The sequence below is a fragment of the Micromonospora sp. NPDC126480 genome (assembly GCF_040302465.1).
In the GTDB taxonomy this organism is placed as follows: domain Bacteria; phylum Actinomycetota; class Actinomycetes; order Mycobacteriales; family Micromonosporaceae; genus Micromonospora.
This window is the reverse complement of record NZ_JBEORU010000028.1, coordinates 1-54,878: the sequence shown is the minus strand read 5'-3', so window position 1 is coordinate 54,878 and position 54,878 is coordinate 1. Positions and strand designations below refer to the sequence as shown.

Annotated in this window: 55 protein-coding genes and 1 riboswitch (1 of these 56 running past the window's edge); of the genes, 26 read left to right on the top strand and 29 right to left on the bottom strand. The window is 73.7% G+C overall.

The features are described from left to right. The 6 genes from ABTW87_RS23285 to ABTW87_RS23260 form a co-directional block, all read left to right on the top strand. Nucleotides 1-370, top strand: partial view of a hypothetical protein gene (locus tag ABTW87_RS23285; protein ID WP_350653071.1) — the final stretch only. It extends 860 nt beyond the left edge of the window; the window shows 370 of its 1,230 coding nt (coding positions 861-1,230); its start codon lies off the left edge, out of view; it ends in the stop codon at nt 368-370. Between the two features lie 131 nt (nt 371-501). Then, nucleotides 502-1,581, top strand: a complete 1,080-nt coding sequence (locus ABTW87_RS23280; RefSeq protein WP_350653070.1) for a glycoside hydrolase family 19 protein — start codon at nt 502-504, stop codon at nt 1,579-1,581. A gap of 114 nt (nt 1,582-1,695) precedes the next feature. Continuing rightward, complete coding sequence (locus ABTW87_RS23275; protein ID WP_350653069.1) at nt 1,696-2,739, top strand: sodium:calcium antiporter; 1,044 nt, start codon at nt 1,696-1,698, stop codon at nt 2,737-2,739. A 62-nt stretch (nt 2,740-2,801) separates the two neighbouring features. Next, nucleotides 2,802-3,230 (top strand): ATP-binding protein, encoded by a 429-nt coding sequence (locus ABTW87_RS23270; protein WP_350653068.1) that lies wholly within the window; start codon nt 2,802-2,804, stop codon nt 3,228-3,230. A 49-nt stretch (nt 3,231-3,279) separates the two neighbouring features. Next, on the top strand, nt 3,280-4,101 hold the full coding sequence (locus ABTW87_RS23265) for an MEDS and STAS domain-containing protein (RefSeq protein ID WP_350653067.1): 822 nt from the start codon (nt 3,280-3,282) through the stop codon (nt 4,099-4,101). After that, entirely contained in the window at nt 4,098-5,060 is a 963-nt protein-coding gene (locus tag ABTW87_RS23260; protein WP_350653066.1) for an anti-sigma factor RsbA family regulatory protein, read from the top strand. The genes ABTW87_RS23265 and ABTW87_RS23260 overlap by 4 nt, the downstream gene beginning before the upstream one ends. 51 nt (nt 5,061-5,111) lie before the next feature. Here ABTW87_RS23260 and ABTW87_RS23255 read toward each other — a convergent pair whose 3' ends face one another. Continuing rightward, entirely contained in the window at nt 5,112-5,555 is a 444-nt protein-coding gene (locus ABTW87_RS23255; RefSeq protein WP_350653065.1) for a DUF4383 domain-containing protein, read from the bottom strand. Between the two features lie 189 nt (nt 5,556-5,744). On the opposite strand from ABTW87_RS23255, the gene ABTW87_RS23250 reads away from it, so the two are divergent. Both ABTW87_RS23250 and ABTW87_RS23245 read left to right on the top strand, forming a co-directional pair. Next, nucleotides 5,745-6,965 (top strand): DUF2786 domain-containing protein, encoded by a 1,221-nt coding sequence (locus ABTW87_RS23250; protein ID WP_350653064.1) that lies wholly within the window; start codon nt 5,745-5,747, stop codon nt 6,963-6,965. Between the two features lie 30 nt (nt 6,966-6,995). Then, a complete protein-coding gene (locus ABTW87_RS23245; RefSeq protein WP_350653063.1) occupies nt 6,996-7,631 on the top strand; it encodes a dihydrofolate reductase family protein in 636 nt (211 codons plus the stop codon). Nucleotides 7,632-7,694: 63 nt separating this feature from the next. Here the strand turns inward: ABTW87_RS23245 and ABTW87_RS23240 are convergent, their stop codons facing one another. The 5 genes from ABTW87_RS23240 to ABTW87_RS23220 all read right to left on the bottom strand — a co-directional run bounded on the left by ABTW87_RS23240 (nt 7,695) and on the right by ABTW87_RS23220 (nt 11,737). After that, on the bottom strand, nt 7,695-7,826 hold the full coding sequence (locus ABTW87_RS23240) for a hypothetical protein (RefSeq protein ID WP_350653102.1): 132 nt from the start codon (nt 7,824-7,826) through the stop codon (nt 7,695-7,697). A gap of 187 nt (nt 7,827-8,013) precedes the next feature. Continuing rightward, on the bottom strand, nt 8,014-8,187 hold the full coding sequence (locus ABTW87_RS23235) for a CsbD family protein (protein ID WP_350653062.1): 174 nt from the start codon (nt 8,185-8,187) through the stop codon (nt 8,014-8,016). Between the two features lie 67 nt (nt 8,188-8,254). Then, on the bottom strand, nt 8,255-10,498 hold the full coding sequence (locus ABTW87_RS23230) for a heavy metal translocating P-type ATPase (RefSeq protein ID WP_350653061.1): 2,244 nt from the start codon (nt 10,496-10,498) through the stop codon (nt 8,255-8,257). A gap of 12 nt (nt 10,499-10,510) precedes the next feature. Further along, nucleotides 10,511-11,503: a DUF8832 domain-containing protein gene (locus tag ABTW87_RS23225; protein ID WP_350653060.1), complete on the bottom strand. Its 993-nt coding sequence runs from the start codon at nt 11,501-11,503 to the stop codon at nt 10,511-10,513. 24 nt (nt 11,504-11,527) lie between these two features. Further along, the gene (locus ABTW87_RS23220; protein ID WP_350653059.1) at nt 11,528-11,737 is read right to left on the bottom strand and encodes a heavy-metal-associated domain-containing protein; all 210 of its coding nucleotides are present in this window, start codon (nt 11,735-11,737) and stop codon (nt 11,528-11,530) included. A gap of 93 nt (nt 11,738-11,830) precedes the next feature. Between ABTW87_RS23220 and ABTW87_RS23215 the strand changes: the two genes are divergently transcribed. Then, a complete protein-coding gene (locus ABTW87_RS23215; RefSeq protein ID WP_350653058.1) occupies nt 11,831-12,133 on the top strand; it encodes a metal-sensitive transcriptional regulator in 303 nt (100 codons plus the stop codon). A 12-nt stretch (nt 12,134-12,145) separates the two neighbouring features. Here the strand turns inward: ABTW87_RS23215 and ABTW87_RS23210 are convergent, their stop codons facing one another. Then, nucleotides 12,146-14,296, bottom strand: coding sequence for a heavy metal translocating P-type ATPase (locus tag ABTW87_RS23210; RefSeq protein WP_350653057.1), 2,151 nt, complete (start codon nt 14,294-14,296; stop codon nt 12,146-12,148). A 330-nt stretch (nt 14,297-14,626) separates the two neighbouring features. Here ABTW87_RS23210 and ABTW87_RS23205 point away from each other — a divergent pair, with 330 nt between their 5' ends. Next, a complete protein-coding gene (locus ABTW87_RS23205; RefSeq protein WP_350653056.1) occupies nt 14,627-15,973 on the top strand; it encodes a YibE/F family protein in 1,347 nt (448 codons plus the stop codon). A 166-nt stretch (nt 15,974-16,139) separates the two neighbouring features. Further along, nucleotides 16,140-16,270, top strand: a riboswitch (cyclic di-AMP (ydaO/yuaA leader). Nucleotides 16,271-16,274: 4 nt separating this feature from the next. Further along, nucleotides 16,275-17,291, top strand: a complete 1,017-nt coding sequence (locus ABTW87_RS23200) for a coiled-coil domain-containing protein (RefSeq protein ID WP_350653055.1) — start codon at nt 16,275-16,277, stop codon at nt 17,289-17,291. Between the two features lie 76 nt (nt 17,292-17,367). On the opposite strand, the gene ABTW87_RS23195 is transcribed toward ABTW87_RS23200, so the two are convergent. Then, nucleotides 17,368-18,039 carry a carbonic anhydrase gene (locus tag ABTW87_RS23195; protein WP_350653054.1) on the bottom strand — a complete coding sequence of 224 codons (672 nt, stop codon included), beginning with the start codon at nt 18,037-18,039 and terminating at the stop codon, nt 17,368-17,370. A gap of 202 nt (nt 18,040-18,241) precedes the next feature. On the opposite strand from ABTW87_RS23195, the gene ABTW87_RS23190 reads away from it, so the two are divergent. Together ABTW87_RS23190 and mycP are read left to right on the top strand one after the other, a co-directional pair. After that, the gene (locus ABTW87_RS23190) at nt 18,242-18,595 is read left to right on the top strand and encodes a helix-turn-helix transcriptional regulator (protein WP_350653053.1); all 354 of its coding nucleotides are present in this window, start codon (nt 18,242-18,244) and stop codon (nt 18,593-18,595) included. 9 nt (nt 18,596-18,604) lie between these two features. Beyond that, nucleotides 18,605-19,843 (top strand): type VII secretion-associated serine protease mycosin, encoded by a 1,239-nt coding sequence (gene mycP / locus ABTW87_RS23185; protein WP_350653052.1) that lies wholly within the window; start codon nt 18,605-18,607, stop codon nt 19,841-19,843. Between the two features lie 50 nt (nt 19,844-19,893). On the opposite strand, the gene ABTW87_RS23180 is transcribed toward mycP, so the two are convergent. From ABTW87_RS23180 to eccCa, 6 genes are all read right to left on the bottom strand, one after another. Beyond that, nucleotides 19,894-21,237, bottom strand: coding sequence for a WXG100 family type VII secretion target (locus ABTW87_RS23180; RefSeq protein ID WP_350653051.1), 1,344 nt, complete (start codon nt 21,235-21,237; stop codon nt 19,894-19,896). 16 nt (nt 21,238-21,253) lie between these two features. Further along, on the bottom strand, nt 21,254-21,814 hold the full coding sequence (locus ABTW87_RS23175) for a hypothetical protein (RefSeq protein WP_350653050.1): 561 nt from the start codon (nt 21,812-21,814) through the stop codon (nt 21,254-21,256). Nucleotides 21,815-21,847: 33 nt separating this feature from the next. Then, a complete protein-coding gene (locus tag ABTW87_RS23170) occupies nt 21,848-23,263 on the bottom strand; it encodes a S8 family serine peptidase (RefSeq protein WP_350653049.1) in 1,416 nt (471 codons plus the stop codon). Nucleotides 23,264-23,346: 83 nt separating this feature from the next. Then, on the bottom strand, nt 23,347-23,625 hold the full coding sequence (locus ABTW87_RS23165; protein ID WP_350653048.1) for a WXG100 family type VII secretion target: 279 nt from the start codon (nt 23,623-23,625) through the stop codon (nt 23,347-23,349). A 29-nt stretch (nt 23,626-23,654) separates the two neighbouring features. Beyond that, a complete protein-coding gene (locus ABTW87_RS23160) occupies nt 23,655-23,963 on the bottom strand; it encodes a WXG100 family type VII secretion target (RefSeq protein WP_350653047.1) in 309 nt (102 codons plus the stop codon). Between the two features lie 227 nt (nt 23,964-24,190). After that, the gene (gene eccCa / locus ABTW87_RS23155) at nt 24,191-28,156 is read right to left on the bottom strand and encodes a type VII secretion protein EccCa (protein WP_350653046.1); all 3,966 of its coding nucleotides are present in this window, start codon (nt 28,154-28,156) and stop codon (nt 24,191-24,193) included. A gap of 173 nt (nt 28,157-28,329) precedes the next feature. Between eccCa and eccD the strand changes: the two genes are divergently transcribed. Continuing rightward, nucleotides 28,330-29,727 carry a type VII secretion integral membrane protein EccD gene (gene eccD / locus ABTW87_RS23150; protein WP_350653045.1) on the top strand — a complete coding sequence of 466 codons (1,398 nt, stop codon included), beginning with the start codon at nt 28,330-28,332 and terminating at the stop codon, nt 29,725-29,727. 24 nt (nt 29,728-29,751) lie between these two features. Here the strand turns inward: eccD and ABTW87_RS23145 are convergent, their stop codons facing one another. Beyond that, nucleotides 29,752-30,927 carry a type VII secretion protein EccE gene (locus ABTW87_RS23145; protein WP_350653044.1) on the bottom strand — a complete coding sequence of 392 codons (1,176 nt, stop codon included), beginning with the start codon at nt 30,925-30,927 and terminating at the stop codon, nt 29,752-29,754. Between the two features lie 152 nt (nt 30,928-31,079). Between ABTW87_RS23145 and eccB the strand changes: the two genes are divergently transcribed. The 5 genes from eccB (at nt 31,080) to ABTW87_RS23120 (ending at nt 35,960) form a co-directional block, all read left to right on the top strand. Then, complete coding sequence (eccB, locus tag ABTW87_RS23140; protein ID WP_350653043.1) at nt 31,080-32,528, top strand: type VII secretion protein EccB; 1,449 nt, start codon at nt 31,080-31,082, stop codon at nt 32,526-32,528. A gap of 96 nt (nt 32,529-32,624) precedes the next feature. Beyond that, a complete protein-coding gene (locus tag ABTW87_RS23135) occupies nt 32,625-32,993 on the top strand; it encodes a hypothetical protein (RefSeq protein ID WP_350653042.1) in 369 nt (122 codons plus the stop codon). Further along, a complete protein-coding gene (locus ABTW87_RS23130; RefSeq protein ID WP_350653041.1) occupies nt 32,986-34,320 on the top strand; it encodes a WXG100 family type VII secretion target in 1,335 nt (444 codons plus the stop codon). Before ABTW87_RS23135 ends, ABTW87_RS23130 begins: the two co-directional genes overlap by 8 nt. A gap of 174 nt (nt 34,321-34,494) precedes the next feature. Continuing rightward, a complete protein-coding gene (locus ABTW87_RS23125) occupies nt 34,495-34,977 on the top strand; it encodes a hypothetical protein (protein ID WP_350653040.1) in 483 nt (160 codons plus the stop codon). A gap of 164 nt (nt 34,978-35,141) precedes the next feature. Next, nucleotides 35,142-35,960, top strand: a complete 819-nt coding sequence (locus ABTW87_RS23120) for a hypothetical protein (protein WP_350653039.1) — start codon at nt 35,142-35,144, stop codon at nt 35,958-35,960. A 38-nt stretch (nt 35,961-35,998) separates the two neighbouring features. Here the strand turns inward: ABTW87_RS23120 and ABTW87_RS23115 are convergent, their stop codons facing one another. Next, nucleotides 35,999-36,325 carry a YkvA family protein gene (locus ABTW87_RS23115; protein ID WP_350653038.1) on the bottom strand — a complete coding sequence of 109 codons (327 nt, stop codon included), beginning with the start codon at nt 36,323-36,325 and terminating at the stop codon, nt 35,999-36,001. A gap of 80 nt (nt 36,326-36,405) precedes the next feature. On the opposite strand from ABTW87_RS23115, the gene ABTW87_RS23110 reads away from it, so the two are divergent. Further along, nucleotides 36,406-36,795 carry a pyridoxamine 5'-phosphate oxidase family protein gene (locus ABTW87_RS23110; protein WP_350653037.1) on the top strand — a complete coding sequence of 130 codons (390 nt, stop codon included), beginning with the start codon at nt 36,406-36,408 and terminating at the stop codon, nt 36,793-36,795. Between the two features lie 269 nt (nt 36,796-37,064). Then, nucleotides 37,065-37,727 carry a C39 family peptidase gene (locus ABTW87_RS23105; protein ID WP_350653036.1) on the top strand — a complete coding sequence of 221 codons (663 nt, stop codon included), beginning with the start codon at nt 37,065-37,067 and terminating at the stop codon, nt 37,725-37,727. Between the two features lie 72 nt (nt 37,728-37,799). Here the strand turns inward: ABTW87_RS23105 and ABTW87_RS23100 are convergent, their stop codons facing one another. From ABTW87_RS23100 to ABTW87_RS23075, 6 genes are all read right to left on the bottom strand, one after another. Continuing rightward, complete coding sequence (locus ABTW87_RS23100) at nt 37,800-38,996, bottom strand: M20 family metallopeptidase (RefSeq protein WP_350653035.1); 1,197 nt, start codon at nt 38,994-38,996, stop codon at nt 37,800-37,802. Then, nucleotides 38,993-39,784 carry an amino acid ABC transporter ATP-binding protein gene (locus ABTW87_RS23095; RefSeq protein WP_350653034.1) on the bottom strand — a complete coding sequence of 264 codons (792 nt, stop codon included), beginning with the start codon at nt 39,782-39,784 and terminating at the stop codon, nt 38,993-38,995. The genes ABTW87_RS23100 and ABTW87_RS23095 overlap by 4 nt, the downstream gene beginning before the upstream one ends. After that, on the bottom strand, nt 39,781-40,635 hold the full coding sequence (locus tag ABTW87_RS23090; RefSeq protein WP_350653033.1) for an amino acid ABC transporter permease: 855 nt from the start codon (nt 40,633-40,635) through the stop codon (nt 39,781-39,783). The genes ABTW87_RS23095 and ABTW87_RS23090 overlap by 4 nt, the downstream gene beginning before the upstream one ends. A 111-nt stretch (nt 40,636-40,746) precedes the next feature. Further along, nucleotides 40,747-41,691 (bottom strand): transporter substrate-binding domain-containing protein, encoded by a 945-nt coding sequence (locus ABTW87_RS23085; protein ID WP_350653032.1) that lies wholly within the window; start codon nt 41,689-41,691, stop codon nt 40,747-40,749. 92 nt (nt 41,692-41,783) lie between these two features. Continuing rightward, entirely contained in the window at nt 41,784-42,704 is a 921-nt protein-coding gene (locus ABTW87_RS23080) for a MurR/RpiR family transcriptional regulator (protein ID WP_350653031.1), read from the bottom strand. A gap of 98 nt (nt 42,705-42,802) precedes the next feature. Further along, a complete protein-coding gene (locus ABTW87_RS23075) occupies nt 42,803-44,242 on the bottom strand; it encodes a pre-peptidase C-terminal domain-containing protein (RefSeq protein ID WP_350653030.1) in 1,440 nt (479 codons plus the stop codon). 139 nt (nt 44,243-44,381) lie between these two features. Here ABTW87_RS23075 and ABTW87_RS23070 point away from each other — a divergent pair, with 139 nt between their 5' ends. Continuing rightward, nucleotides 44,382-45,284, top strand: coding sequence for an aminoglycoside phosphotransferase family protein (locus ABTW87_RS23070; protein ID WP_350653029.1), 903 nt, complete (start codon nt 44,382-44,384; stop codon nt 45,282-45,284). Nucleotides 45,285-45,318: 34 nt separating this feature from the next. Here ABTW87_RS23070 and ABTW87_RS23065 read toward each other — a convergent pair whose 3' ends face one another. After that, nucleotides 45,319-46,572, bottom strand: a complete 1,254-nt coding sequence (locus ABTW87_RS23065) for a cyanophycinase (protein WP_350653028.1) — start codon at nt 46,570-46,572, stop codon at nt 45,319-45,321. A 169-nt stretch (nt 46,573-46,741) separates the two neighbouring features. Here ABTW87_RS23065 and ABTW87_RS23060 point away from each other — a divergent pair, with 169 nt between their 5' ends. Continuing rightward, nucleotides 46,742-47,344, top strand: a complete 603-nt coding sequence (locus tag ABTW87_RS23060; RefSeq protein ID WP_350653027.1) for a hemerythrin domain-containing protein — start codon at nt 46,742-46,744, stop codon at nt 47,342-47,344. A gap of 51 nt (nt 47,345-47,395) precedes the next feature. On the opposite strand, the gene ABTW87_RS23055 is transcribed toward ABTW87_RS23060, so the two are convergent. Beyond that, the gene (locus ABTW87_RS23055; RefSeq protein WP_502891636.1) at nt 47,396-47,566 is read right to left on the bottom strand and encodes an antitoxin; all 171 of its coding nucleotides are present in this window, start codon (nt 47,564-47,566) and stop codon (nt 47,396-47,398) included. Between the two features lie 224 nt (nt 47,567-47,790). On the opposite strand from ABTW87_RS23055, the gene ABTW87_RS23050 reads away from it, so the two are divergent. Beyond that, nucleotides 47,791-48,864, top strand: coding sequence for an AI-2E family transporter (locus tag ABTW87_RS23050; protein WP_502891635.1), 1,074 nt, complete (start codon nt 47,791-47,793; stop codon nt 48,862-48,864). A gap of 36 nt (nt 48,865-48,900) precedes the next feature. Here the strand turns inward: ABTW87_RS23050 and ABTW87_RS23045 are convergent, their stop codons facing one another. Beyond that, nucleotides 48,901-49,563 (bottom strand): dienelactone hydrolase family protein, encoded by a 663-nt coding sequence (locus ABTW87_RS23045; RefSeq protein WP_350653024.1) that lies wholly within the window; start codon nt 49,561-49,563, stop codon nt 48,901-48,903. A gap of 203 nt (nt 49,564-49,766) precedes the next feature. Between ABTW87_RS23045 and ABTW87_RS23040 the strand changes: the two genes are divergently transcribed. Then, nucleotides 49,767-49,949 carry a hypothetical protein gene (locus ABTW87_RS23040; protein WP_350653023.1) on the top strand — a complete coding sequence of 61 codons (183 nt, stop codon included), beginning with the start codon at nt 49,767-49,769 and terminating at the stop codon, nt 49,947-49,949. A gap of 68 nt (nt 49,950-50,017) precedes the next feature. Here ABTW87_RS23040 and ABTW87_RS23035 read toward each other — a convergent pair whose 3' ends face one another. The 3 genes from ABTW87_RS23035 to ABTW87_RS23025 are packed head-to-tail and all read right to left on the bottom strand — an operon-like array spanning nt 50,018 to nt 53,697. Beyond that, on the bottom strand, nt 50,018-52,393 hold the full coding sequence (locus tag ABTW87_RS23035; protein WP_350653022.1) for a glycoside hydrolase family 65 protein: 2,376 nt from the start codon (nt 52,391-52,393) through the stop codon (nt 50,018-50,020). After that, a complete protein-coding gene (locus ABTW87_RS23030) occupies nt 52,390-53,220 on the bottom strand; it encodes a beta-phosphoglucomutase family hydrolase (protein ID WP_350653021.1) in 831 nt (276 codons plus the stop codon). Before ABTW87_RS23030 ends, ABTW87_RS23035 begins: the two co-directional genes overlap by 4 nt. Before the next feature lie 45 nt (nt 53,221-53,265). Then, nucleotides 53,266-53,697 carry a VOC family protein gene (locus ABTW87_RS23025; protein ID WP_350653020.1) on the bottom strand — a complete coding sequence of 144 codons (432 nt, stop codon included), beginning with the start codon at nt 53,695-53,697 and terminating at the stop codon, nt 53,266-53,268. A gap of 89 nt (nt 53,698-53,786) precedes the next feature. Between ABTW87_RS23025 and ABTW87_RS23020 the strand changes: the two genes are divergently transcribed. Continuing rightward, nucleotides 53,787-54,170 (top strand): hypothetical protein, encoded by a 384-nt coding sequence (locus ABTW87_RS23020; RefSeq protein WP_350653019.1) that lies wholly within the window; start codon nt 53,787-53,789, stop codon nt 54,168-54,170. A gap of 73 nt (nt 54,171-54,243) precedes the next feature. Here ABTW87_RS23020 and ABTW87_RS23015 read toward each other — a convergent pair whose 3' ends face one another. After that, a complete protein-coding gene (locus ABTW87_RS23015) occupies nt 54,244-54,708 on the bottom strand; it encodes a DUF4442 domain-containing protein (RefSeq protein WP_350653018.1) in 465 nt (154 codons plus the stop codon). Nucleotides 54,709-54,878 lie beyond the last annotated feature (170 nt).

The following is a 54,878-nucleotide window of genomic DNA, read 5'->3' as shown; positions in this document are numbered from 1 at the left end:
GGCCGGGGCCGCTCCCCCGGCGCCGGCCACCCCGACGACCGCTGCGCCGGTCCCGCAGGCCGCCGCCCGCGAGCCGCTGCCGCCGGCAGCTCGGACGCGGCATCCGGCACGGGTCGCACCGGAGGTCCGGCCGCCGGTGCGGGACACCGTCGCCCCGGCGGTGGACGCCAGCCCGGGCGGCCGGCCCACCACGAGCCCGACGCCCGGCACCACCCCGACTCCGACTCCGACCCCGTCACCGAGCGCTCCGCCGAGCGCGACACCGACTCCGACGGACACACCGACGCCGGCCACGACCAGCCTGCTCACCGTGTGCGTCGGCGTCGTCGAGTTGCCGATCGTGGACCCGCTCCTCTGCCCCGGCGACTGATCGCCGGCGCTAGCGCACGGCACACCTTCGCAATCTTAATAGTAAAGATTGTGAACAGTAGTGCTACAGTGAGCGCCATCGATAACTGGCCCCGTGTTGCCGGCGCGGGGCACCCGGGAAGGAGCGAGCACATGTCGAGACTGCGCGCCCTGGCCGCGCTGGCGGCACTGGCCGTCGCCGGTGGGCTGATGGCGATCATCCCGTCGACAGCGGCATCCGCCGCCGCCTGCGCCACACCCTGGCAGGCCTCGGCCGTCTACACCGGAGGCGCCCAGGTCTCCCACAACGGCCGCAACTACCAGGCGCGGTGGTGGACGCAGAACGAGGCACCGCCGGGGACCACCGGCGTCTGGCAGGACCTGGGCAGCTGTGGCGGCGGAACCACCCCGCCACCCGGCGGAACCTGCAACCACCCGAACTGGGTCGCCGGCACCTGGTACCCCGCCGGCAGCATCGTCCGGTACACCAACGGGCTCTACTACATCGCCGAGCACGACAACCCGGGCTACGACCCGATCATCAGCACCTGGTACTGGAACCCGTACACCTGCGGCAGCCAGCCGCCCACCACCCCGCCTCCCACCAACCCGGGCGGCTTCGTGGTGACCGAGACCCAGTTCAACCAGATGTTCCCGGGCCGGAACTCCTTCTACACCTACTCCGGGCTCGTGGCCGCCCTGAGCGCCTACCCCGCGTTCACGAAGACCGGCAGCACCACCGTGCAGCGGCAGGAGGCCGCCGCCTTCCTGGCGAACGTGCACCACGAGACCGGAGGGCTCGTCCACATCGTCGAGCAGAACCAGGCCAACTACCCGCACTACTGCGACGCCAGCCAGCCGTACGGCTGCCCCGCCGGCCAGGCCGCCTACTACGGACGCGGCCCCATCCAGCTGAGCTGGAACTTCAACTACAACGCCGCCGGTAACGCACTCGGGCTGCCGCTGCTGACCAACCCCTGGCTGGTGCAGAACGACGCCGCGGTGGCCTGGAAGACCGCGATCTGGTACTGGATGACCCAGAACGGGCCGGGCCGGATGACCGCCCACTCGGCGATGGTCAACGGCGCCGGCTTCGGTGAGACCATCCGCAGCATCAACGGCTCGATCGAGTGCAACGGCGGCAATCCCGCCCAGGTGCAAAGCCGGGTGAGCCGGTACCAGCAGTTCGTGGGCATTCTCGGCGTACCCGCCGGGGCCAACCTCTACTGCTGACCCGCACCGGCCGGGCCCGCGCCGTCACCCGGCGCGGACCCGGCGCGGGCGGCGCGATCCGGACATCCACCGCGAGTCGGGGTTCAACCGGCCGGTTGTGGGAACCCCCGGCCGGTGCCGGACCTCCTGACCAGCGTGCCCTGGCCGCCGGGGTTGAGCATCGCCCTGTTCGGGGTCGCCGGCGTGCTGACGGTGTTCGCCAGCATCCGCCTGGTCACCCTCGGGGACACCCTCGCCGACCGGACGGGTTGGGGCGAGGCCTTCTTCGGCGCGGTCTTCTTCGGGCTGGCGACCTCCCTGTCCGGCATCGTGATGACCGCCGTCACGGCGGTGGCGGACCAGCCGCAGCTCGGGTACGGCAACGCGGTGGGCGGGATCGCCGCGCAGACCACCGCGGTCGCGGTCGCGGACGCCTTCCACCGCCGGGTCAACCTGGAGCACGCCGCCGCGTCGCTGTCGAACGTGCTGTTCGGGGCGCTGCTCATCGCGCTGCTCGCACTGGCGCTGCTCGGCTCGTACGCGCCGGAGGTCACCCTGGCCGGCCTGCACCCCGCCTCGTTCGCGATGGTCGCCGCCTACCTCGGCGGCCTGCACCTGATCCGCCGGTCCGGGGCCAGCCCGCTGTGGCAGGCCGTCGCCACCACCGAGACGTTGCCGGACGTCCCGCACGACCACGGCAGCCTCGACCGGACCAGCACCACCCGGCTCTGGGTGCGGTTCGCGGCGGTCGGCCTGCTGGTCTCGGTCGGCGGCTGGGTCATCGCGCGGGCCGCCGAGAGCCTGGTCGTGGTCACCGGCCTCAGCGCGGGCTTCGTCGGCGCGATCCTGATGGGGGCCGTGAACGCCCTGCCGGAGACGGTCACGGCCGTGGCCGCGGTCCGCCGGGGCGCCCCCACCCTGGCCATCGCGGCCGTGCTCGGCGGCAACGGGCTGGACGCCCTCAACCTCGTGGTCGGCGACATCGCGTACCGCGGCGGGTCCATCTACCACGCCGCCGGTCCCGAAGAGCTGTTCGTGACCGCCAGCGCCCTGTTCATGACGGCGGTCCTGCTCGGCGGGCTGCTGGTGCGCCAGGCGTGCGGCTGGGGACGGCTCGGCTTCGAGGGGATCGTGCTGCTGGGCAGCTACGCCACGATGACGGCCGTCCTGGCGGTGTGACCGTGCGCTCCAGGTTCGCCCGCCGGGCGTGACGGTGGCGGTGACCGGGTACAACAGGGGCCATGGGCCGACTCAGCACGTCACCTCCGCCGTCGCGCGCCGTCGAACTGCGCCGGTGGCGGCTGTCCGACGCGGCCGAGTTGCGGGGGCTGCGCGCCTCGCTGCACGAGGAGCTGACCGGTTCGGTGCTGCCCGACGGCGCGGCCCTGGACGAGGTGCCCGAGATGATCGTGCTGATCGCGACGGAACTGGCGACCAACGCGCTGCGGCACGGCATCCCGCCCACCATCGTCCGGCTGCTCGCCACCGACGATTGTCTCATCCTCGACGTGGCCGACCACGACCTCGGCACGCCTCCGGATCTCAGCGAGACGCAGCCGACCGGGGCGGGCGGCCGGGGCCTGCACATCGCGCAGCGCCTCTCCCTGGACGTCGGCTGGTACGCCACCGAGACCACCAAGAACATCTGGGCGACCTTCCCGCGCAAGTGAGCGCCACCGGCCGGAGGCCAAGGTCAACGGCCCGGCATACACTGGCGCGATGGACACGTCCGCATCGTGCGGTCATCTCTGCTGGTCGTACGACGACCGGCAGGTCTTCGCCGCGCACGCGGAGCGCCTCCTCGCCGCCGGCCTGGCAGCCGGCGAACAGGTCTGGTACGTGACGCCCGCCCCGCCGGAGGCGGTCACCGACCGGCTGGTCCGCCGGCCCGACTTCGCCGCTGCGCTGGCCCGGGGCGCCGCCGCCGTGGTGTCCCTCGGCGACACCTACGCCTCGGGTGTCGTGGTCGACCCACCCGCGCAGGTCGCGGCGTACGCCGCCGCCACCGACGCGGCGCTCGCCGCCGGGTTCACCGGCCTGCGGGTGGTGGCCGAGGCGACCGAACTGGTCCGCACCCCCGCCCAGCTCGAGGCCTTCACCCGCTACGAGCACCAGATCGACCGCTGGATGCGCACCCGGCCGTTCGGCGCGGTGTGCGCGTACGACCGGACGGTGCTGGGGGATGCGACCGTGCTGGCGCTGGCCTGCATGCACCCGGCGAGCAACCGGCCCGACCTCCTCTTCCACCTGTACGGCGCCGCCGAGCCGGACGGGCACGCCGCGCTGGCCGGCGAGCTGGACCTGTCGAACCACGATCTGTTCCGCACCGCGCTGGAACGGGCCGACCTGCACCCGACCGACGGCCGCCTGGTGTTCCACGCCACCGCGCTGCGGTTCCTCGACCACCGGGCGCTGGCCGTCCTCGACGCGTACGCGCGGCGCCGGAACGCCGTCGCGGTGCTGCGGACGGCCCGTCCCGCCGCGGCCCGGTTGACCGAGCTGCTGGGCCTCACCCGAGTTCAGGTGGAGCTGATCCGATGAGGACCGGTGCGGCGGCCGGGCACACCGGCTACTACCACGAGGCGGTCCGCTACGACACCGACGAGGAGCTGCTCGCCGTCGCGGTGCCGTTCCTCAACGGAGGTGTCGAGGCCGGCGAACCGACGTTCGTGGCGCTGGGTGAAGGCACCGGAAAGCTGGTGCGGGCGGCCCTGCCGGCGGACACAACGGTGGAGTTCCTGCCCGGCGGCGACCTGTACGCGCGGCCCGCCGCCGCGATCCGCTTCTACCGCCAGCTCCTCGCCGACCAGGTCGCCGCGGGCGCGCGGCAGATCCGGATCATCGGCGAGGTGCCGGAGGTGGCGCTCGGCGCGTTGTGGGACTGGTGGGCGCGGTACGAGTCGGCCATCAACCGGGCGTACGACGACTTCCCGCTGTGGAGCATGTGTGCGTACGACACTCGGATCTGTCCGCCTGAGGTGCTGGCGGACGTGGCCCGCACCCATCCCCGGTTCGCCACGCCGGACGGGCGGCACGTGCCCAGCCCCACGTGGACCCGCCCGGAGAGCTTCCTGCGGGAGGACCGGCCGTTCACGCCCGACCCGGTCCAGGCGACCCGACCGGCGATCGAGCTGTACGACCCGACGGCCGCCGAGGCCCGCGCCGCCGTCCAGCGGGTGGATCCGGGCCGGCTGCCGGTGGACCATCTCGAGGACCTGGTGGTCGCGGTCAGCGAGACGGTCACCAACGCGCTGCGCCACGGTGAGCCGCCGGTGCGGCTGCGGGTGTGGGCGGCTGCCGATCGCATCGTCGTCACGGTCAGCGACGCCGGTTCCGGCCCGGCCGACCCGTTCGCCGGGATGCTCCCGGTCGGCGACGGCGCACCGGGTGGCCTGGGCATGTGGATCACCTACCAGTCGTGCAACCACGTCAGCCGCCACCGCGGCCCGGACGGCTTCACCCTTCGGCTGACCGCCGGCTCGCTCTACACCGCGCGCTGACCCGTGACTCGCCTCCCGTGGCGACAGCGGCGGCACCGGCGGGTCGGCCGGTCAGCGGCGGTTGCCGGGCCGGCGGAAGAGGACCAGCCCCAGGCCGATCATGCTCACGGCGAGGAAGAGGTGCAGCCAGTTGTCGGCCGTGTTCAGCGGCACGAAGTTCGCCGCGCTGTCGTGGTCGACGACCAGGCCGTACAGCCAGAGGACCAGGTAGATCGCGCCGCCGCCGACCAGGAACGCGCGGGCTCCGGGAATCGTCCGGGCCAGCGCCAACCCGGCCACCCCGTACGCGAAGTGCACCAGGTTGTGCAGGATCGACACCTGGAAGAGACCGAGCAACTTCGCTTCGGACTCGTGCCCGGCGAACTTCATCGTGTCGTAGTCGGTCGTGATGCCGGGGATGAACCCGAGAATCCCGATCAGCAGGAAGACCACGCCGTAGAGCTGTGCGGCGGTGCGCACCGGATGTTTCCCGGTGGTGCCGGATCTGTTGACCATGTCGTCCACCCCCGTCGACGGTGACGCCGACCCGGGCACCGTCCGGGTGGCGGTGAAATGCGACGTGGCTACCCCCGGCCGGGCGGATCATGCGGCCCGGGTGGCACCCATCACGGTCGTCCGGGTTGCGGGGCGGCCGGAGGTACGGTCGGCCGGGCGCGGATTCTTCGACGAGCGGGGGGAGCGGCGGTGCCGGATGCCGAGGAGCTGGTCGGCGACGCCGTGACGGCGGCGCGCGGCAGCGACGTGCGCCGCGCGGAGCGGCAACTGGACCGGCTGATGATCGGCGCCGTCGACGCGGCGGGCACGCGACAGGTCGACACGGCGCTGCTGGACCGGCTGGCGCGGGGCGTCGGACGGCTCGTGCCGCGCGGCTGGCAGCCGGCCGACCTGGCCCGGATCGCGACCCGCCGGCTCGGGTCGCGCGACGCCGGGCTGGTCGTGGACGCGCTCGCCGCGCACCGCCGGGACCTGACCGCTCCGGTCCCCGAGTGGTGGGACGCGCAGCTTCGCGAACTGGACGCGTCGGTGTGGTGGGAGGCCGACGGTCGCCACCTCACCGGCTGGTCGGCGCGCACCGGCACGGACCGGTACAGCGCTCTGCGCGCGGCCGTGGCGGCGGTGGCGTTGCTCGACGGGCTGCCACCGGTCGCGCTGCTCCGCCCACCGCCCGGCTCGCCGGTGGCGGTGAGCGGCGGCGGCCGTACCGGCGGGTCGCGGATGCTCGACCGGGTGCGCGCACTGCTGGCGAAGGCCGAGTCGACCACCTTCCCCGCCGAGGCGGAGGCGTTGACCGGCAAGGCCCAGGAGCTGATCGCGCGGCACAGCATCGAGGCCGCGCTGCTGGCCGCGCCCGGGACGGACGAGGTGCCAACCGGGGTGCGACTCGGCACCGAGGCGCCGTACGCCGGCGCGAAGGCGCTGCTGGTGCAGGAGGTCGCGGCGGCGAACCGGTGCGAGGCGGTGTGGTCCGACGACCTGGGCTTCAGCACGGTGCTGGGCTGGGCGGCCGATCTGGAGGCGGTCGAGCTGCTGTACACGTCGCTGCTCGTGCAGGCCACGGCGGCCATGCTGCGGGGGCGCGACCAGCGGCGGCCGACCGGCGGGCGGCGGACCCGCGGGTACGACGAGTCGTTTTTGAACGCGTTCGCCCTGCGGATCGGGGAACGCCTGCGGTCGGCGACCGGGGCCGCCACCGAGTCCGCTGGAACCGACCGTCTGCTGCCGGTGCTCGCCGCGCGTTCCGAGGCGGTGCGGGAACGCCTCGACACCCTCTTCCCCGGAGTCACCCGGGCCCGGTTGACCGTACGGGACGCCGAGGGCTGGTCGTCGGGGACGGCCGCCGCCGACGCCGCGTCGTTGGCCCCCGGCCGGCCGGCCCGACCGGTGCGCGGTGGCCGGCGCCGGTGACTTTCGCCCGTCCCGATCGTCTACCTGAACATGAGCGTGGTGACGTGTCAGCTTTCGGTGTCACTTGACGGGTACGTGGCGGGACCGGACCAGAGCCGCCAGGATCCCCTGGGGCGGGGCGGACTGCGCCTGCACGAGTGGCTCTTCGCCGCCGACCGGTGGCGGGAGCAGCACGGCCGGGCCGGTGGCGAACCCGGGGTCGACTCGCAGGTGGTCGACGAGGTGACCCGGGGCGTCGGGGCGTACGTGATGGGGCGCCGCATGTTCGGCGGCGGCGAGGGGGCGTGGGACGAGAGCTGGCGTGGGTGGTGGGGCGAGGAGCCCCCGTTCCGCACGCCGGTCTTCGTGCTCACGCGGCATCCCCGCCGGTCGCTGCCGATGGCCGGTGGCACCGAGTTCCACTTCGTGACCGACGGGATCCGATCGGCGCTGGAGCAGGCCCGTGCGGCCGCGGGTGACCGGGAGGTGGCGGTGGCCGGTGGTGCGAGCGCGGTCCGGCAGTACCTCGGCGCCGGTCTGGTCGACACGCTCCAGCTGCACATCGTGCCGGTCGTGCTGGGCGCGGGCGAGCCGCTCTTCGCCGGTCTCACGGATCTGCGGCTGGAGCAGACCCGGGTGGTCGCCGGTCCGACCGTCACCCACGTGACGTACCGCGTCCTGCGCTGACTGGAGCTCGGCCGGCGCGCGACACGGGGGCGCGCGCCGGCCGCCGCGCAGCACGACCCGCGGTCACCGTCGGGTGGTGCTGACCGCGGGTGGGGGCGCGGCCTCGCCGCGGTGGTCACCGTGCCCCGTCAGGACCAGCACGGCCAGCGCCGCCAGGGCGGCAGCGCGCCGCGCGATCACGACCGACCGGGACACCGGTTCACCCCCGTTTCGCACCGGGGCGTCCGGAGTGGACGCCCGCGACCGGGACGTCCGCCGGACGCCCGGGACGCCGCTCCCGAAGTGAGGCCCCGGCGTCGTCCTGGCAACGAGTGGACTCGTCGGCGGGACACGTCACCGCCGGGGCGGCACAGCCGGCCCGGCGGGACGCGTACACCGTTTCTCAGCTCCGGAAGACGTCCTTGATCTTCTCGCCGGCCTGCTTCAGGTCGGCGCTGGCCTGGTCGTTGCGGCCCTCCGCCTCGAGCCGCTCGTTGTCGGTGGCGCGCCCGGCGCCCTCCTTGAGCTTGCCGGCGGTGTTCTCGGCGGTGTTGTTCACCTTGTCTTCGATGCCCATGTCGGCCTCCAGAGTCCGGGGGTACGTCACCTTCCGGTGTACCCCGGAGACCGACCTCCAACCGTGGTCAGGCCACCGGCCGGAAACCCCGGAGCCGGAGGCTGTTGGCTACCACGAAGACCGAGGAGAAGGCCATCGCCGCGCCGGCGATCATCGGGTTGAGCAGTCCGGCCGCGGCGAGCGGCAGGGCCGCCACGTTGTAGGCGAACGCCCAGAACAGGTTTCCCTTGATGATCGCGAGGGTGCGGCGGGAGAGCCGGATCGCGTCGGCGGCGGCGATCAGGTCACCCCGGACCAGGGTCAGGTCGGAGGCCTCGATCGCCACGTCCGTACCGGTGCCCATCGCCAGCCCGAGATCGGCCTGGGCGAGCGCGGCGGCGTCGTTGATCCCGTCGCCGGCCATCGCCACGACCCTGCCCTCGTCCTGGAGCCGCCGCACCACCGCGACCTTGTCCGCCGGCAGCACCTCGGCGATCACCTGGTCGATACCGACCTCGGCCGCGACCGCCCGGGCGACGGTCTCGTTGTCGCCGGTCAGCAGCACCGGCGTGAGGCCCAGCTCCCGGAGTCGGGTGACCGCGGCCGCGCTTGTCGGCTTCACCACGTCGGCCACCACGAGGACGCCACGCGCCCGCCCGTCCCAGCCGGCGAGGACCGCCGTCCGACCGTCGGCCTCCGCGGCGGTCACGGCCTCCGCGACCTCCTCCGGTACGACGAGATCCCGTTCCCGCAGCAGCCTCGGCCGGCCGACCAGCACCTCGCGGCCGGCGACGGAGCCGGTCACGCCGAGCCCTTCCAGGTTGGTGAACCCGGACACCGACGGCAGGTTGACCTCCTGTCCGGCACCGGCGGCGATCGCCCGGGCGATCGGGTGCTCCGACGCGGCCTCCAGGGCCCCGGCGAGGCGCAGCAACTCGGAGCGGTCCTGCCCGCTCGCGGGGAGCACGTCCACCAGGGTCATCCTCCCGGTGGTGACCGTGCCGGTCTTGTCCAGCACGACCGTGTCCACCCGCCGGGTCGACTCCAGCACCTCCGGACCCTTGATCAGGATGCCGAGCTGGGCGCCCCGGCCGGTGCCGACCAGCAGGGCGGTCGGCGTGGCCAGGCCCAGGGCGCACGGGCAGGCGATGATCAGCACCGCCACGGCGGCGGTGAACGCGGCCGTCGGCCCCGCCCCGCTGCCCAGCCACCAGCCCAACGTGCCGGCGGCGAGCGCGATCACGATCGGCACGAAGACGCCGGAGATCCGGTCGGCGAGGCGCTGCACGGCGGCCTTGCCGGTCTGCGCGGCCTCGACCAGGCGCGCCATCTGCGCGAGCTGGGTGTCGCCGCCGACCCGGGTGGCCCGGACGACCAGGCGGCCGCCGGCGTTCACGGTGGCCCCGACGACCGTGTCGCCGGGCGCGACCTCCACCGGGACGGACTCCCCGGTGAGCATGCTGGCGTCGACCGCGGAGGTGCCCTCGGCCACGACACCGTCGGTGGCGATCTTCTCGCCCGGGCGCACCACGAACCGGTCCCCCACCGCGAGCTGGTCGACCGGGACGCGGACCTCCGCGCCGCCGCGCAGCACCGCCACGTCCTTCGCGCCCAGCTCCAGCAGGGCGCGCAGGGCCGCTCCGGCGGTGCGCTTCGACCGCGCCTCGAAGTAGCGGCCGGCCAGGATGAACGTGGTGACGCCGGCCGCCGCCTCCAGGTAGATGTTGCCCGCGCCGTCGCCGCGGACGATGTCGAAGCTGAACGGGTGGGTCATGCCGGGCGTACCGGCGGTGCCCAGGAACAGCGCCCACACCGACCAGCCGAACGCGGCCAGGGTGCCCAACGACACAAGCGTGTCCATGGTCGCCGCGCCGTGCCGCAGGTTGACCCAGGCAGCCCGGTGGAACGGCAGGCCGCCCCACACCACCACCGGGGCGGCCAGGGTCAGCGACAGCCACTGCCAGTAGGTGAACTGCCAGGCCGGCACCATGGCCAGCACGATCACCGGCACGGTGAGCGCGACCGACGCCCACAGCCGCGTACGCAGCCCGCGCAGCTCGTCCACCGGCTGCTCGCCCGCGCTGGCCGGCGGGGGCGGCACGACCGCCGTGTAGCCGGTCTTCTCGACCGTGGCGATCAGGTCGTCCGGGGTGACGTCGTCGGCGTACGCGACGCTGGCCTTCTCGGTGGCGTAGTTGACCGTGGCGGTGACGCCGGGCATCCGGTTGAGCTTCTTCTCGATGCGAGCGGCGCAGGAGGCGCAGGTCATGCCGCCGATCGCCAGCTCGATCTGGTGGGGTGCCATCGGCAGGGGCTTGCTCGTGGTGGTCATCACGCGGTCCCGTCAGTCGTGCCCGTGGCCGGGGGTGCCGTGGTCGGCGCCGCCGGTCGGGGCGGGTGCGCTGGTACTGGTCGGCGTGGGCGCGGGGGCGACCGTGACCGCCCCGCCCGTCGCTCCCGCGACGAGAGTGAACTCGGCGGTCCGCACCACGCCGTCGTGCTGGAAGTCCAGGTAGAGCCGGTAGGTGCCGGTGGACGGCACCTCGGCGAGGAAGGTCACCTCGGGGCCGGGCCTCGTCCGTCCGTCACCCGGCGCGCCGTCCGGGTGGACGTGCAGGTACGCGAGGTCGCCGTGACGCAACGCCACCAGGTGACCGTACGCGCCCAGGTAGGGCTCCAGGTCGGTGACCGGCTCGCCGTCGCGGCTCACGGTCAGGGTCAGCTCGCTGGTCCGGCCCGGCTGTGCCGCGCCGGCCAGGGTGACCGTGTAGCCGTCGACCGTGGTGCTGGTCGCGGGCGGCGGCAGGGGCCGGTCGACCAGCTCACCGGGGACGGTCACGTCGACGCCCAGGGTCAGCGGCTCGCCGCCGCCCGGGGTGAAGTCGGCGAAGACCCGCCACACGCCCGGCCCGGTCAGTGGGGAGTCGACCCGCCAGGTGCCGTCCGGAGCCAGTTCGGGGTGCACGTGGCGGAAGCCGGACAGGTCCCGGCGAGCCACGATCAGGTGCATGCGCTTGTCGTGCGCCACCTCGTACGCGGTGACCGGTTCGCCGTCCGGGCCGGTGATCTGGAAGGCGAACTCCCCGGGCGGTGCCTCGACCGGGCGGAGGGTGTGGCCGCGGTCGGAGACGAGCAGGCCGCCGGGCAGGTGGGCGCCCGCCGACTGGCCGTGCCCGGTCTCGTCGGTGTGCGCGGTCTCACCGGCGTGCCCGGTGTCGTCGTGGCGGGTGTCGGCGGCGGGGGCGACGGGGCCGGTCACCTGGCCGACCCCGTACGCCGCGCCGAACACCGCCACGAGGCCGAGCGCGAAGCCGCTGAGCTTCGTCGCCGTGTTCATGGGGTACCTCGGTCTCTCCGTGCGTCAGGCGCCGACGAGGTCGTAGCCGGCCTCGTCGACCGCGGCGCGCACGGTCTCGATGTCCAACGGGTCCGCACTGCTGACGGTGACCTGACCGGAGGCCAGATCCACCTGGACGTCCCGGACGCCCGGGATCGCGCCGACCTCGGCGCTTACCGAGCTCACGCAGTGCCCGCAGGTCATGCCCTGCACCTGGTACGTGGTGGTGACCATGGAACCTCTCCTTCTCCGTCACCCAGCATACCCCCTGGGGGTAACTGCCCAGGACAGTAACATACCCCCTAGGGGTACGCTATCCTGGTTCGCATGACCACACCCACGCCCGCCCCGATCCGGGGCTACACCGCCACCAAGGACCAGCTGCTCACGCGGCTGCGCCGCATCGAGGGGCAGGTCCGGGGCATCGAGAAGATGGTCGACGAGGACCGGTACTGCATCGACGTCCTCACCCAGATCTCCGCGATCCAGGCGGCGCTGGACAAGGTGGCCCTCGGCCTGCTCGACGGGCACGCACGCCACTGCCTGCACGAAGGGGCCGCCGAGGGTCGGGCCGACGAGATGGCCACCGAGATGATGGCCGCCGTCGGCCGGCTGATGAAGCGCGGCTGACCTCCCCGCGCGTTAAGAAGGGGCCCTTTCACCTCGCGAGGCGTTAAGAGGGGGCCCTTCCTTGCTCTCGAGGCGCACCCGCCGCAGCAGCTGGGCGTTGAGCGCCACCACGATCGTCGACCCGGACATCAGCACGGCCGCCAGCGCGGGACTCAACGCCAGCCCGGCCCAGACGAACACCCCGGCGGCCAGCGGCAGGGCCACCACGTTGTACCCGGCCGCCCAGCCCAGGTTCTGCCGCATCTTCCGGTACGACGCCTGGGAGAGCCGGACCACCGCGCCGACGCCACGCGGGTCGGACGAGGCGAGCACCACCCCGGCCGACTCGATCGCGACGTCCGTACCCGCCCCGATGGCGATGCCCACGTCGGCCCGGGCCAGGGCCGGCGCGTCGTTGACCCCGTCACCCACCATCGCAACCGTCAGGCCGCGTCGCTGCAGCTCGGTCACCTTGCCGTCCTTGTCCGCCGGCAGCACCTCGGCGAACACCTCGTCCACGCCACGCCGGAAACCCAGGTCGGCGGCCACCGCCTCGGCCACCGGCCGGGCGTCTCCGGTGATCATGGCGATGGTGTGGATTCCCTCCGCGCGCAGCTCGTCGATCGCCTGCCGCGCCTCGGGCCGCACCTCGTCGGTAAGCGCCACCGCCCCGAGCACCGCGTCCGGCAGCCGCACCAGATGCAACACGACCGCGCCCCGGTCGGCCCACCGGTCACTCGCCCCGGCCAACGGGGCGGGCGGCCGCACACCCAGCTCACGCAGGAGAGCAGGACCCCCCACCGCGTACTCCCGGCCCTCGACCGTCGCCCGCACCCCGCGGCCGGGCAGCGAGCGGAACCCGGTCCCAGCGGGGACGGCGCCGCGCTGCTGGGCGGCCGTGACGATCGCACGCGCCAACGGGTGTTCGCTGTCCGACTCGACCGCCGCCGCGATCCGCAGCACCTCGCCGTCGGCGGCGTCCGGCGCCGCGGCCACATCGGTGACGACGTGCTCCCCCCGGGTCAGGGTGCCGGTCTTGTCGAACAGCACCGCGTCGACGGTGCGCATCCGCTCCAGCGCCAGCCGGTCCTTCACGAGGATCCCGGAGCGGGCCGCGAGCGCCGTGGACAGGGCGATCACCAGCGGGATCGCCAGGCCCAGCGCGTGCGGGCAGGCGATGACCAGAACGGTGACCGTGCGGACCACGGCCTCGTCGGCGTTGCCGAACGCCGTCCACGCGAGCACCGTGACCACGGCGGTGGCCGTGGCGACGTAGAACAGGCCGGCGGCGAACCGGTCGGCCAGCACCTGGGCGCGGCCGCTCGACTGCTGCGCCTGCGCCACCATCCGTTGGATGCCGGCCAGGGTGGTCTCCTCGCCGAGCGCCTCGACCCGGACCCGCACCGCGGAGTCGGTGGCGACGGTGCCCGCCACCACGCGGTCGCCCACCGAGCGGGTGACCGGCCGGGACTCCCCGGTGATCATCGACTCGTCCAGCTCCGCGGCACCGTCGGTGACCCGGCCGTCTGCCGGCACCCGCCCGCCGGGCCGCACCAGCACCACGTCACCCACTCGCAGGTCGCCGACCGGCACCCGGGCGGTGGCGCCGTCCGCGGCGACCCGCTCGGCGTCGTCCGGCAGCAGGGCGGCCAGCGCCGCGAGCGCACCACGTGCCTGCCCGATCGCCTTCATCTCCTGCCAGTGGCCGAGCAGCATGATCGTGACCAGGGCCGCCAGCTCCCACCAGAAGTCCAGGTCGAACGCGCCGAGGCTGGTCGCCAGCGACGCGGCGTACGCGACCGTGATCGCCATGGCGACCAGCAGCATCATCCCCGGCGCGCGGTCCCGCAGCTCCCGGACGGCCCCGACCAGGAACGGCCAGCCGCCCCACCAGAACACCACCGAGCCGAGCACCGGCCCCACCAGTGACCGGCCCGGAAACTCCAGCCGGTAGCCGAACCATTCCATCACCAGGTGGCTGGTCAGCACGACCGGCACGGTGAGCAGCAGGCAGACCCAGAACCGGCGGCGGAACATCTCCGGGTCGTGCCCGGCGTGCTTGTCGTGCCCGGCGTGCTTGTCGTGCCCACCGGGCCGCCCGTGCCCGCCCTCGACCTCGTGCCCGCCCTGGCTCTCGTGCCCGCCGTGCGCTGGGCCGCCGCCCGGCTTCGGATGCGCCGCCATGCTCTCAACATCCCCCGCCGGCACCCGGCCGCGGGGCGCAACCGCCAGGTCCGGCGGCCGACACCACGGCGCGCGACCTGCGCCCGCGGGGTCGCGCTGGCTACGATTCGGCCGATGGCCCTTCGGATCCCGTACCGCCCGGCCTCCGCCCACCCCGGGGCGCCGGTGCCGCCGCCGACCGCGCGCGGCCACACGGGGCCCGGCCCGGCCGTCACGGTACGTGGCCACGACGCCACCCCCGGACGTCTCGCCGGGAGGAGTTCGGGGGAACGCTGAACCGTCCGACCCGCCGGCCCGTACCCCGCCCTGAAATCGTTGGGAGACACTCTGATGGGCGCCGACCACACCCGTCCCGCTCCGTCCGCCCCGCCGGGGGTGCGACGGATCCTCGTCGCGACGGTGGTCCCCCTCTTCCTCGCCACCGTGGTGGCCGCCCTCGTGCTGTGGCCCCGGGACACCCGGGAGCCCGAGGCCGCCACCGAACCACCCCGCTACCACGCCACGGTGACGAGGGTGGTGACCGAGCCGTGCCCGCCGACGCCGGAGGCGCCCGAGGGCGGCCCGGCCACCGGCGACGGCCCGTGCGGAACGGTGACCGTCCGGGTCGACGACGGGCCGGACGCCGGGCAGCAGGTCGAGACCCCGGTGCCCGCCGGGCCGGGCGCGCCGGCGGTCGCCGTCGGCGACGAGGTCGTCCTGGTCGAGCTGACCGACCCCGCCGACCCGTCCGCCAGCGCGTACAACATCGCGGAGCACCAGCGGGGCAAGCCGTTGGTGTGGCTGGTGGCGCTCTTCGCCGCCGCGATCGTGGCGTTCGGACGCTGGCGCGGGCTCGCCGCGCTCGCCGGCCTGGCCGCGAGCTTCGCCATCCTGCTGACCTTCGTGCTGCCGGGGATCAGCGCCGGCCGGTCGCCGCTGCTGGTCGCGGTGGTCGGCGCCGCTCTGATCATGTTCGTGGTCCTCTACCTCACCCACGGCGTCACCACACAGACGTCGGTCGCGGTGCTCGGCACGCTGGGCAGCCTGGTGCTCACCGGCGTGCTGGGCACGCTCGCCACCGCCGCCACCCACCTGACCGGGTACGGCAGCGAGGAGGCCACGACCCTGTCGATGTTCCAGGCCGACGTCGACCTGCACGGCCTGCTGCTGGCCGGGATCATCATCGGTTCGCTCGGCGTGCTCGACGACGTCACCGTGACCCAGGCGGCCACCGTCACCGAGCTGGCGCACGCCAATCCCGGTCTGTCCCGCCGCCAGCTCTACCGGTCGGCGACCCGGGTGGGCCGGGCCCACATCGCCTCCACGGTGAACACCATCGTGCTGGCGTACGCGGGCGCGTCGCTGCCGGTGCTGCTCCTGCTGACCGCCGACTCGCGGCCGGTGAGTCAGATCCTGACCAGCGAGTTCCTCGCCCAGGAGATCGTCCGCAGCGCGGTCGCGACCCTGGGACTGATCGCCGCCGTCCCGCTGACCACCGGGCTCGCCGCCCTGGTCACCACCGCCGGCCGGCGTACCGGCGGGGCGGGCGGCGGGGACCGCACCCCCGCGCCGACCCCGCGACCGGCCCCGGAACGGACCGAGGCGCTGGAGGCGCTCAGCACACCCCGCGCCGGCGGGACCGCCCCCGCCACCACCAGGTGGCCCGACCGCGACAGGAGTACGGACACCGCATGGTGACACTCCGCAGCGTGACGATCCAGGACCGTCCTCCTGATAGACGCGTCACTGATTACGCAGTGCACCGACGAAATCGCGCGTTTGGTCGGCTTCGGGACGTAGATCCCCAGGACGACTGTCAGGTAACCTCGCTCCCGGTCACCGCCGAAGGCGCGCACCGGCGCCAGCGGGGCCACCGCCCAATCGCCACCAGGCGAGCCGGGGAACCAGGTACGTGGGGTGAATCCGCGCCAGCGGTAGGGGCCGCTTCCGTCCCGAACCCGTCAGCTAACCCGGTCGGCGGTCGACGGAAGGGAACATTGTGACGGCACCCCTACGCCGCTGGTTGACACCCGTGGTGGCCGTGCTCGCCGCGCTGGCCGTCCTCGCCGGGCCCACCCCGGCCTCGGCCGCCCCCACCACTCCCCCCCAGCCCTCCGGGCACGACGAGGAGCCCAAGCTGCTGGGCGACCTGATCGAGTCCCGCAACCGGGAGTTCATCAAGGCGAACGCCGCGCTGAAGAAGTCGCAGGAGCGCCAGCTCGCCCTCGAACTGGAGCTCCGGAAGGCACAGGCCGATCTCAACGCCCTGGCGCCCCAGGTCAACCAGATCGCCGCCCAGTCGTACCGGACCGGCCGTATCGGTGCGATGTCGATGCTGCTGACCGCGAACACCCCCGACTCGTTCATCGCCCGCGCGACCGCCCTGGACGAGCTGAACCTCGTCAACGACAAGCGCCTCGGCGTGGTCAACGAGGTCAAGAACCGAGCCGAGCAGGCCAAGCTGGCTCTCGACGCCGAGATCCGTGAGCAGCAGAAGCTGACAAACGCCAAGAACCGCGAGAAGCGGGAGGCGGAGAAGGCACTGCGGCTGGTTGGCGGCAAGGGACTCACCGGCGGCCTGGTCAGCGCCACCTCGCCGGTCGCGCGGATCGCCCCGGGCCGCACCGCGAGCGGCGACTGGAAGCCCCAGTCCTGCAGCGAGAACGACCCGACCACCTCCGGCTGCGTCACCCCCCGGACGCTGCACATGTACAAGGAGGTCAAGCGGGCCGGCTTCAACCGGTTCGTCGGCTGCCACCGGTCGGGCGGCCCGTTCGAGCATCCCAAGGGACGGGCCTGTGACTGGTCGCTCCAGAATCGCGGGTTCGCCTCCTGGCACAACAACGACATGCGGAGGTACGGCAACGACCTGACCGCGTTCCTGGTCCGCAACGCCGACCGGCTCGGCGTCTACTACGTGATCTGGAACCGGCAGATCTGGTTCCCGGCGACCGGCTGGAGTTCGTACAGCGGCGCGTCGGACCACACCGATCACGTCCACGTGTCGATGCTGTAGGCCGGCTACCGACGAGGGCCGCCCCGCGAGTGGCGGGGCGGCCCTCGGTGTCCGTGCTCGCCGGGACCCGGGACGGTCAGGCGGCCGCGCGTTCGGCCGCGTCGACGTCGGGCAGGCCCACCGCGGCCACCGTCCGCACCGCACCCGCGGCGAGGCGGTACGACATCCCCACCACCGCGCACCGCCCGGCGGCCACGGCGGCTGCGAGCGGCTCCGACCGGTCCAGCATCGCCTCGACGGTGCAGGCGATGTGGATGTCGACGATCCCGTCGAGGTCGGCGACCCCCTCGGCGTCCGCCCGGCGCAGGCTCGGCACCACGGCGTCCACCACGGCACCGAGGTGGCCGGACGGGGGCGTGCCGGTGGCTGCCGCCGTACGGGCCGCCTGCACGGCGCCGCAGGAGTCGTGGCCGAGCACCACCACGAGCGGCGTGCCGAGCACGGTCACGGCGTACTCGACGCTGCCCAGCACCTCGGGACCCACGGTGTGCCCCGCCGTACGCACCACGAAGAGGTCGCCCAGCCCGCGGTCAAAGATGATCTCGGCGGCGAGGCGGGAGTCGGAACAGCCGACGATCACCGCGAAGGGCTGCTGCCCGTCCGCCACGGCCGCTCGACGGCCGGCGTCCTGGTTGGGATGACGCGGCTCGCAGGTGACGAACCGCCGGTTGCCGGCGTACAGCTCGGCGAGCGCCCGTTCCGGCCCGGTAGAGCTGGCGACGGCCTCGCTCTGCGCGCTGCGACTCATGCCTCACCTCGTCCCTGCGGCGGCGAACCTGGTGGGACCCGGGGCCGGCGCTGGACTCGGGCTGGCACCCACGGTCACACGCAGCAGAAGCCGCGTCAAGGTATGCGTGATATGCGCTTCATATGTCGGCGAGCCCTTGCGCGACGTGCGACGGAGCCCCGGCGGTGGTGGGCGCTACCGGGACGGGTCATACGATGACGGCATGGCGACCGCAGAAGAGCAGGGGAACACCCGGAACTGGACGTTCCTCACGAACCACGGCCACGTGCTGCTCGCCATCGCCCGCAACCCCACCGCTCGGCTGCGCGACGTGGCCGACGAGGTCGGCATCACCGAGCGGGCCGCGCAGGCCATCGTCGCCGACCTGGAGGCGGGCGGCTACCTGCTCCGCACGCGGGTCGGCCGGCGCAACGAGTACACCCTGAACCCCGCCGGCCGCTTCCGGCACCCGGCGGAGGCGGACCGGCAGGTCGGTGACCTGCTTGCGGTCTTCGCCGAGGAGCCGGTGAGCGAGGGCACGACGGGCGGTACCCCCGCCGGCGACGCGCGGCGGTAGTCTCACCGCGTGCGCGAGAGCTTCCGACCGGACCGGCCCGCTCCCGCCCGCCGAGCCGGGGCCCGGGCCCTCCTGAGTGGAGCCGCCGCTCTGCTGCTCGGCACCTTCGCGGTCGCACCCTCGCCCGCGGCGGCGGCGCCCCGCTGCGGGCCGCCCGGCACGGCGGCGCCCGCCGAGACGCCGTGGGCGACCCGCCGCCTGGAGCCCGCGCCGGCGTGGCGGCTCAGCCGGGGCGACGGGATCACCGTCGCGGTCATCGACTCCGGGGTGTCGGCCATCCATCCCACACTGCGGGGCAAGGTCCGCCCGGGGCGTGACTTCAACAACCTGCCGCAGCAGCAGGGCCAGTGTGACCTGGACGGGCACGGCACCATCATCGCGGGCATCATCGCGGGCCGGGACGGCACCGGTGCGCCGTTCAGCGGCATCGCGCCCGAGGCCCGCATCCTCCCGGTCCGCATCCTGCCCGAGGCGGGCAGGACGACCCGGGACGAGGGGCTGCCGGCCGAGGTGGCCCAGGCGATCCGGTGGGCGGTGCAGAACGACGCCGACGTGATCAACCTGTCCCTGGTCACCGTCGAGACGCCGGAGCTGGCCGACGCGGTCCGCGACGCGCTGGACGAGGGTGTGGTGCTGGTCGCCGCCGCCGGCAACCGCGCGGAGGACCAGCAGAACCTCACGGCGTACCCCGCCGCGTACCCGGGGGTGATCGCGGTCGCCGGGGTGGACGAGGAGGGTGGCCACGTCGGCAGCTCGGTGGCCGGCGACTACGTCGACGTCGCCGCCCCGGGCCTGAACATCGTCGGCCCCGCGCCGGGCGGCGACGGTTACCTCAACCGACCCGAGGGTGGCACCAGCTTCGCCGCCGCGTACGTCTCCGGGGTGGTCGCGCTGGTGCGGGCCGCCCACCCGGACCTCACGCCGGACCAGGTGGCCGACCGGCTCGTCCGGACGGCCGACAACCCGCCCGGCGGCCACAACGCCGAGGTCGGTCACGGCGTCGTGAACCCTTACCGAGCGGTGTCCGACCTGCTCGGCACGCGGACCGACAAACCACCCGCCGCGCTGGCCGCGCCGCCGCCGGCTGAGGACCCGCTGGCCTGGCAGCGGGACGTGGCGTTGTGGACGGCCGCGATCGGCGCGGCGCTGGCCGTGTTGCTGCTGGCGGTCAAGCCGGTCCTGGTTCGGGGGCGCCGGCGCGGCTGGCGACCGGGGCGGCGGCCGGCCGACCCCACCCCGACCACCTGACATGCACAGGGCCCCTCCTCGGCGAGGAGAGGCCCTGGACGTCGATCGGGTCAGCGCAGCACGCCGGGCGCGCCGTCGCCGTCCGCGCCCCACACGTCCTCGTCCTCCTCCAGCCAGGTGTTGCGGGGGACCTCCTCGTCGCCGAACCCGGCGCCGCCCGTCCCGCCCATGCCGGCGACGGCCCCGCCGCGGGCACCGGCCCCGCCGGCACCCCGGCCGGCCACGCCGGCGCCGGGCGCTCCCCGGCCTGCCCCGCGACCTCCGGCTCCACGACCGGCGCCGGCCATGCCGCCACCCATCATCGGCGCCATCCCGCCGCCCGCGCCCAGCTTGCCGCCCGCGCCGAGCCGGCCACCGCCACCCCGGCCCCCGCCCCGACCGGCGCCGGCCATGCCGCCACCCATCATCGGCGCCATGCCGGGCGTCACCGGGCGACCCAGGGATCCACCGCCGGGGATCATTCCGCCGCCCCCGGCCAGACCGGCACCGCCGGTACTCGCGCCCAGGCCGCTGGTGCCGGGCAGGCCACCGCCGCCCAGGCCCGGCGCGGTGGCGGCGGGGGCGGCACCGGCGAGACCGCTGCCGTAGTCGTCGGCGAGGCTGCCCGTGCCCGGGTAGCCGCCCGACGGGTAGCCGGTGCCGGAGCCGCCGCCGAGGTCCGGGTGAGCGCCGGAGCCGGTGCCGGGCATGGTGCCGGTGCCCGGCAGCCTGTCCAGGTTCGCCGAGGGGCCGCCGCCGGGCAGGTTCGCGCCGGACGGCATGCCGCCCAGGTTCGGCGCCCCGCCGGGCGCGGTCCCCCCGGGCCCGGTGCCCAGGTCGGGCGTGCGCATGTCCGGCCTGAAGTCGGTCGGGGGAACCCCCGTCGAACCCGGCATCCCCTGGTCGGTGGTCAGGTACCGGCCGCTGACGTCGCCGTAGACCTCGGCCGCCTCCGACGACTTGTCGTTGATCCAGTCGTAGAGCGAGGTGAGCGGGTCGAGCAGACCGAGAAAGTCCGGCTTGACCTTCGCCTCGAAGAACCCGGTGTCGATGACGAGCCGCCCGTTACGCGCCTCCAGCACGTCGTTGACGCAGCTCGCCGGGATGGGGAACCGGGCCTGGGCGGCGGTCAGGTCGTCCGCGGCGGTCCGCAGCGACTGGACGATGCCGTTCTGACCCTCGGCGTCCTTGACCACCCGGTCGGCCTCGGTCGCGATCCCCGTGACCCGCGTCTTGAAGGCCTCGTACGCCTCGCCCTTCCACACCTCGCCCAGGTCCTTGACGTTGGTCTCCAGGCTCTCCTTCACCGCGTTCACGTTCTTCAGCAGCTGCTCCCAGAGCGACGCCGCGGTGGCCACGTCACCCGGCCGGCCCGCCACGACGACCTGCTGGCACATCTCTTCCCAGCTCGGCACGGCTCACCCTCCCCGTTCAGGCCGGCTCGTTGGACGCGTCGGCGAAGATGCGGTTCATCTCGGCGGCGGTCATCGCGTTGGCGCGCTCCGCCGTCTCGTAGTTCTCCTTGACCTCGCGCAGCGCGTTCGCCGCCTGGTACAGGTCCTCGGCCAGCTTCCGCACGCCCTGCTGCGTGCTGGTGAAGAGGGAGGAGTGCTTGGTGGCCAGGTCCTGCGCGCGGGGGAACGTGCCGAGCGGACTCGTCTGGCCCGGCACACCCGGCGCGGCCGAGCCGCCCATCGTGTCCTGGATCTCCACCATCTTGTACGACTGCTTGTGCAGGAAGTCGGCGTGCGACTCCAGCCAGCGGATCGCCTCGTCCAGGCTGGACGCGTCCCACTCCGTCTGCGCGCCCGCCTCGTTCGCCCCCGGCATCAGGGCGGTCGGTCGCTCCGCCCGGTTGACGTTGTCCATCGTGACGCCGTCCAGGTGCATGGTCGGCACCAGCGGCGTCATGGGCACGGGTATCGGGTTGTCCAAGCGGATCTCGTCCGGGATCTCGGTCCTGTCCGGCGATCCGGTCCGGTCCTCCGTCATCGGTTCCTCCCCCTAGCCGACTGGGATGCTGGCCTACTGCTGGTGCCCGCCGGGAGCGGGCGGAGGTGGCGGTGGCGCGCCCGGCACCGCGGACTGCGCGGGCGGATGACCGGGCGGCGCAGCCGGATAGCCGGGCGGCGCGGGCGGGTGACCAGGCGGCGCGGGCGGATAGCCGGGCGGCGCAGCCGGGTAACCGGGCGGCGTGGGCGGATAGCCGGGCGCGCCGGGAGCCGGGAAGCCGGGCGGGCCGGCGGCCGGCGGGCGGCGGCGCGAGCGCCGGACCAGCACGATCACCAGGACCACGACGCCGATCGGCACGGCCAGGCAGAACGCGCCGGCGATCCAGGCGCCCGGACCCTTCTTCATGGTGATCGCGACGGCCGGCCCGTCGTCCTCCCGGGCCTGAGCACCACGCGAGGGCTCGGCGGAGGCGGTGTCGGCGGCGGTGACCAGCGGGTTGGCGCGCACCGCCGGCACCGAACGGGTCAGCGCGGCGAGCGGGTCGACCGACCCGAAACCGTACTGGCTGTCCCGGCCCGCGGGGCCCTGGTCGCGTGCGGTGCGGATGATCCGGTTGACCACGTTGGCCGCGTCGAGATCCGGGTACCGCGACCGCAGCAGGGCCACCACGCCGGAGACGATGGCGGCCGAGTCGCTGGTGCCGCTGCTGATCGCGTACCCGTTCCGGGAGACCGACCGCGGTGCCGGGGAGATGATGTCCTCCATCGGCGCGGCCAGCACGGCCTCCGGCCCGTGCACGCTCTCCGCGAAGGCGCTGCCCCGCTTGCTCAGGCCGGTCACCGCGATCACACCGGGGATCCGGGCCGGGCTCACCACGTCGCGTACGCCCTGCTTCCGGTTGCCCACCGATCCGACGAGGACGACGTCCTTGGCGAGCGCGTACCGGACGGCGTCCGTCTCCGCCTTGGAGGGTGGGCCGTCGCTGCCGAGGGAGAGGTTGATCACGTCGGCGCCGTTGTCCGCCGCCCACCTGATGCCCTCGGCGATGTGCTCCGACCGGTAGCCCCGCTGGAGCGCGACCGGGAGGATGCGGGCCTCCGGCGCGATGCCGAGGTGCCGCATCTGACCGCCGCCGCGCCCGGCGATGAGCCCGGACATGGCGGTGCCGTGCCCCTTCTCCTGGTCGACGTCACGCCGGCCGTCCGGCGCCACGCCCGACCCGATGCCCTTACCGGGGAGGACCTGCCCGCGCAGTTCGGGAACGGTGGTGTCGACGCCGGAGTCGACGACGGCGACGACCACGCCGCGACCCTTGGTGATCTTGTGCACCTGCGGGATCCTGAGCGTGTCGAGATACCACTGGAGACCGCGGACGGTGTCGGCGGCCTGGACGGGCGCGGGCACGACCACCGGGCCGGCCGCGGCGACCAGTGCCACCACGGCAGCGGCGGCGGCCGGCAACAGCCGCAGGTGCTTCCCCGTACGCATGACTCCCCCAGGACCCGTCCAACCCCGAACACGGCGCGGCTCCGGCCCGGTCTGGCCGGACCGGAGCCGCGTCGACGTTCGAGTCAGCCCCACACCTTGGCGTTGCTCATCTCGGTGCTGACGTAGTTCTCGCGGGCGATGCCCACGGCGCCACCGATCTCGTTCAGGATGCGGTTGATGTCGCGCACGGCCGAGTCCCACTGGGCCTGGTGCTGCTCGTACGCGGCCCGGTCCTGACCGTCCCACTGGAGCTTGGACAGCATGGAGCGCAGCGTGTCCAGCTTCTCGTCGATGGTGCGCGAGATGGTCTGCATCTGCTGGTTGGCGTTCTCGAGGGCCGCGTAATCGACCTTGATGCTCATCTAGTCCTCCCCCTGCTCGTCTCGTCGGATCACGGGTTGAGAGCAGAGTGGAACTTGTCCAGCATCTGCTGCTGCTCTTCGTCGTTGACCTGGTGCGTCGTGCCCGACTTGTCGAGCAGGTCGGCGATGTTGTCCATCGCCGTCAGCAGCTTGGCGGTGTTGGTGTTCCAGTTCTGCATGAGCGTCTGGAACCCGGTGGACGCCTGCCCCTTCCAGGCGATGGCCAGGTCGTCGACCACGTTCCACAGCTTCTTCAGCTCGCCGTCGACCTCGCTGCGCGTGGACCGCACGTCACTCGCGGCGGTATGTAGAGTCGCTGCCTCGACCTCGAACGCCATGCTTCACACCCCTCCGTCTTCTCGTGGCGGCGGATCTGCCGCGCCCTCCCCCGCGGCAAGGCACACACCCCACCGACGGACACTCTCCTCAGGAGACCGTAGCGGACCCGCACAACGCGGCGCAGCCCCCTACGGGCCCCAATATTACGGACTGTGATCCGGTCGTGGCCTGTCGCGTCGGACCGCGAACACATCCACGACCGTCACCGTCCATCGTGGACCTTACCTCATCCCGGCTCCGACCAGGCGGTCTGGATGAGCTGCTGGCCGTCGCGCCGCCGGACCAGGGTGCCGCGGCCGGGCGGTTGCGGGCTCGGCCGCAGGGTGCCGAAGACCGCGCCCTCCTCCCGGCTGCCGGACATCAACAGGCCCGGGGAGTCCAGCTCACGCAGCCGTTGCAGCACCGGCTCGTACAGCGCCCGGGCCACACCACCGACCCGCCGCGTCACGATCAGGTGCAGGCCGATGTCGCGCGCCTGCGGCAGCAGCTCGTGCAGCGCGCTGAGCGGGTTGTTGCCGCCCGAGGCGACCAGGTCGTAGTCGTCCACCAGGATGTAGAGGTCCGGGCCCTTCCACCAACTGCGGTCGCGGAGCTGGGCGGTGGTCACGTCCGGCCCGGGCAGCCGGTTCGACAGGGCGCTGCGGATCGAGGCCAGGCCCTGCGCGAACAGCTGGTTGGACGGCGCGTAGTCGAGCAGGTGGTCCCCCTCGACCGCGCCGAGCAGCCCACGCCGGTAGTCGGCGATGACCAGCCGGGCCTGGGCCGGGGTGTACCGCTCGGTGATGCCCCGGGCGATCAGCCGCAGCAGGTTCGTCTTGCCGCACTCGGCGTCACCGAAGACGGTCAGGTGCGGCTCGTTGGCCAGGTCCAGGTAGACCGGGGCGAGCGCCGCCTCGTTGACACCGATCGGCAGCCCCGGAGCGGAGCGGTCGATGATCCGCGCCAGCTCGGCGACGGGCAGCTTGCGCGGCAACAGGCGCACCTTCGGCGCCGGCCGGCCGGGCCAGGACGAGGCGACGTGCTTGGCCAGGGCGACCGACGCCTCGGTCAGGTCCTCGATGTCGCGGCGACCGTCGATCCGCGAGATCGCGGTGAGGAAGTGCAGCTTGTCCCGGGTGAGACCGCGCCCGGGCGAGCCGGTCGGGACGTTCGCCGCCGCGCGCCGGTCGATCTCCGACTCGTTCGGGTCACCGAGCCGCAGCTCCAGCTTCGTGCCGAGCAGGTCCCGCATGTTGATCCGGATCTCCGCCCACCGCACCGCGGTCAGGATCACGTGTACGCCGAAACCCAGGCCGCGGTTGGCCAGGTTGGTGATCGTCTGCTCCAGCTCCTCGTACTCCTGGCGCAGCGTGTTCCAGCCGTCGACCACGAGGAAGACGTCGCCGAACGGGTCGTCGGCGAACTCGCCGGCCGCCCGGCGGCGCCGGTAGCTGGCCACCGAGTCGATGCCGTGCTGGGCGAACCGGATCTCCCGGTCGTCGAGCACGGCGACGACCTCCGCCACGGTCCGCCGGACCGCCTCGGTGTCCCGCCGGCCCGCGACGCCGGCCGTGTGCGGTAGCCCCTCCAGGCTGCGCAGTGCGCCGCCGCCGAAGTCCAGGCAGAAGAACTGCGCCTCACGCGGGGTGTGGGTCAGCGCGAGGGAGGCCAGCAGCGAACGCAGCATCGTGCTCTTGCCGCTCAGCGACGCCCCCACGATCACCACGTTGCCGCCGGCGCCGGCCAGCTCCACGAGCATCGGGTCGCGGCGCTGCTCGTACGGCCGGTCCACCACGCCGACCGGGACGGTGAGCTGGCCCCGGCCGCCCCAGTTCGCCGTGCAGAGCCCGAACGTCGGGTGGACGCTGAGCGCCGGCAGCAGCTCACCCAGGCCGGGCGGATCGGCCAGCGGCGGCAGCCAGACCTGGTGCGCCGGCCGGCCCTGCCCCTTGATCCGGTCGATGAGCACGTCGAGCATCGCCACGGCCTTGCCCTCGGCCGGCTGCTCCGGCTCGGGTGCGGCCGGCACCGGCACCTGCGGATCCAGCACCGGCAGGTAGTCCACCCCGTACGGCACGACGCGCCGCTGCACCATCGCCTGTGAGGCCGCGGCGAGCTGCCCCGGAGCCCGGTACGGGCCGGAGACGTACGCCGCCCGGAACCGGAGCATGGTGCTGGTGTCGGTCTTCAGGTAACCGTGGCCCGGTGCGTTCGGCAGCTCGTACGCGTCCGGAACGCCGAGGACGATCCGGCTCTCCACTGCGGAGAAGGTACGCAGACCGATCCGGTACGACAGGTGCGTGTCCAGGCCGCGCAGCTTGCCCTCCTCGAGCCGCTGGCTGGCCAGCAGCAGGTGCACGCCCAGCGAGCGGCCCAGCCGGCCGATCATCACGAAGAGGTCGATGAAGTCGGGCTTCGCGGCGAGCAGCTCGCTGAACTCGTCGCAGATGATGAGCAGACTCGGCATCGGCTCCAGCGCTTCGCCGGCCGACCGGGCCTTCTCGTAGTCGTACCGGGAGACGTAGTTGCCGGCCGCGCGCAGCACCTCCTGCCGGCGGGTCATCTCACCGGCGAGCGCGTCCTTCATGCGGTCGACCAGCGGCAGCTCGTCGGCCAGGTTGGTGATGACCGCGCTGGTGTGCGGCAGCGCCTCCAGCGAGGCGAAGGTGGCGCCACCCTTGAAGTCGACAAGGACGAAGTTGAGTTCCTCGGAGGAGTGGGTGACCGCCAGCGCGCCGACGATGGTCCGCAGCAGCTCGCTCTTGCCGGAACCGGTCGCGCCGATCACCAGGCCGTGCGGGCCCATGCCCTCGTGCGCGGACTCCTTGAAGTCCAGTTCCACCACGTTGCCGTCGGGACCGACGCCGAGCGGGATCCGCAGTCGGTCCCGGTGGCCGCGCGGCTGCCAGGTCTGGCGGACGTCCAGCGTCGCGGCGTCGCCGACCCCGAGCAGGTCGGGCAGCTCCATGCTGCGGGCCAGCGGCTCGTCCGCCGTCGCCTGCTGCTGGGAGAGCCGGTACGGGGCCAGCTGCCGGGCCAGCCCTTCGGCGGCGGCGGCGCTGAGCCGGTCCGGCGTGCCGAGCCGGGACGACGTGGTGCCGCGGACCAGCTCCAGGGAACTGCCGTCGCCCGCGTCCAGGCAGAGCAGCCACCGGCCGGCGTCCCGGGGCACGGCGCCGGAGAGGTCGACAAGCGTGGCGCCGAGCAGCCCCACCCCCATCAGCTGGCAGGTCGCCGCCACCTCACCGCCGTCGACCACGACGACCAGGTGCGGCATCGTGGTCAGCGGCTTCGCCTCGGGCGCGAAGCGGGGCCGGCCGGCCAGCTCGCCGGCGAGCGCCTCCTCCGCCTCGGCGAGGCTGGCGAAGACCAGCCGTCGCGCACCGGCCGCGTCGCTGCGTCCACTGTGGTGCGCGTGCGGCAGCCACTTCACCCAGTCCCAGGCGCCCTGCCGGTCCGGTGCGGCGACCACCGCGACCACCAGGTCGTCCGGTGCGTGGAACGTGGCCAGCTGGCCCAGGGCCGCCCGGGTCAGGTCCAGCACCGGCTCCCGGTCGCCGCGCAGCACGACCCGGCTGAACGCGCGCACCGACAGGGCGGTCGGCAGGTCCGGCACGGTCGAGTGGGCCCGGACGAAACGCCGCAGCGCGATCGCGCTCATCGGCTCCAGGTCCTCGACCGGCTTGGTCTCCGGCGGGACGATCTCCACGGCGAGGCGCTGCGGCCCGGTGGCGATCCGGGTCTCGCCGAAGTCGTCCTCGGTGATCCGCCGTTCCCACAGGCGACGCGAGGCGGCGATCGACCAGAGGGCGTCCGGCTCGGGGTGGCGCCACGCCATCGCCGCCCGCTGCTGCTCGGCCGCGCGCCGGGTGCGCTTGCGCATCTGCGCCAGGTAGCGCATGAAGTCGCGCCGGTCGGCGTTCAGCTCGGCCTTGTCGTTGCCGCCGGAGGACGCGAGCGAGCCGATCGCCATGCCCAGCATCGAGACGCCGAAGAGGCCGCCGGCGACGTACGTCATCATGCCGCCGCCGCGCCCGGCGTAGAGGAAGGCCATCGCGCCGACCCCGCAGACCATCGGCAGGATCATCAGCAGCTGACCCATCCCGCGTGGCGTCGGCTCCGGCAGCTCCGGAGGCGACTCCAGCAGGACCTCGCCCCGTGGCAGGGCCGGGCCCGGCTGGCGTGGCGGTCGGCGGAACACCACCGTGCTCACGGCTTGTCTCCTCCCCCTGAGACGATCGCGTCCCCCCTGAGACGATCGCGCGGGTGGCCCGGGTCGTCGGGTGGGCATCGTACGCGCCCGCCATCGTAGGTAATCTCCCGTGGGCGTCGGAGACCCGCGCGGGGCGGTCCCGTCCGGGCCGGAGGACGAGCGAGGAGGCCACTGTGGCGACGAAGACGGCGACCGGTGGGTTGAGCCGGATCACCATCGTGGCGCCACGCACCCGGATGGACCTCGCGCTGCCGTCCGACGTACCCCTGGCCGACCTGTTGCCGACCCTGCTCCGCTACGCCGGCGAGGACCTGGCGGACGAGGGCGTCCGGCACGGCGGCTGGAGCCTGGCGCGGCTCGGCGGGTCGCCTCTCGACGGCGGTCGCACCCCCGCGCAGCTCGGCATCCGCGACGGCGAGGTGCTCTACTTCAACCCGCGCAGCGCCTCCGCACCGGAGATCGTCTTCGATGACGTGGTGGACGCGGTGGCGACCGCCACCAACCAGCGCCCCGGCGCCTGGCAGGTCGGCACGACCCGGGCGTACGCGGTGCTCTTCGCGGCGGCGGCGCTCGGGGGCGGCGCGTTGGCGGCGCTCTTCACCGGCCCGCCGCAGCTCCCCGGCGCGGTGGCCGCGCTGCTCGTCGCCGTCGCGCTGCTGGTCGGCGCCGCGGTGCTGTCCCGGGCCGCCGCCGACAGCGCCACCGGGTCCGCGCTGGCGCTGGCCGGGCTGGGGTACGCGGCCGTCGGCGGCCTGCTGCTGCTCGCCGGTGACCGGACGCTCACCGAACTGGCGGCGCCGCACGTGCTGCTCGCCGCCACCGCGGTGGTGGTCGGCGCGGCGGTGGCGGTGCTGGCGGTCGGCGACCGGCTCCCGGTCTTCTTCGGCGCGGTCGCGGTTGGCGCGGCCACGGCGGTCGGCGCCCTGCTCAGCCTCGGGTTCGGCATCGGACCGGCAGCCGCCGCGGCGGTGGTGGCCGCCGTGGCGTTCGGCGCCGTCCCGGCGCTGCCGATGGCCGCGTACCGGCTGGCCAGGCTGCCGGTGCCGTCCATTCCCACCGGGCCGGAGGACCTCAAGACCGACAGCGAGTCGGTGGACGGGCGGCGGGTTCTCCAGCTCAGCGAACTGGCCGACGAGTTCCTGACCGGTCTGGTGTGGACGGTGTCGCTGCTGGTGCTCGGCGCCCAGGTCGTGCTCGCGTTGGACGGACGGCTGTCGGCCGTACTGCTGTGCCTCGTCCTGGCCCTGCTGTCGATGCTGCGGGCCCGGCCGTTCCTCGGGCGCGCGCAGCGGACGCCGGTGCTGTTCGCCGGCACCGCCGGGCTCGGCCTGACGGCGGCCGCCGCCTTCGCGGGCGGCTCCACCGCACTGCGCCTCGGCCTGATCCTCGGCGGCCTGGTGCTCGCGGCGGTGGTGAGCCTGATCTACGGCCTGACCGTGGCCGGCAAGCGGATCTCCCCGGTCTGGGGCCGGTTGCTGGACATCGTCGAGATCCTGCTGATCATCTCGCTGGTGCCGCTGGCCGTCTGGGTGGTCGGCCTGTACGGCTGGATAGTCAACCTCCGCCCGTGACCCCACGCGCCAAGAGCACCGGGGCTAGGCAGGTGGGGTGAGGGTGTCGGCGACGGCGGCCACCGGGGTGGTGGCGTAGACGCCGGGCGCGTGCTGACCGTCCACCGGGCGGGCCGGCGCGCCGCACTTGCGGGCGACGTCCCGGACCACCTTGACCAGCGCCTCGACGTGGTTGTCCAGCGCCGCGACGCGGAGCAGCGGCGCCGCCACCCGCCCGCCGGGCAGCACCCCGACGGCGAAGGTGTGCGACGGCGCGGAGGTCGCCGTGACACCGTCGACCAGGGCGGCGAACGGCGCCTCGGTGCGGGCCCGCAGGGTCAGGCAGCGCTGCGTCCAGCCGCCCCCGCGCAGCCCCGTCCACGTCTCCGTGGGTGGCGCGGGCGCCAGGTCCAGCCCGGCTGCCGAGACCACCGCGGCGCGCAGTTCGTCGCGGCCGAGCGGGCGGTGGGCGAGGCCGGCGGTGGTCAGCGCCTTGCCCAGCCGGCTGATCCCCGCCGACAGGGTGCGGTGCACGCCCGGCATGCCGCCGCCGCGGCTGACCGACTCCACCCGCGCGTCGCGCACGGACAACCGCAGCGCCACCCAGACCGTACGGTGGGCGGCCGGCGGCGCGCCCGGCGCCGGATACCAGACCAGGGTGTGCGCGACCACCTGCGCCCGGGTGACCGGGCCGCTGAACTCGGTGAGCACCCGGATCACCCGGTCGACCACTGACGACTCGACGGGACCCGGGCCCGGCCGGCCCTGCACCGCGACCGCGGCGAACCAGCCCTGGGCGTCCTGACCGACGCCCAGCCGCGTACCCCGGTCGGTCAGCTCGACCACGGACAGCTCCGGCGCCAGCGGCGCGAGTCGCGGGTCCAGCGCGGTGCCCGCCGCGACGCTGCCACGCGCCCGCTCGGCGCGCCGGCGCAGGCGTCGGCGCAGCAGCAGGTCCTCGTACCACCAGCGACCGCCCCACCGGGCGAACACCGCGAGCACCACCACCATCGCGAGCGCGGCGACGCCGGCCGCGAGCCAGGACGGCCCGCCCAGCGCCGCGGCGACCGCGAGGACGCACAGCTCCAGTACGACGAGCTGACCGACCGTCACGGCGCCCAGCCGACCCCGCCGCGAGGCGGAACCGGCCGGCGCGGGGATCGGCCGGACCGCCCGGGGTGCGGTCGGCGGCGGGCCCGGTGGCGCCTGAACCTGCGTCATCGGTGGGAGTCCTTCCTGGACGGTGCGCGGCGGGGTCGTCGCCGGCGCGGGCGGGGGTCCCGGAGGCCCACCGCCGGCCCCTTATCGTAGGGAAGCCCGCGGCGCCGACTCGGACCTGATCGTCGCGGACCCACCCCCGCCGGAGGTTAGCCATGCGGACCCGCCGTGACCAGGTGCAGGCGTACCGCTTCGTCACCCGCCGCATCGTCTCGGCCCTGATGTCGGGCGACCCGGAGACGAGCAACCTGCCGATGCGGCGGCTCGGCATGGCGGTGTTCGGCAGTGTGATCGCCGCGGCGGTGGTGCTCGGCGGCGTCGGCGCGTACGGGCAGTTCACCGGCAACACCGCCCCGCTCGAACCGAACACCCTGGTGATCGAGCGGGAGACCGGGGCCACGTACGTCTTCCTGGACGGCCAGCTGCACCCCACGCTCAACTACGCCTCCGCCCGGCTGATCCTCGGCGAGGCCGACCCCGAGGTCCGGACGATGTCGCAGGCCTCGATCCGGGACCGTCCCCGCGGTGGGACCGTGGGCATCGTCGGCGCTCCGGACGCCCTGCCCGACCGGAAGTCCCTCACCGGCCTGCCGTGGTCGGTCTGCGACGTGCCGGACCAGTCCGGTTCCGGGCGCTCCACCACACGGCTGGTGGTCGACCGGGCGCTGCCGGGCGGTACCGCCCTGGGCGACCGGGCGGTGCTGGTGCAGGTGGACGGCCAGCGGCATCTGCTCACCGGGGACGCCCGCCTGCAGCTGCTCGGCGGCGACCCGGCGGTCGCGGCGCTGCGGATGGCGGGCGCGCCGACGCTCACGGTCGGCCAGCAGCTGCTCAACGCGGTGCCGGCCGGGCCGGCGTTGCGGGAGCCCGCCATCTCCGGTGACGACGAGCGGGGCGACGTCGAGGTCGGCGGCGAACGGGCCCGGATCGGCCAGGTCTACCGGGCGGCGGGCCGGCACTACGTCCTCACCCGGGAGGGCCTCGCCTCGATCGGCGAGGTGAGCGCCCTGTTGCTGCTCCGGACCGGTGGTTCGGTGACGGACATCACACCGGACGAGGCCGGCCGGTTACTGACCGACCAGCGGGTCGAGGCCGAGGGCCTGCCGCAGACGCTGCCGACCCTGCACCCGGTGGCGGCGGGGCGAACGGTGCTCTGCGCGACCTACCGTGCGGGCCCGGACGGCGGGCCGCCCACGACCACGATCGAGGTGTTCGACCGGGCACCGGCCGAGCTGTCCGCCGGGCCGCAGGGGCCGCTGCCGGTCCGCCAGTCCGGCCGCGACGGCCTGCGCACCGCCGAGGCGGTGCTGCTTCCCGGCGGCAAGGGGGTGTTGGTCCAGGCCGCGACCGGCTCCGGGGAGAGCGGTACGGCCGCGGCCGGCGCGACCGTCCACCTCGTCACCGCACAGGGGATCCGGCACCCGCTCGGCCCCGGCGCGCTCACCGCGCTCGGCTACGAGGGGGTGACCCCACTTGTGGTTCCGGCGTCGTTGCTGGCTCTGATCCCGACCGGTCCCACCCTCGACCGCGAGGACGCGCTGACCCGCTTCGCGCCGGGTGAGCCCCGGGCCACGACCGCGACTGGATCGTCGGCCGGCGATTGAGGCTCCGGCCGGTCGGCGGGTCGCCCGGTGTCGCCCGGGTCGACTAATCTGAGCGTTGCCAACGGTTATCGACTCACGACGTACAGGGATGCTGCCATGACGGGGCGCACGACAGTCGACCTGATGTCCCTTGAGGACTTTCACCGCAAGCTCGCCGACCGGCTGGCCGAGGCGGAGCGGGCGGTGCGCAAGCTCGACACGGAGATGCAGTGCCGACCGCCGGCTCTGGGAAGCTTCGCCGACGCCACCGACAACGCCCGGAAGTACAGCGACATCCACCTGGCCTACTCCCAGCACGTCGCCCGGCTGCGCACCGCCGTCGAGGCGGCGCAGACCGCGACCGCCACCATCCTCGCCCGCTACCGCACGGCCGAGGCGCGCAACCAGGCCAACGCCGCCGACATCGCCGCCGCGCTGACCGGGGTCGACGAGGCGCTGACCGGGGAGGAGTCGCCGCGTGTCTGAATACAGCCAGCGCTACGAGGGCGTGAGTCACGAGGAGCTCTACAACGGCGTGATGGCCGGCCAGCCCGGTCAGATCGACGGTGTAGCGGCACAGTGGACGGCGCTCAAGGGCATCGTCGAGGACCTGCGCCGCGAGCTCTCCGGCGACCTGGAGAAGCTCGCCAACACCTGGACGGGTGCGGCGGGCCAGGAGTTCCAGCGCCGGGTCGGTCTGGTGACCTCGTGGGCGGAGTCGCTGGGCGAGGGGATGGCCGACGTCGGCCGCGGGCTGACCCTGATGGCCGACCACCTGCGCACCGCCCGCGAGCAGGCGGAGAGCCCGGCCGAGACCGACGACCACGACCAGGCGGTCTCCGGGGCGGCCAAGGGCGCCATCTTCGGCGTTCCCGGCATGGTCGTCGGCGGCCTGCTCGGCCACCAGCAGGACAAGGCCGAGCAGGAGAAGGCGCACCAGCGGATGGTCAACGTGGTCTCCGAGCTGGCCGCCGGCTACGACCTGTCCGCCTACGGGCGACTGGTCCCGCCGGTGCCGCCGCCGCCGGACACGCCGGGCACCGTCGACGGCAGCGCACCGGCGCCGCGCAGCGGCCCGGCGGTCGGCACGCCTACGGCCGCGCCGACGTCGACGGGGCTCGCCGCCCAGACCGGTGGGGCGACCGTGGGGACTCCTGAGCGGGCGTCGACCGGCCCCGCCGCCGGCACCGGCGGCGGCACCCCGACCGGCTCCGGCACGTCGGGCACCGGTCCGCTCGGCACCGTGCCCGCGACCGGCACCGGCGGCGGAACCTCGCTGGCCGGCGCCGATCCGCTGGTCGGCGGGGCACTGCTGGGCGGCGCCACCGCCGGCCTCGCCGCGCTCGGCCGCCCGGGCGGCACCCCGCCGGCCACGCCCGGCACCGGTCCCGGCCTCACCTTCGGCGTCCCGGGTGGCACGCCGGCCGGCGGGATCCTCGGCACCGGCTCGCTCGCGGGCTCCAGCGGCACCGCCCCCACGGCGGCACGGCCCACGGGCGGCACGGCCGCACCGGAGACGCGATCTGCGACCGGTGTCGGGCGCAGCATCGACGGCCGTCGCAGCGAGGGAGCCGGCCGGGACACCGGCGGCCTGCGCCAAGGGCCGCCGGCCGGCCGCGGCGCACCGGGGGACCGCGCGATCGGGGGCCTCGGCCGTACGGACCGTGCTGCCGGCGCCAACCGTGCCGGAGTGCTCGGCGCGGGGCACGGCGGTGACGACGACCCGTCCGACGGGCGGCTCACCTGGCTGACCGAGGACGAGATGGTCTGGTCGGACGGCCCGGAGGGCGCGCCGCCGGTGCTCGGCAGCTGACCCGGATCCACGGGAAGGGGGCCACCGCGGGGTGGTCCCCCTTCGTCGGCCGGCAACTCCCCTTGCCGACCCGGAGGCCGGGCACCTCCGAACACAGTGGACAGGTGGTGCCGGTCACCCCATCCGAGGCCCCGGCCGCCTGCATTCGACGCGATCCGGAGATAGGTTTGGCGGGTGCCGTCCGCCGCGTCCGCCCACCCGCTCTGGGGTGCCGTGCTGCGATCGTTGCGCGAGATGACCCGGCTGGCGGTGGCCGTCCTGGCGCTCACCACCGGGCTCGGCGCCGCCGCCTCGGTGGCCCCGCCTCCGGCCGCCGCCTCGACGGCCCACGAGACGGTCGCCTCCCATGTCGTCGACGCGGCCGTGTCGCCGGTCACCGCGCCGACCCCGCCGCAACACCGCACGGACCGGGCCCTGATCGCGCCGCACCCCACGGTCGCCGTCGTGGCGGTGCCGCAACCGGTCCGCCCGTCGCTCGGGACCGCGTCCGCATCCGCCGCGCGTGAGACCGTGGCCGGGGCTCCGCTCGTCGTCGAGCCGATCGTCGAGCCGATCGGCGAGCCGATCGCCGGCGTCCCGGCTCCGACCGCCCACGGCGCCGCACCACCGGAGCCGGGGCCGGGCGCAATGACCCGGCGCGGCCCGCCCTCGGCCTGATCCGCACCCCGGGTGCCACGTGCCCTGGGGATCCCGCAAGATCCGGCCCGCCGACGACCACCGGCTTGCGCGATCGCACCTGTCCCGCCGATGCCGGCCCACGAATCTCCCGCCCGCGACCGGGCCACCGTCGAGTCCGTCCGTCGACCGCGAGGTGTCACCTGATGCAGACCGTTCTCTCCGCCGTCCTCCCCGACGTCCCCCGGGCCGCCGCCATCTGGCTGGGGCTGCTCGCCGTCGTCGCCGTCTCCGTCGCCGCCCTGCTGCTGCGTCCCAGCCGCTCCACCTTCCACGCCGGCCTGCGGATCCGCCGGGCAGCCCTGCCGAGCGACCTGGAACGGGTGGCTGAGGAACGCGAGTTGAACCGGTACGCGGAGGAGGTCAACGTCGCCGCCGAGCGCGCCGCCACCACCGCCCGGCGACTGCGTACCGAGTGGCTGTCCGCGCAGGAGGCGGTCGAGTCGGCGTGGACCGCGTACGAGGAGGCGGAGGTCGAGGTCCGCAGGCTCGGCGGCGCGGCGGCACTGCCGCTGCCGCGTACCGAGCGGACACCGGCCGAGTACGCCGAGCGGGAGCGTTTCCTGCACCGGGCCGCGCTGGCCGCGTACTGGCGGCGGGAACTGTCGGTCGAGCAGCTCAGCGCGGTCTTCGCCCATCAGGACGGGTGGGACCCGCGGCTGCACCCGGTCGAGCAGGAGCTGGTGCTCCGCCGGGCGGTACGCGACAACCTCGCCGCCCGGCACCGGGCGGCTCGGGAACGGGAGCAGGCCGCCTGGCGGTCGGCCGAGCGGGCCGCGGAGGCGGCGCGCGCCCTGCGCGAGGAGGCGTACGCGGCGCTCGGCCGCCGCCCGGAGGAGCAGCCGTCGGTGCTGACCTTGATCGGCGCCGCCGCCGAGCCCGCGACCGAACAGACGCGGGAGATCCCGGCGGTGCCGGCGTTGGGTTCACCGGCCCGAGGCCGCGCGGCGGTCCCGGCCTACTGAGCGCCGGATCGGCGGGGCTGGCCTGCCGCCGGGCCCGCCTAGCGGTCCCCGGCTCGACGGGTCGCGATCGGCGGGGTCGGCCGGGCGGCGTCGGTGAGCGGGGTGGAACGCCGCTGGCGGACGAGGCGACCGAGGTAGAGCAGCGTGCCGGCGAGCACGGCCATGTCGTCCAGGTAGATCGGGTCGGGCAGCAGGTCGACCGGGAGCACGGTGTAGACGAGCGCGCCGTAGAACGCGACCCGGCCCCCGACGCCGAGGCTGCCGAGCAGCCGGCGCATGCGGAGCACCCGGATGGCCAGCACCACCGCCCCGACGAGCGTGACCACCGCCACGACGCCGAGGATCAGCCAGACCTCCCGCGACACACCGCCACGCTAACCCAGGCCGGCCAGCCCCGCTTGACGGCGTGGGAGGATCGCCGGCAGGCGGAAGGAGGACCGGGACTGTGGACCTGGGTGACGAGCGGGTGGCGCGGTTCTGCCGGGAACGGCACCTCGCCACGTTGACCACGCTGCGCGCCGACGGGACGCCGCACGTCGTACCCGTGGGGGTGACCCTCGACCCGGCGGCCGGCGTTGCCCGGGTCATCACGAGCGGGACCTCCCGCAAGGCCCGTCACGTCGCGGCCGCCGGCCCCGACGGCGCCCCGGTGGCGGTCTGCCAGGTCGACGGGCGGCGGTGGCTGACCATCGAGGGCCGGGCGGTCCTCCGGTCCGACCCGGAGTCGGTCGCCGAGGCGGAGCGCCGGTACGCCGAGCGCTACCGCACCCCGCGTCCCAACCCGTCCCGGGTCGTCATCGAGATCACGGTGACGCGTCTCTTGGGCGGTCTGTGACCGACTGACCGGATCCGGGCGGCCGGCGCTCGCCCGCGAGGCCGGCGGGTGAGCAGCGCCACCCGTACCCCGGAATCCCCTGCCCGCCCCGGCGGTTGCATCCCCCGGTGGCCGAAACCGGAGGCACGACGCCGACCGGACCGGCCCCGTCGGAGTGCACCCGCGGGCCGAGCCCCGGGCTGTCCAGTCCGTGAGCCGAGCGCCTTTCCCGGTGCTTGCCGTCTCCGGATCGTCCGGAGGCGTCAGACCCCCCGAATGGAGCCCGACCCATGAACCCGATCGTGCGTAAGAGCGGTCTGTCGGTGGCCTGCCTGCTGGTGGCCGGCGGCTGCGTCGTGGGCCCGGCGGCCGCCGCCCACGCCGCCCGGACCGAACCCCTCATGTCGGTCCGTGCCGACAAGGTCGACAAGCCGGGCCGAGGCGACAAGCGGGCCGAGCGCATGGTGGGCGTCGAGTACCAGGCGCAGCCCAACTTCTACTACTGCGGTCCCGCCGCCACCCGGATCGCCCTGTCCGCGCAGGGCAAGGCCCTTTCCCAGGACGAGGTCGCGGAGCGGCTGGGCACCACCGAGGCCGGCACCGACTCGGCCCTCGACACGACCCGGGTGCTCAACGAGCTGACCGGTGGGAAGTACCGGACCACCGAGATCCCGGGCCCGGTGGCCAAGCCGGAGGAGGTCGACCGGCTCCGCGAGGACGTCGTCCGCGCCCTCGACGAGGGACGCCCGGTGGTGGCCAACATCAAGGGCACCGCGGTCGACACCGACGGCGCGCCGCACTCGTACGAGGGCGGCCACTACCTGACGCTGGTGGGCTACCGCGACGGTGGTGACCTCCTCCGGATCGCCGATCCGGCGGCGCCGCAGGCCGAGTACTGGATGACCCTGGAGAAGCTCGCCAACTGGATCGCCGAGCGCGGCTACTCCTCCTGACCGCTCACGGGCCGGTCTCCCCGTCCGGGGAGGCCGGCCCGTCGGCATGTCCGGTGCCGGCTCTCCACCGCGTCACCCCCGGTCCAGCCGGCTCACCTCGTGGATCAGGCCGGCGAGCAGGGCGGTACGGGGAACTACCGAGTCGAGGTCGAGCCATTCCGCCGGGCTGTGGTCGGCACCACCTACCGGTCCGAGCCCGTCGAGCACCGCCGCACCGGCCTCGGCGAGCAGGTTGGCGTCCGCGCAGCCGCCGGTCGCCGTGTGCGACACCGGGATACCCAGCCCGGCGCCCACCTTCGCCGCCAGCTCGGTCAGCTGTTGTCCGGCCGGCCCGTGCTCCCACGGCGGGGTGGGCGCCTGCACGACCAGGTCGGCGTGGACACCGGTGACCAGCGGCTCGGCGACCAGGCGCCGGATCTCGGCGAGCGCGTCCTCGTACTCGCGGGTGTGCCAGGCGCGCAGGTCGACAAGCATCCGGGCCCGGTCGGGCACGACGTTGGGCCGTGCGCCCGCGGTGAGGTGGCCGACGTTGACGGTCACCCCGGGCCACCGCCCGTTGAGCGCGTCCAGCGCGACGGCCAGCCGGGCGGCGGCGAGCAACGCGTTCGCGCCCCGTTCCGGCTCGATCCCGGCGTGCGCGGCCCGGCCCCGGAAGGTGATCTCCAGGTCGGCGACGCCTTTGCGGGCGGAGACCAGGTCACCGTTGTCCCGGGCGCATTCCAGGCAGAGCGCCACGTCCGCGTCGACGCCGAGTGACCGAAGCAGCTGGCGGCTCCCGATGGAACCGATCTCCTCGTCCGGCGTGCAGACCAGCATCAGCTCGCCGTACGCGTCGAGTCCCAGCTCGGCCAGGACCTCGCAGGCGGCCAGGCCGGCCAGCACGCCACCCTTGTCGTCGCTGACCCCTGGCCCGTACGCCCGGCCGTCCTGGATCCGGAACGGGCGGGCGGCGGCGGTGCCGAGCGGGAACACGGTGTCCAGGTGGCCGGCGAGCAGGATCCGCCGGTCGCCGCGTCCGCGCCGCCGGCCGATCAGCACGTCGCCGAGCGGGGTGCCGGCGGGGTCGGCGACCGGTTCCCGCTCGACCGCCATCCCGGCGGCCAGGCACCACGCCTGGACCAGGTCGGCCGCCCGCCGCAGCCCGTCCACCTGACCGGAGCCGGAGTCGATGGCGACGAGCTGGGCGAGCCGCTCGTGGTACGCCGTGAGCCGGGCGCCGGCCGCGGCGAGCAGGTCGGCGCTCGCCACGCCCGTGCCGGTCCCGCTCACAGGACCTTGTCCAGGAACGCGCGGGTTCGGTCGTGTCTCGGGTTGCTCAGCACCTCGCCCGGTGGGCCGGCCTCCACCACCACGCCGCCGTCGAGGAACGCGACGGAGTCGGCGACCTCGCGGGCGAAGCCCATCTCGTGGGTGACGACGACCATCGTCATGCCGTCGGCGGCCAGGCCCTTCATCACGTCGAGCACGTCGCCGACGAGTTCCGGGTCCAGGGCGGACGTCGGCTCGTCGAAGAGCATCAGCTTGGGGTGCATGGCCAGGGCGCGGGCGATCGCCACCCGTTGCTGCTGCCCGCCGGAGAGCTGGCCGGGGTAGTTGTCCGCCTTCTCGGCGAGGCCGACGCGCTCCAGCAGGGCCATGGCCTCGGCGCGGGCCCGGGCCCGCGGGGTGCCGAGGACGCGGACGGGCGCTTCGACGACGTTGCCCAGGGCGGTCAGGTGGGGGAAGAGGTTGAACCGTTGGAAGACCATGCCGATGTCCCGCCGACGGCGGGCCACCTCGCGGGCCTTCAGCTCGTAGAGCTTGTCGCCGACGCGGCGGTAGCCGACCAGCTCGCCGTCCACCCAGAGCTGCCCGCCGTCGATCCGCTCGAGGTGGTTGATGCAGCGCAGGAATGTGGACTTGCCGGAGCCGGAGGGGCCGAGCAGGCATGTCACCTCGCCGGGGGCGACGGTCAGGTCGATGCCCTGGAGCACCGCGACGGAGCCGAACCTCTTGGTGACCCCCTCGGCCCGCACCATCGGCCGGGTCGTCTCCACCGGGTCTCCGACGGTCGTCATCGGACTCCTCCCTGCGCGAAGCCGCGGCCGAACCGGCGCTCGATCAGCCACTGACCGGCGGAGAGCAGGCTGACCAGGGCGAGGTACCAGATCGCCGCCACCACGAGCAGCGGGATCACCTTGTAGTTGCCCTGGTAGACCGTCTGCACGGCGGTCATCAGGTCGCGGCCGGCGATGATCGAGACCAGCGCGGTGGACTTGAGCATGGTGATGGTCTCGTTGCCCATCGGCGGGATGATGACCCGCATCGCTTGCGGCAGCACCACCCGGCGCAGGGTCAGCGCGGGGCTCATCCCGAGCGCGGCGGCGGCCTCGGTCTGGCCGTTGTCGACGGCGAGGATGCCACCCCGGATGACCTCGGCGGCGTACGCCATCTCGTTCAGCGACAGCGCCAGCACGGCGGCGACCGTGCCGGTGACGACGACGCTTGTCGGTTGGTCGAAGAGCACGGTGCCGGTGAACGGCACGCTCAGCGTGAGGCGGGGGAACAGCGCCCCCAGGAAGCCGAAGAAGATGATCTGCACCAGGAGCGGGGTGCCCCGGAACACCCAGATGAAGGCCCAGGAGACGCCACGCAGGACGGGGTTGGCCGACAGGCGCATCACCGCCAGCAGGACGCCGCCGGCCGTGCCGAGCAGCATCGCCAGCAGGGTCAGCCAGAGCGTCGTGACGACGCCGTCGAGGATGTAGTCCTTGAACAGGTACGCGCCGACGGTGGCCGGTTCGAGGTTGGGGCTGTCCAGCAGCGCCCGGAGGAAGAGAGCCGCCACCCCGGCCACGAGGATCGCGGTCAGCCAGCGGCCGTAGTGCCGGACGGGGACGACCCGTAGGGTCTCGGTGTCGCTCGTCATCGAGGTGCCTCCAGCGGGGACGGGTTGCGGTCGCCGGGCGCGCCGTCCGGGCCCGCCCTCACGAATCGGAAGGGCGCCCGGCGACCGCGGTTCAGGGGGTTGCCGCCCCGGTCAGTCGATGGCCTGGTCGATCGTGGCCTGCTTGATGGCGATCGGCTCCTGCTTCCACTGGGCGAGAATCCTGGTGTACGTACCGTCGTCGATCAGCGACTGCACCGCGGCCCGGTACGCCTCGGCCAGTTCCTTGTTCGCCTTCAGGAAGCCGAACCCGTTCGGGCTCGCCAGCCAGCCGTTGGGGGCCGACGGGTCGTCCACCAGCTCGGCCTTCCCGCTGAGCGTGGCGGCGGTGTCGACCAGGTTGACCTTGGTGGCGGCGACGACGTCGACGTTGCCGGCGATCAGCGCCTGCACGGCCTGCGGGTTCTCCGGGTACTCCTTGATCTCGACGGCCCTGCCGGCGCAGCTGGACTTGCTGTACGCGGCGAGGTTCGTCGACTGGTTGCTGGCCTTCTGCACGGCAACCTTGCGGCCGCACAGGTCGGCGACGGTCCGCACGCCCAGCGGGTTGCCGGTCCTGACCAGGAAGCCGGTGCCGGAGGCGGAGTAGTCGACGAAGGTGGCGACCTGTTGGCGTTCCTTCTTGTCGGTGATGCCGCCGACGATGGCGTCGTACTTGGCGGCCTGGAGGCCCGGCACCAGGCCGTCGAAGGGCTGCTGGCTGAAGGTGGCCTTGATGCCCAGGCGGGCGGAGGCGGCCTGGAACAGGTCGTGGTCGAGGCCCTTGAACTCGTCCGTCCGACCCTCTTCCTTGAAGTCGATGAACGGCTCGTACGGCGCGTTTGTGGCCACGGTCAGGGTGCCCCGGTCGCGGACGGCGGCGGGGACCTTCCGGGCGAGCTCGGCGTCGGTGGTGACCTCCCCGACGCCCTCGATGGTGACGGAGACGGTGGCGACCTCGGGGCCGGAGGCGGCGGTGGAGGAGTCGCCGCCGCAGCCGGCGGTGACGGCGAGCAGGGCCGTGGCCGCGGTGGTCAGGGCGAGCTGACGGATGCGCATGAGGTGTCCTTCCGGGGGCCAGACGAACCAGCCCCCGGACTGTAACGTTCATTACGCAGCTTGTGAAGTTACAGATTTCTGTAACGTCCGGATCAGCTCTCCCCGAAGGTCTGCTGGGCCTGCTCCATCACCTTCAACCGCTTCCCGGCGACCGGCCCGAGCCGGTCCATCAACGCCGCCACGAGCGTTTCGACAAGCGCCAACGTCGGCACGAAGCTGTCGTACGGTGACGGTGAGTCGACCCGGCTGGGCAGGACCACCTCGGCCAGTCCCGCCACCGGGGAGAGCCACCGGTCGGTGAACAGGACCACCCGGGCGCCCCGGGCGGTGACCTCGCGGGCCAGGGCGAGGGTCGGCTCCTCGTACCGGCGGAAGTCGAACAGGGCGAACAGATCACGCCGGCCGACGTCGACAAGCATGTCGGTGCGCTCCACCGACGTGGGCGGCAGCAGGCGACTGTTGCCACGGACCTGCATCAGGTGCAGCACCAGGTAGTGGGCGAGCAGGCCGGAGAACCGGCCGCCGGCGGCCGTGACCCGCAGGTTCTGATCGGCGAAGAGGCGGGCGGCGGCGTCCAGCTCGCCCTGCGGCACCTCGGCCAGGGTGCCGGCGACCGCTTCGGGCAGGCTGGCTGCGGCCCGCGACAGCGCCCCGGCGGGCGGGCCGGCCGTCCGTTCCGCCGCCCGGTACGCGGTCAGCGGAGAGGTCTCCCGCTCGGCAAGCTCGTCCCGCAGGGCGCTCTGGAACTCCGGGTAGCCACCGAAGCCGAGCCGGCTCAGGAAACGCAGCACGGTCGGCGCGCTCACCTCGGCCCGGCCGGCGAGCGAGGCGACCGTCCCCAGACCGGCGGCCGGGTACGACGCCAGTAGCGCCCGGGCGACCCGGCGCTCGGCCGGCGTGCACTCGCCGAGGCGCTGCCGGATCATGGCCGCCACACCGGGATGCTCCGGGCCGGGGGTGAGCTCATCGTCGGCCGGGCGCGCCGGGTCACCGGCAAGATCAGAGGTCGACACGCGCTGAGCGTAACCGGCCGAGCCGCCCCGGTACCGCTCCGACAGCGCGGGGGTGCCCGCCGGACTGCGAGCACCCCCTGGGTCGCGGACGCCGGGTCTCAGGACTTCGAGACCGTGCAGGTGTAGTCGGCGGTGCCGGAGCCGGAGTACGCCTCGAGCTCGACGTAGTAGGTGGCCGAGCCGGAGGACGTCCGGGTGAACGAGGCCGACTCGTCCGCGCCCGCGCCGTCGTTGACCGAGCGGGTCACCGTGCTCCCGTTCGACGCGAGCAGGTACAGGTCGGCGTCGTACGCCGACGGGATCGCACAGGTCACGCTCAGCGTCTGACCACTGGCGACGCTCACCTTGAAGTAGTCGCGGTCGCTGCTGCTCTTCATGTCGCCGGTGATGGTCAGCGGGTAGGCGTTGGTCGTGACGTCGTTGGCGGCGGCCCGCGAGTCGTTGGGCTCGACCTCGGCGTGGCTGGAGCCGGCCGGCGGAGGCGGCGGCGGGTCCGTCGAGCAGTCGGTGACGGGCGTGCCACTGTAGAGGTTGCCGCTCGGAACCCCGTTCGTCACGCTCCGCAGGTAGTAACCGCAGGACGGCCGGTTGGCGAAGTTGTACGTCTGGCCGCTGGTCAGCCGCCAGATCTTGAAGTTCGAGTAGGTGAGGGGCTGCCCGGCGACGGCCACCTCGGGCTGGTGGTCGCCGAGGACGACGTACCCGCTCGATCCGCTGAGGGTAGCGAGCCCGAACCTGTCGACGAACAGCGACGCGCCCTCGTTGAGGCCGACGCCCCAGGCCGCGCCACCGCTGGTCCGGCCGTCCTTGATCGCACGGGCGACGAACGCCATCGTGCGACCCATCCGGTCCCGCTCGGCGAAGTGCGAGTCGTTGATCGTGTTGGCGTAGTTCGGCCAGCGGAACATGCCCGTGGTGAAGGTCATCGACCGGTCGTACGGGTTGTCGAGCGCGATCGACGAGGTGGCGCTGCCGCCGCAGGCGTCGTACACGATGTCGCTGTTGATGTGGTGCCCGGCGCTGCCGCCGCCGACGCCTCCACCCTTGGCCACGACGGACTCGACCGACGCCTCCAGCGCGGTGCCCTTCCAGGCGGCGTAGCGGCACTGGTCGCCGCCGGCGAAGTAGACGAACTCGGCGTTGCGGATGTCGGTGTTGACCTGGGCGTTGTCACCGTCCCGTGCCGCCGTGAGGGTCAGCGTGGTGCACGAGTTCACGCCGGAGAGCCCGATGATGTCGTCGCACTCGGGCGTGCCGCCGTCGGAACCGGCGAGCACCACCACGTCGATCGAGCCCGTGCCGCCGCGGATCGCGTTGATCGCCTGGGTCATGGTGGCGGCCACGACACCACCGGACCCGTTGAACGTGTACGCCGGGCCGGACCAGGTGGACCGGCTCACGTCGGTCGAGCTGCCCTGCCGGTCGCGGATGACCTGGGCGTGGGCCGCGGTCACCCCGACCGGCGCGACGGCGGCGAGGAGACTGGCGGCGGTGAGCACCGCCAGCCGGGTGCGAAGGGAATTGGGGGTAGGGGACACGGGCACCTCCGGGTGGCCACGAATCGATAAAACAAGAGTTACATCCGAGGCGGCCGATACTCAATACGTAACTTCTGTTACATCGCCCCGGCGCCAAATCCCGTAGCACCGCCAGGACGCGGGCTGCCACGATCGCCCGATGCGGATGCACGCCGACCAGGTCGACGTCGACCTCGCCACCGTCACCGCTCTCGTCGCCGGTCAGTTCCCCGGCTGGCGAGGGCTGCCGATCCGGCCGGTCCGGTCGTACGGCACCGTCAACGCGCTGTTCCGGGTCGGTGACCAGGTCGTGCTGCGCTTCCCGCTGCAGCCCGATCCGGGCCGGCGAGCGCGCGCCGAGCTGGCCGGCGAACAGGCGCACCTGCGTCAACTCGCCCCGCACCTGCCACTTCCCGTGCCGACACCGCTCGGCCTCGGGAAACCCGACACGGCGTACCCGGGCTGGTGGACGGCGTACCGCTGGATCCCCGGCGAAAGCGCGCACCCGGACCGTCTCCGCGACGCCGAGCGGTTCGCCGACGACCTTGCCGCCTTCGTGCGGGCGCTGCACGGCCTGGACACCGGCGGCCGGTCGTGGGACGGCCGCTCCCGGGGCGGGCCACTGGTCGAGAAAGACGAGTACGTCCAGCGGTACCTGGGCGAATGCGCGCACCTGACCGACGCGCCACAGGTCGCCCGGATCTGGGCGCGCTGCCGCGACGCCCCGCCCCACCAGGGGCCGGACCGCTGGTTGCACGCCGACCTGATGCCGGGCAACCTCCTGGTACGCGACGGCCGGCTCGCCGCGGTCATCGACTTCGGCACGGTGGGCGTCGGCGACCCCGCGGTCGACCTGGTGACCGCCTGGAACCTGCTGCCGCCCGCCGCGCGGGCCCGCTACCGCCGCGCGCTCGCCGTCGACGACGCCGCGTGGGCGCGCGGACAGGGCTGGGCGCTGGTCCAGGCCGTCGGCGCGCTGGCTTACTACGTGGACACGAACCCGGTGATGGCGGGAACCGCACGCCACACGCTGGCCGCCATCCTGGCTGACCCTGCGGGTTGAGCAGGGCCCCCGTCGGCCGGGGGCCCTGCCGCCCTCAAGCCGCGCGGATGCCGATCAGCACGTTCGTGAAGGACGTCGCCTCACCGGACCGGTACGCGGCGAAGCCGCGACCACGGGTCAGCGTCGCCTCCCACTGCGGGTCGTTCTCCCACGACACGTCGGACACCGACGCGCAGCCGGCGTTGTCGATCAACGCCTCGGCGAGGTTCACCAGGCCGTAGTTCCAGAAGACGTCCTCGGACGGCGTGACCGCGCAGGTGTCCGCGCCGGTCACCCGCTGCTTGCCGGGAGCGAAGACCGGCTGCCAGCGGTCCGACCGGTACCGGTCCCCGGCGGTGAGGCGGGTCCACCGCACGCCCTCGATGCCCCAGACCGGACCGCCGGTCGTCCGGGCTCGACGCAGGTCCAGCACGGTCACCGCCCGCTGGCCCAGCACCCGCAGCTTCCGGTGCCGCGACCCGACGCCGGTCACCTCCAGGGCGGTGTTCTCGTCCAACCCGAAGACGCGGTTGTTGCCGGTGTCCGAGGCGAGCCGGATCGACCGGGCCTCCCGCCCGCGACGGGAGAAGTGCGTGTCCAGCAGGCCGTCGGTGAAGAAGCCGAACCCGCCCTTCGGCAGGTACCCGAGGATGCTGGCGTCCTCGAAGTACCCCGGCTTCGCGCCGTCGCGCAGACCGGGGTCGACCGAGCCACCGGTGATCATGTCGCGACCGGCCATGATCTGGGCGCCCGCGCTCGTACCGGCCACGACGGCACCCTGGCGGAGCTTGCGCCGCACGGCGGCCAGCGCGGCGGAGTCCCGCTGCGCCTCGCCCCGGGTCATCGTGGTGACGTACCGGTACTGGTCCCCGCCACCGAAGAAGAAGCCGGTCATCGAGGCGATCTGGCGGACCACGGCAGGGTCGTCCGCCTTCTCCGGGCGGTCCAGGTCGATCGGGATCCACTGGGCGTCAGCGGCGCCGAACCGCTCGAAGATATCCGCGTAGTACTCGCCGTTGCAGACACTGTTGTTGCAGTCGGGGGTGTCGGCGTCCGGATCCTCCGCCGGCACCGGGGCGGCGGCGGTGGAGATGCCGATCCGCGCCCTTCCGGGGCCACCGGCGAGCTGGACGATGCGACCGTAGACGGCGGCGTTGTCGTCGGCGAGGGCACCGCCGACCAGCACCAGGCTGCCGCCCGATCGGTGGTGGAACGAGCCGGCCGAGGCGGGGGCCGCGGCCAGGGGAACACTCAACGTGACCGCCGTGACGGCGGCGACCCCCAGGGTCAGCAGGCGGTTCAAGGGCATGCTTGCTCCTCACGGGACCGTGAGGGCGGGCCGGGTTGAGCGTACGGCAGGTCCGCCGCACCGGTCCAGACCAGCGCGACCGCCGGCACCGCTGCTCGGCGCTGGGTTTGACCCGAGTGTCGGGGGTAGGAGGGCCCGCACCGATTCCGCAACCGGTAAGGGGCACGCCATGACCGACCCGAGCACCACAATGGATCACGACGTCGTCGACGTCCTCACCGCCGACCACCGGGAGGTCGAGGTCCTCTTCGTCGAGCTGGAGAGTCGGCGGGGCACCCCCGAGCACCGCCGCCACCTGGCCGACGTCGTCATCGCCGAGCTGGTCCGCCACGCGATCGCCGAGGAGATGTACGTCTACCCGGCCGCCCGCAGGGCTCTGCCGGACGGCGACCAGATCGCCGATCACGAGATCTCCGAACACGCCGACGCCGAGCGGACCATGAAGGAACTGGAGGCGGTGGACCCGTCCGACCCCCGCTTCGACGAGCGACTCGCCCATCTGACCCGCACCATCCGGCACCACGTACGGGACGAGGAGCACGACCTCTTCCCCCGGCTGCGGGCCGCGGTGGCCCGCGAGGAACTGGTCGAGCTGGCCGGCAAGGTGACCACGGCCAAGCGGATGGCGCCCACCCGCCCGCACCCCGCCGCACCCGACCGCCCGCCGGCGAACAAGCTGCTCGCCCCGGGCACCGGCCTCGTCGACCGCGTACGCGACGCGTTCAGCGGCCGCCCCACCACGACGGCCGAGCTCCGCGACAAGGAGAGCTGACACGACGATCCCGGGTCGCCCGAACCGGGCGACCCGGGATCGCGGACGCCGTCAGCGGCCCTGGTCGCCCTGACCGGTACGGGCCTGCGCCATGTCCACGCCCTTGTCGATCTGTTCACCGTGCTTGCCGCCGGTGCGCTTGTCGGCCATGTCACCGGCCTTGTCCATGCCCTTGTCGACCTGCTTGTCGTACTTGTCGACGAGCTCCTTGGCCTTGTTCATGAAGTTCCCCACGGGATCCTCCTCGGTCTCGGGGTTCGATCTTCTGCGTTCCCGGAGGCCGTGAGCACAAACGCCGGCCGGGGGCCCCGGGCGGTTCCGGCCCGAGCCCGGGCGGGACACCGGAACAGGCCATAACGTGGGTGTGGCGGAAGCGCCGGCCGGGTACCGACTCGCCCGGGATCGAGGAGGGTCGAGTGGTCGAGGACGGGCGGACGGCAGAGCGGATGCGGGACCGGGGACCCCGGTCCACCTGGGCGGGCCTGCCGTGGCTCGTCCGCACCGCGGTGGTGTGGAGCGCGTGCCTGGTCGTGGTGGTCGCCGGGTTGTACCTGCTGGGCATGATCGCCGTACTGCTGGCGCCGCTGGCCATCGCGGTGGCCGCCACCATCTTCCTGGCCGCACTGCTCGACCCGGTGCAGCGGCTGCTGCGCCGGCTGCGGCTGCCGGCGTCGCTGGCGGCGCTGCTGACCGTGCTGCTGCTGCTCGGCGTCCTGGTCGGCGTGGGAGCGCTGGTGTGGAACCTGACGGCGAACCAGTTCGACGAGTTGACCGGGGAGCTGACCCGGGGCGTGCAGCAGACCCGCGACTTCGTCACCTCCACCCTGCCGGTGACCGACCAGCAGCTCGACCGGCTGGCGGACCAGGCCCGGCGGGGGCTCAGCCAGGGCGGCGGGCTCGACCCGGTCTCCGGCGCGCGGACCGCCGCCGAGGTGCTCGGTTCGGCGCTGCTCGCCCTGGTGCTGTTGTTCTTCCTGCTCAAGGACGGCCGGTCGATGTGGCGCTGGGTGCTGGACCGGACGACCGGCCCGAACCGGACGCTGACCGCGGAGGCGGGGCGGGCCGGCTGGCAGACGCTCGGCGCGTACAGCCGGGGGACCCTGATGATCGCGGCGATCGACGCGATCGGCATCGGCCTGGCGCTGGTGGTGCTCGGGGTGCCCCTGGCGTTCCCGCTGGCGCTGCTCGTCTTCTTCGGCGCATTCATCCCGATCATCGGTGCGACGGTGACCGGCGCGATGGCGGTGCTGGTGGCGCTCGCCGCGAACGGCCCGGTCACGGCCCTGCTCGCGCTGGCCGCCGTGATCGCGGTCCAGCAGGCCGAGGGCAACCTGCTCGAGCCGCTGATCATGAAGCGGCAGGTCCGCCTGCATCCGGCTGTCATCCTCGTCGCCGTCACCGCCGGCACGTTGATCGCCGGGATCGCCGGCGCGTTCGTCGCCGTTCCCATCACCGCGGTGCTCTGGCGCGTACTGGACACGATCCAGCGCCACCGCGCCTCGTCCCCACCCCCGGATTGATCATCAGGTCGGCACCGGCGCGCCGCCAACTCATGATCAACCAGTGGTGCCGCGGAGGTGGGTCGTGAACCAGGTGGCCGCCTCGTGGGCGACCTGCTCCAGCGTGCCGGGCTCCTCGAAGAGGTGCGTGGCGCCCGGTACGACCGTCAGCTCCGCGCTGTCCGGCAGGGCCTCCTGGGCCTGCTCGTTCAGCGTGATCACCTGCTCGTCCAGGCCCCCGACGAGCAGCAGGGTCGGCGCGGTCACCCGGTCGAGCGCCGGCCCGGCGAGGTCCGGCCGGCCGCCCCGCGACACCACCGCCCGGACCAGGTCGGGTCGCTCGGCCGCCGCCACCAGGGCGGCTGCTGCCCCCGTACTGGCCCCGAACAGCCCGACCGGCACCGGGCCGAACGGCCGCTCGGCGGCGAGCCAGTCCACGATCGCGGCCAGCCGGCCGGCGAGCAGCCCGATGTCGAAGCGCAGCTCGGCGGTACGCGCGTCGACCGCGTCCTCGGCCGGGGTGAGCAGATCCACAAGCACCGTGCCGAGCGCGCTGCCGTTGAGCACGTGCGCCACCGCCACGTTGCGTGGACTGTGCCGGGAACTGCCGCTGCCGTGCGCGAACAGCACCACACCGGTTGGCTCGGCCGGTACCAGCAGGTCGGCCGTGAGCTGGGCGTCGCCCGCCGGGATCGTCACCTCGCCGCTCCGTACGTCCATGCCCGGCACGTTCCCCACCCCTCCCCCACCATGCGTGAAAGGAAGGGCCCCTTGTTAACGCCTCCGGTAGAGGAAGGGCCCCTTGTTAACACCACCGCCGGCACGCCACCGCCCGCGTTTGCCGGTATCCGCGCCGGGTAGGCGGTGGGTGACCGCAGACCGTACCGGCGCGCGAAGCGCCCCGACGGATCGCGAGGATCGCCATGGCGCAGCAGCAGCAGCGAGAGTCCCGGCAGCAGGCCACGGAGCGGGACCGACGGGAACAGGACACCGAGCGCAGCCGGGACTGGGCGGACGAGGCGGCGCAGGCGCGCACCGCCGACGATCCGCGGGCGATGGCACCGCGCGACGCGGCCGGTCGGCCGTCGCAGGGCCGGCCGCTGTGACCGGCTGAGCGGTTGAGTGTTAAGAAGGGGCCCTTCCTCTACCGGAGGCGTTAACAAGGGCCCCTTCCTTACCCCTGGCGTTCGGGCAGGCGGATGAGCGGTCCGCGGCCCGGAGGCTGCTCCGGGGCCGGTTCCGGTGTCTCGGCCGGCGGGATCGGCACGGTGACCGGTTCGGTGCAGGTGATCCGGACCTTCTCGCCGTGGTGGCGCAGATCCAGCACGTCCTGCGGGTCGCCGTTGCGCAGGGCGTACGTGGTCCGCTGCGGCTCGACGTCGACCCGCAGCCGCATCCCCCGCCACTGGAGCGAGAACGCCAGGCGGCTCAGCCGGCTGGAGAGCCGCGGCGCGAAGGACAGCGTCCCGTCGTGGTCGCGCAGTCCACCGAACCCGGCGACCAGCGCGATCCACGCGCCGGCCAGCGACGCCATGTGCACCCCGTCGCGGGTGTTCTCGTTGAGGTCGTGCAGGTCCATCAGCGCGGCCTCGCGCAGGTAGGTGTGCGCCAGCTCCGGATAGCCCACCTCGGCGGCGAGGACCGCCTGGGTGCACGCCGACAGCGACGAGTCGCGGACGGTACGGCGCTCGTAGTACAGGAAGTTGCGCAGCTTCTCCTCGGGGGTGAACGCGTCTCCCCGCCAGTGCATCGCCAGCACCAGGTCGGCCTGCTTGACGACCTGCCTCCGGTAGAGGTCGAAGTAGGGGTAGTGCAGCAGCAGCGGGTACTTCTCCGGCGGGGTGTGCGCGAAGTCCCACTCCTGGAACCGGGTGAAGCCCTCCACCTGCTCGTGGACGTCGACCTCGTCGTCGTACGGGATGTGCATCGCCGCGGCCGCGTCCCGCCACGCCGCCGCCTCCTCGTCCGTGACGCCGAGGTGGAACGCCTCGTCCCGGTACCGCATCACCGCCTCCGCCGCCGTGATGAGGTTCCGCTGGGCCATCAGGTTGGTGTAGACGTTGTCGTTCTTGATGGCGGTGTACTCGTCCGGACCGGTCACCCCGTCGATGTGGAACTGGCCGTGCCGGTCGTGGTGACCCAGCGACCGCCACAGCCGCGCGGTCTCCACGAGCAACTCCAGGCCGATCTCCCGTTCCAGGTCGGTGTCGCAGGTGGCGAGCACGTAGCGGCGGACGGCGTCGGCGATGTCGGCGGCGATGTGAAAGCCGGCGGTGCCCGCCGGCCAGTACCCGGAGGACTCCGGGCCCTCGATGGTGCGCCAGGGGAAGGCCGCGCCCTCCAGGTTGAGGGTCCGGGCCCGCTCGCGGGCGGTGGGCAGGGAACGGTGCCGCCAGTGCAGGGCGTCGCCCACGGCGGGGGGATGGGTGTACGTGAGCACCGGCAGCACGAACATCTCGGTGTCCCAGAAGGCGTGGCCGTCGTACCCGGGCCCGGTGAGGCCCTTCGCGGCGATCGGCCGGCGCTCGGCCCGCGCGCCCGCCTGGAGCACGTGGAAGAGCCCGAAGCGCACCGCCTGCTGGACCTCCGGGTCGCCCTCGACCAGCACGTCGGCGGAGTCCCAGAACTCGTCGAGGTACTCCCGCTGCTCCCGCAGCAGCCCTTCCCACCCGTCGAGGCGGGCGCCGGCGAGCGCGGCGCCGACCTGGTCGCGCAACGCCGGCAGCGAACGGCGGCTCGACCAGCCGTACACCAGGTACTTCACGACCCGCAGGGTCTCGCCGGGGTGGAGCACGCAGGCGATCGTGGTACGCACCCAGTCCGGGTAGCCCTCGGACTCGACAGTGGTACGCGCGGTGGTCTGCACCTCGTGCTCCATGGCCGCGGCGAGGCGCAGGCCGGAGACCTTGGTGCGGTGGATCAGCAGGCCACCGTCGTCGGTGGTCAGTTCCTCCTCGGCGAGCAGCGGCGACTCGAGCACCGCCGCCACCCGCGGGTCCTTGCTCTGGGCCGGCAGGGTCTCGTTCGCCACCAGCTCGGACTGGATGATCAGTCGCAGGGGCTTGTCGTCGGCGACCTCCACCTCGTAGTTGATCGCGGCGACCGACCGCTGGCGGAAGGAGACCAGACGGGTGCTGCGGACGCGTACCTCCCGGCCGGCCGGCGAGCGCCAGTGCACGGACCGGTGCAGGGTGCCCTCCCGCAGGTCGAGCACCCGTTCGTGGGACTGGAGTTCGCCGTAGCGCACGTCCAGCGGCTCGTCGTCGACGAGCAGCCGGATGAGCTTGCCGTTGGTGACGTTGACGACGGTTTGGCCGGACTCGGGGAACCCGAAGCCGGCCTCGGCGTACGGCAGCGGGCGCAGCTCGTAGAAGGAGTTGAGGTACGTCCCGGGCAGCCCGTGCGGCTCGCCCTCGTCGAGGTTGCCGCGCACCCCGATGTGCCCGTTGGACAGGGCGAAGACCGACTCGGACTGGGCCAGCACGTCCATGTCCAGCCGGATCTCCCGGACCTGCCAGGGATCGACGGGGTAGGCGCGTTCCCGGATCACGCGCCGGCCTCCCGGTCCCGCACGACCGGCCCACGGTCGAGCCGGCTCGACTCCCGCGGTGCCGACTCGCGGCCGGCGCCGGCGGGTTCGGGGTCGAGCAGCTCGGCGAGGTCCCGCACCACCACGTCCGCGCCGCTGGCCAGCAGTCCGTCGGCCTGACCCACCCGGTCGACGCCCACCACGTACCCGAATCCGCCGGCCCGGCCGGCGGCGACACCGGCGAGGGCGTCCTCGAAGACGACGGCGTTCGCCGGGTCGACGCCGAGCAGCTTCGCGCCGGCCAGGAACGTGTCCGGCTCCGGCTTGCCGCGCAGCCCCTCGGCCCGGGTGACGAGTCCGTCCACCCGGGCCTCGATGAGCGGTTCGAGCCCGGCGGCGGCGAGCACCTCCCGGCCGTTCGCGCTGGCCGTCACGACCGCCCGGCGCAGTCCGCCGGCGACCGCCGCCTTCAGGTACGCCACCGAGCCGGGGTAGACGTCGACGCCGTGGGTCCGGAGTTCCTCCAGCAGCAGGACGTTCTTCCGGTTGCCGACACCGTTGACGGTGTCCGCTTCCGGCGGGTCGCCCGGCAGCCCCTCGGGGAGCACGATGCCCCGGGAGGCGAGGAACGTGCGTACGCCGTCGGCGCGGGGACGCCCGTCCACGTACCGGTTGTAGTCGTCGCCCGGGTCGAACGGCCGGAACGGTTCTCCGGTGAGCGCGGCCCGGCGGCGGAGGAACTCGTCGAAGGTCGCGGTCCACGCCGCGTTGTGGACCCGCGCGGTCTGCGTGAGCACACCGTCGAGGTCGAAGAGGCAGGCGGTCACGTGCGCAGGCAGGCCCAGCATCGTACGAATCTAACCAGAGCTCCGCCGGGTCAAACGCCGTTCCGCTCAGCCGGCGTCGAAGTCGGGGACGGTCAGGGTGCCGTCGTCGGCCAGCGGAAAGCCCGGGTTGTGCGCGATCTCCCAGACGTGCCCGTCCGGGTCGGTGAAGCAGCCGGCGTACCCGCCGTAGAACGTCTCCCGGGCCGGGCGGGTCAGGGTCGCTCCGGCCGCCGCCGCGGCGGCGAGGATCGCGTCAACCTCGGCACGGGAGCGGACGTTCTGCGCCAGGCTCAGCCCGCCGAACCCGCCACCGGCGTCGGCAACGCCCGCGTCCTCGGCGAGCTTGTCCCGCCCCCACAGCACCAGTGCCAGACCGCCGGCCTGGAAGAAGACCGTCTCCTCGGCCTCCTGGCCCCGCCAGCCGAGGCGCTCGTAGAAGGTGCGGGCGCGGGCGATGTCGGCGACGCCGAGGGTGACCAGGCTGATCCGCTGCTCCATGCCGGCAGGGTAGCCGCCCGCCCGCATCCACGACGGCCGTCGACCTGCCGAACGTTTGTCACGCCCACCGGTCCGGGAAGGAACATCGCATGGCGGATGACGACTACTGGCCGGCGTGGTACCGGATCGGCCTGTCCGTGGTGTGCCTCCTCGGTGGGGCGTACGCGATCGCGGTCGACCGGCCGTACGCCGCAGGTTTCGCCTTCCTCGCGGCGGTCCTGGGGTTCGTCACCGCCCGACGTCGGTCGGCGGAGCCGAGCAGGGGGATGGCAGCGCTCGTCGCCGCCGGGTTCGTCGCGCTGGCGACCGGGGCGGTCGTCTTCCTGCTCAACGCCGACGGGAACGTCACCGCCTACGTGGTGGGTGGTGTCGTGCTGGCGATCGCGCTCTTCGCGGTGGTCGCCGTGGCCGTCCGGATGCGGCAGCTGGGCCGCCGCGACCCAGGACTCCCTGGTGGGTCCGCGGACGGATGATGGTCAACCGGTCTCAGCGGCCGGATTCGACCGGCACGACATCATCTGATCGGGAGCGGCGGCTGCATCCGGCTCACTGAGGGCGGAGCGTCCAGATGACGGTCATCTCGCCGGTGGGCTTGCCCTCCTCGGTGGCGATCTCGACGCGTACCGGGAACTCCGGCCGCTGGCCGGCCTCCAGTTCCGCGAGCACCTCGGCGGCCGGGCGGCCGAGCCGCGCGGTCGCGCGCACCGCACCCAGGGCGAGCTTCCGGTACGCGATGTCCGCGCGTACGGCGAGCGGGGTGGCCCGGTCGAGGACGTGGGCGAACGCGGCCAGCACGACCGCGCCGGAGGCGGTCTCGCCGAGGGTGAACATGGCGCCGGCGTGCGGCCCGCCGATGTGGTTGTGGGTGGCGGGCGAGTCCGGCAGCCGGACCACCGCGCGCACGCCGCCGTCGTCCTCGGGGGCCACCTCGACGAACTCGAAGCCGAGGGTACGGGCGAACGGCACGGCCTCCAGCATTCCGGCGGCCACCTGGTGCGAGTCGATGCTCATGCCCGCACGTTACCCGCGAGTAACTTCCGGGACAAGGCCCTTCCGGGAGTGTTAAGAAGGGGCCCTTCCTCTACCGGGTGGTTTCAAGGGGTCGTTGCAACACGGTGGTTAGTTGGTGACGGCTAGGAGAGTAGCGAGGCGCTCGGCTGGGGTGTCCCAGCCGAGCGTTT

What these genes read in the sequence shown, in the direction of transcription:
- ABTW87_RS23225 (WP_350653060.1), bottom strand. Translation starts at nt 11,503, where the DNA reads ATGAACACGGCGACGAAGCTCAGCGGCTTCGCGCTCGGCCTCGTGGCG.
- ABTW87_RS23265 (WP_350653067.1), top strand. Translation starts at nt 3,280, where the DNA reads ATGGACACGTCCGCATCGTGCGGTCATCTCTGCTGGTCGTACGACGAC.
- ABTW87_RS23045 (WP_350653024.1), bottom strand. Translation starts at nt 49,563, where the DNA reads ATGGACGTACGGAGCGGCGAGGTGACGATCCCGGCGGGCGACGCCCAG.
- ABTW87_RS23105 (WP_350653036.1), top strand. Translation starts at nt 37,065, where the DNA reads ATGAACCCGATCGTGCGTAAGAGCGGTCTGTCGGTGGCCTGCCTGCTG.
- ABTW87_RS23065 (WP_350653028.1), bottom strand. Translation starts at nt 46,572, where the DNA reads ATGCCCTTGAACCGCCTGCTGACCCTGGGGGTCGCCGCCGTCACGGCG.
- ABTW87_RS23210 (WP_350653057.1), bottom strand. Translation starts at nt 14,296, where the DNA reads ATGGCGGCGCATCCGAAGCCGGGCGGCGGCCCAGCGCACGGCGGGCAC.
- ABTW87_RS23260 (WP_350653066.1), top strand. Translation starts at nt 4,098, where the DNA reads ATGAGGACCGGTGCGGCGGCCGGGCACACCGGCTACTACCACGAGGCG.
- ABTW87_RS23215 (WP_350653058.1), top strand. Translation starts at nt 11,831, where the DNA reads ATGACCACACCCACGCCCGCCCCGATCCGGGGCTACACCGCCACCAAG.
- ABTW87_RS23060 (WP_350653027.1), top strand. Translation starts at nt 46,742, where the DNA reads ATGACCGACCCGAGCACCACAATGGATCACGACGTCGTCGACGTCCTC.
- ABTW87_RS23195 (WP_350653054.1), bottom strand. Translation starts at nt 18,039, where the DNA reads ATGAGTCGCAGCGCGCAGAGCGAGGCCGTCGCCAGCTCTACCGGGCCG.
- ABTW87_RS23230 (WP_350653061.1), bottom strand. Translation starts at nt 10,498, where the DNA reads ATGACCACCACGAGCAAGCCCCTGCCGATGGCACCCCACCAGATCGAG.
- ABTW87_RS23120 (WP_350653039.1), top strand. Translation starts at nt 35,142, where the DNA reads ATGCAGACCGTTCTCTCCGCCGTCCTCCCCGACGTCCCCCGGGCCGCC.
- ABTW87_RS23190 (WP_350653053.1), top strand. Translation starts at nt 18,242, where the DNA reads ATGGCGACCGCAGAAGAGCAGGGGAACACCCGGAACTGGACGTTCCTC.
- ABTW87_RS23030 (WP_350653021.1), bottom strand. Translation starts at nt 53,220, where the DNA reads ATGCTGGGCCTGCCTGCGCACGTGACCGCCTGCCTCTTCGACCTCGAC.
- ABTW87_RS23245 (WP_350653063.1), top strand. Translation starts at nt 6,996, where the DNA reads ATGAGCGTGGTGACGTGTCAGCTTTCGGTGTCACTTGACGGGTACGTG.
- ABTW87_RS23015 (WP_350653018.1), bottom strand. Translation starts at nt 54,708, where the DNA reads ATGAGCATCGACTCGCACCAGGTGGCCGCCGGAATGCTGGAGGCCGTG.
- ABTW87_RS23055 (WP_502891636.1), bottom strand. Translation starts at nt 47,566, where the DNA reads ATGAACAAGGCCAAGGAGCTCGTCGACAAGTACGACAAGCAGGTCGAC.
- ABTW87_RS23090 (WP_350653033.1), bottom strand. Translation starts at nt 40,635, where the DNA reads ATGACGAGCGACACCGAGACCCTACGGGTCGTCCCCGTCCGGCACTAC.
- ABTW87_RS23040 (WP_350653023.1), top strand. Translation starts at nt 49,767, where the DNA reads ATGGCGCAGCAGCAGCAGCGAGAGTCCCGGCAGCAGGCCACGGAGCGG.
- ABTW87_RS23235 (WP_350653062.1), bottom strand. Translation starts at nt 8,187, where the DNA reads ATGGGCATCGAAGACAAGGTGAACAACACCGCCGAGAACACCGCCGGC.
- ABTW87_RS23070 (WP_350653029.1), top strand. Translation starts at nt 44,382, where the DNA reads ATGCGGATGCACGCCGACCAGGTCGACGTCGACCTCGCCACCGTCACC.
- eccB (WP_350653043.1), top strand. Translation starts at nt 31,080, where the DNA reads ATGCGGACCCGCCGTGACCAGGTGCAGGCGTACCGCTTCGTCACCCGC.
- ABTW87_RS23175 (WP_350653050.1), bottom strand. Translation starts at nt 21,814, where the DNA reads ATGACGGAGGACCGGACCGGATCGCCGGACAGGACCGAGATCCCGGAC.
- ABTW87_RS23160 (WP_350653047.1), bottom strand. Translation starts at nt 23,963, where the DNA reads ATGGCGTTCGAGGTCGAGGCAGCGACTCTACATACCGCCGCGAGTGAC.
- ABTW87_RS23025 (WP_350653020.1), bottom strand. Translation starts at nt 53,697, where the DNA reads ATGGAGCAGCGGATCAGCCTGGTCACCCTCGGCGTCGCCGACATCGCC.
- ABTW87_RS23020 (WP_350653019.1), top strand. Translation starts at nt 53,787, where the DNA reads ATGGCGGATGACGACTACTGGCCGGCGTGGTACCGGATCGGCCTGTCC.
- ABTW87_RS23280 (WP_350653070.1), top strand. Translation starts at nt 502, where the DNA reads ATGTCGAGACTGCGCGCCCTGGCCGCGCTGGCGGCACTGGCCGTCGCC.
- ABTW87_RS23145 (WP_350653044.1), bottom strand. Translation starts at nt 30,927, where the DNA reads ATGACGCAGGTTCAGGCGCCACCGGGCCCGCCGCCGACCGCACCCCGG.
- ABTW87_RS23255 (WP_350653065.1), bottom strand. Translation starts at nt 5,555, where the DNA reads ATGGTCAACAGATCCGGCACCACCGGGAAACATCCGGTGCGCACCGCC.
- ABTW87_RS23270 (WP_350653068.1), top strand. Translation starts at nt 2,802, where the DNA reads ATGGGCCGACTCAGCACGTCACCTCCGCCGTCGCGCGCCGTCGAACTG.
- ABTW87_RS23205 (WP_350653056.1), top strand. Translation starts at nt 14,627, where the DNA reads ATGGGCGCCGACCACACCCGTCCCGCTCCGTCCGCCCCGCCGGGGGTG.
- ABTW87_RS23220 (WP_350653059.1), bottom strand. Translation starts at nt 11,737, where the DNA reads ATGGTCACCACCACGTACCAGGTGCAGGGCATGACCTGCGGGCACTGC.
- ABTW87_RS23085 (WP_350653032.1), bottom strand. Translation starts at nt 41,691, where the DNA reads ATGCGCATCCGTCAGCTCGCCCTGACCACCGCGGCCACGGCCCTGCTC.
- ABTW87_RS23135 (WP_350653042.1), top strand. Translation starts at nt 32,625, where the DNA reads ATGACGGGGCGCACGACAGTCGACCTGATGTCCCTTGAGGACTTTCAC.
- ABTW87_RS23165 (WP_350653048.1), bottom strand. Translation starts at nt 23,625, where the DNA reads ATGAGCATCAAGGTCGATTACGCGGCCCTCGAGAACGCCAACCAGCAG.
- ABTW87_RS23170 (WP_350653049.1), bottom strand. Translation starts at nt 23,263, where the DNA reads ATGCGTACGGGGAAGCACCTGCGGCTGTTGCCGGCCGCCGCCGCTGCC.
- ABTW87_RS23050 (WP_502891635.1), top strand. Translation starts at nt 47,791, where the DNA reads ATGCGGGACCGGGGACCCCGGTCCACCTGGGCGGGCCTGCCGTGGCTC.
- ABTW87_RS23095 (WP_350653034.1), bottom strand. Translation starts at nt 39,784, where the DNA reads ATGACGACCGTCGGAGACCCGGTGGAGACGACCCGGCCGATGGTGCGG.